Here is a 57,671-nt window from a genome sequence, read left to right on the forward strand (position 1 = left end):
GAGGTCGCTGAGGCCCCCGCTGCTGAGGTCACTGAGGACTGAGCAGGCGCATCCGCCCCATCCACACCACTCGAATTGTTGTTGCTGAACCTGAACAAGGAGCGAAACACAACCCATGGCGAACTACACCGCCGCTGACATCAAGTCCCTTCGCGAGTCCACCGGCGCCGGCATGATGGACGTCAAGAGGGCCCTCGACGAAGCCGACGGCGACCTGTCCAAGGCGACCGAGATCCTGCGTGTCAAGGGCCTCAAGGGCGTCACCAAGCGCGAGGGCCGCTCGGCCTCCAACGGACTGGTCCGCGTCCACGTGGACGGTGGGGCCGGCACCCTGGTCGAGGTCAACTGCGAGACCGACTTCGTGGCCAAGGGTCAGAAGTTCGGCGAACTGGCTGACCAGGTCCTCGCGCAGGCGGTCGCCGTCCAGGCGGCCGATGCCGAGACACTGCTGGCCTCCGACCTGGACGGCCAGACCGTCAAGGAGCTCCTCGACGAGGCCAACGCGGCCATCGGCGAGAAGATCGAGGTCCGCCGGGTCGCGCGGGTGGAGGGCGACCAGGTCGTCTCCTACCTGCACAAGACCAACCCGGACCTGCCACCGCAGATCGGCGTCCTGCTCGCGACCACCGGTGGCTCCACGCAGGTGGCTCGAGACATCGCGATGCATGTCGCGGCGTTTGCGCCGACCGTGCTGACCCGTGATGACGTCGACCCGGCAACCGTGGAGAGCGAGCGCCGCATCGCCGAGGAGACCGCTCGCGAGGAGGGCAAGCCGGAGCAGGCACTGCCCAAGATCGTCGAGGGCCGCGTCAACGGCTTCTTCAAGGAGAACGTCCTGCTGGACCAGGCGTTTGCCAAGGACAACAAGAAGACTGTCGCGCAGGTAGCGAAGGAGGACGGCGCCGCCGTCACCGGCTTCGCCCGCTTCAAGGTCGGCGTTTGATCGTGCATCACTCTCGTCGCCACTGGTGACGGGGGAGGGGGCCGGGTCCGGATGGGGCCGGCCCCTTCCGCATGTCTGACCATCTCTTCCTCGACCAGGCTCGTATGGCAGGATCGAGCGACTGCCCACTGCCCTCGGAGGATCCGTATGACCGCATCCGTGCCTGCCCCGACGCTGCCCTCAACCGCGACTGACCCGGCTGCGGGGATGACTCCGAACGTACCCCACAGCGGGCGCCGGGTGCTCTTGAAATTGTCCGGCGAGGCGTTTGGCGGCGGTAATGTCGGAGTGGACCCTGAGGTCGTCCGAGGGATCGCCCGACAGATCGCGACGGCGGCGCGCCAGGGCGTGCAGATCGCTGTCGTGATGGGCGGCGGCAACTTCTTCCGGGGTGCCCAGCTCCAGCAACGAGGTATGGAGCGGGCTCGGGCGGACTACATGGGCATGCTGGGCACCGTGATGAACTGCCTCGCGCTCCAGGACTTCCTGGAGAAGGAAGGGATCGACACGCGGGTGCAGACCGCGATCACGATGGGCCAGGTCGCCGAGCCCTACATCCCGCGTCGGGCGATCCGGCACCTGGAGAAGGGCCGAGTGGTCATCTTCGGCGCTGGCGCCGGCATGCCCTACTTCTCCACCGATACGGTCTCGGCCCAGCGCGCGTTAGAGATCAAGTGCGACGCCGTCCTGATGAGCAAGCACGGGGTCGACGGGGTCTACACCGCCGACCCACGGACCGACGACACCGCGGTCAAGCTCGAGGAGCTGACCTTCGAGGAGGCCCTCGTCAGCAACCTCCGGGTCGTCGATGCGGCGGCCTTCAGCCTGTGCATGGACAACGACCTGCCGATGCTGGTTTTCGGCATAGACGGGCAGGACGCCATCACCCGTGCCCTGTGTGGTGAGAAGATCGGCACCAGAGTCATTGCCGGCTGACCGGTCGGCGCCGGCGCCAGGCGCCGACGACTACCCCTGATGACCAATTTCCCGACGCTAGACGCAAGGAGCGACCACGATGTCCGAGGTCATTGAGATGGCCCTCTTGGAGGCCGAAGAGAAGATGGAAAAGGCCCTGGAGGTCGCGCGTGAGGACATGTCCTCGATCCGCACCGGGCGTGCCCATCCGGGCATGTTCGCCCGGCTCGAGGTCGACTACTACGGGTCGATGACGCCCTTGCAACAGTTGGCGTCCTTCACCGTCCAGGATGCCCGCACGCTGCTCATCACCCCCTATGACAAGGGCTCGATGGGAGAGATTGAGAAGACCCTGCGCAACTCGAACCTGGGTGCCAACCCCAGCAACGACGGCGCGGCTATCCGTATCGTCATGCCCCAGCTGACCGAGGAGCGCCGCCGGGAGTACATCAAGCTGGCGAACACCAAGGGCGAGGACGCGAAGGTCTCGGTCCGACACGTCCGCCGCCACGCCAAGGACATCATCGACAAGTCCGTCAAGGACGGCGACATCGGCGAGGACGAGGGCGCGCGTGCGGAGAAAGAGCTGGAGTCCCTGACCAGGAAGCATGTCGACAACGTCGATGAGATCCTCCAGGCCAAGGAGGCCGAGCTGCTCGCTGTCTGAGCAGCCCGGCGTCCCTGCGTGCGCGCACCTTCCCGCACCACCATCTGAGCCATGGCTGACATCGAGTCCAAGGTGAGCGAGTCTCGACGCACCCATCGGGCGCGCCGGGAAACGGCTGCTGCGGGGGCCAAGCGATCCCGCGCCGGACGCAACCTGCCGGTCGCGATCTCGGTCGGTCTGCTGCTCGCCGCCGTGGTGATCGGCAGCCTGGTCTTCTATCCGTGGGTGTTTGTCGCGCTGGTCACGATTGCCGCAGGCGTGGGGGTGTGGGAGGTAGACCACGCCTTTCGGGCCGGGCGGATCTGCCCGCCGTTCCCGCCGGTGCTGCTGTCGATCGCGCTGGTGCCGCTCGCCTACGTCTGGGGAGCCGAGGCGTTGGCTATCGGGTTTGCCGCGTCCGTCGCGCTCATCCTGCTGTGGCGCTCCGTCGGGCCCAAGGAGGACGCGGCCCGGGACGTCGCTGGCGGTGTGTTCATCGTGGCCTATGTGCCGTTGCTGTGCGCGATCGCCTCCCTCATGGTGAGCGCGCCGGACGGCGTCGGGAGGGTCCTCACCTTCATCCTCGTCACGGTGGCCAGCGACACCGGGGGGTTTGCCGTCGGTGTGTTCAAGGGACGCAGCCCGATGGCTCCCTCGCTGAGCCCGAAGAAGTCCTGGGAGGGCTTCGCCGGGTCGGTGGGGACCAGCGCATTGGTCGGTGCCGCTGCGGTGTTCCTCCTCCTCGACGGCAGATGGTGGGTGGGTCTGCTCGTCGGCGCGGTCGCAGCGGTCTTCGCCACGGTGGGTGACCTCGCCGAGTCTTCCATCAAGAGGGACGTCGGCATCAAGGACATGGGCAACGTGCTGCCCGGCCATGGGGGCGTGATGGACCGGCTGGACTCCATGGTGGTGACAGCACCCGTCTGCTGGGTCCTGCTCAGTCTGTTCGTCTAGGGACCAACCAGCGTCGCGGTGATGGGACACTGGTAGGGATGACCACTGAACTTCCTACCCCCAGCATCGGTCGGCCCACGCCCGGCACCCTGACTTTCACCGCGCCCCGGCGCGGCAAAGCCCCCGTCCACCTGGCCGACTTCGACCTGGCCGGTCGCAAGGCCTGGGCGCAGGAACTCGGGCTGCCCGGCTTCCGCGCCGACCAAGTGTCGAGGCACTACTTCGAGCGCTTGACCAGCGACCCCGCCGACATGACTGACCTGCCCAAGGACGGTCGAGAAGGCCTCGTCGCTGGCCTGCTACCGGCCCTGCTCACTCCGGTCCGCACGCTGACCGCGGACGACGGCGCGACTCTGAAACAGGTGCACCGCCTCCACGACGGTGCGATGGTCGAGTCGGTGCTTATGCGCTACCCCGGCCGCATCACCATGTGCATCTCCAGCCAGGCCGGCTGCGGGATGAACTGCCCGTTCTGCGCGACCGGGCAGGCCGGCCTCACCCGCAACCTGTCCACCGCCGAGATCGTCGAACAGGTGGTTGCTGCGGCACGCGCCCTGCGCCACGGCGAGCTCGGCACCGCCCCCGGCGAGACGGCGGATGCTGGCGATGGCCACGAAGCGGACGAGCTCGAGGGTGCCGGCTCCGATGAGGCGGTCCACGAGGCGCTTCGGGTCAGCAACGTCGTCTTCATGGGTATGGGCGAGGCGCTGGCCAACTACAAGGCCGCGATCGGGGCGATCCGCCGCCTGGTGGACCCCGCCCCAGAAGGTTTGGGCATGTCGGCCCGCCACGTCACGATGTCCACCGTCGGCCTGGTGCCCGCGATCGACAAATTGGCTGCCGAGGGCATCCCCGTCACCCTGGCGCTCAGCCTGCACGCACCCGATGACGAACTGCGCGACGAGCTCGTCCCCATCAACACCCGGTGGAAGGTCGACGAGGCGCTCGACGCCGCCTACCGCTACTTCGAGGTGACCGGTCGCCGGGTCTCTATCGAGTACGCCCTGATCCGCGACATCAACGACCAAGCCTGGCGCGCCGACCTCCTCGGCGAGAAGCTCAACGCTCGCGGGCGCGGCTGGGTGCACGTCAACCCCATCCCGCTCAACCCGACTCCCGGCAGCAAGTGGACGGCCTCCAAGCGGGGGGTCGAGCAGCAGTTCGTCGAGCGGCTGCGCGCGCACGGCATACCGACCACCGTCCGCGACACTCGTGGCTCCGAGATCGACGGCGCCTGCGGCCAGCTCGCCGCAACGGTATGACGTCCAGGCTGGCCTAGGTCTCTGCGGAGGCGAACTCCAGCAGCGCTGCTGTGCGCGCGTCCGGCCCCGACCGGTCAATCCGGGAGACGGCGGACACGATGGCGTTCACGCGACTCCAGGCCAGCAGGCGCGCCACTCCCTGCGGGCCCCCCAGTCCGACCAACGGCGCCAGCGCCCGGAGTCGTGTGGTCCACCCGTGCGGACAGCCGCCTCCCAGGCGGGGCGGGGGACGTATGGGCGGACCTTCGGCCCGGCCTGCCGGGCACCGATCCGCTCGAACATCTCCTCGCAACGCTCCTCCAGGAAACCCTCCACCCCGGTGACGGTCGTGCCGTGCACGTCACGAAGAAGCTCGGCCCACTGTGCCGGCGTCGGGGGCGCAGCGCGGAGGCTCGCGACTGGGTGCCCGGGCACGATGCGTTCCATCAGCACGGCCCCGGCCTCCGAGGCAATCACGCGCGGGACCCGAGGCCCCGCCTCATACAGGTCCTCGACCGTCAGGTCCCAGCGCCCGACGATCCCGCCCACCAGGGCCGGGAGACGCCGCGCGAAGGCGGCTGCCGGCACCTGACCGAAGCGGTCCACCAGTGCCAGGCCCGCACGCGTGAGGCGGTCATCGGAGACCGGCGACGTGCGGCCTGCCCCGGCGACCCATCAGCGCCACCCATCACGGCGCCAGGAGAGCGGCTGCCTCGCCGACGGTATCGACCAGGTGGATCGCCGAGGCCATCCGTCGGCCCTTGCCGAGCGCCCGCAGCACAGGCCACACCGGCAGCTGCTGCGTCCACTGCGCTCGCCCCACGAGGACGAGAGGTGCCAGCGGAGCGTCTGTGGCCTCGACCGCGTAGTAGAGGCGCGTGGCCATCGCAAAGATCTCCTGCACCGTCCCAGCCGCGCCGGGCAGGACGACCAGACCGCCGCCGCAATGAGCCATCAGCAGATCCTCGCGCAACGCATTGGAGAAGAACTTCGCGATGAGCTGGGCGAAGGCGTTGGGCGGCTCGTGGCCGTAATACCACGTGGGGATCCCCAGGCTCCGGAGCGGGCGCGGCCCAGGCCGGTCGTAAGCCTGGAGGCGGAAATCCAACGCGGGCCGGACCCAGGCCCCGATGTCGGGGGAGAAGTCCGGCACGCTCGCCAGCGCGTGCAGTGCGCCGATCAATTCGTCCTCGTCGGCGGCCCACGCACCGAGGTTGGCCGCCTCCATGGCCCCGGGCCCGCCACCGGTCACCACGAGGGTGTCGGTCTGCGCCAGCCGGTGCCCGAGAAGGGCGGCCGCCGCGTAGTCGTCGGTGCCGCGACGCAGCGCGTGCCCACCCATCACCCCGACCACCCGGCGGCCTTCGACGACGTGCGCCAGGGCGTCGGACATGGCGTCGTCGTGGATCGCCCGCAGCGCCGTCACATAGGCGTCGTGCCGTAGGGCGGCATTCTCGAACCACTGGTAGGTGCGGGCGTCCACGGTCGCCGCATAGCCGTCGTGCTCCAGGCCGGCATACAGCTCCTGGGCGGTGTAGAGCCGGGCCCGATAGGGATCGACAGGGGCGTGCGGCGCGGGCGGGAAGACGATCGACCCGTGCGCTCGTAGGTGTGCCTCGACCTCCTTGTCGAGCCGCCCCCCGAGGACCACGATGTCGGTCAGGTCTTCCCGAGCCAGCAGCAGCTCGCGCTGAGGATGACCGACCAGGTCGAGGGCCTGCAGCCGGAGGCTGTGCAGAGGGACGGGTGAGCGCAGGAGAGCCTCCCACGTCGTCTGGTCCTCCACCTCCCGGCCCGCCACCGCAGACAGCCCCTCCGCGCGGGGATAGCGGACCTCCGCGGTGTCACCGCAGCCGACCGGCATCGACAGGACGCGGGCACTGACCGGTCGGGTGCTGCGCTTCATACCGCAGACCCTACGGGGGGTGTTGGATGAGGGCATGAGCACCGATGCGCAACGGGAATACCGCGAGACCGTGGCAGCGAGCCTGACCGACCCGGACGGGTTCTGGGGCGAGGCCGCCAAGACGATCGACTGGATCACTTGGCCGGCGATGGTGCTGGACGATCGCGACCCGCCGTTCTACCGATGGTTTGGTGGTGGCCGTCTCAACGTCTGCTTCAGCGCCCTGGACCGGCACGTCGTCCATGGGCGGGCCGACCAGACGGCGCTGATCTACGACAGTCCGGTGACGGGGGTCGTTAAAACTTTCTCCTACTGCGAGCTGCTTGACCTGGTCGCCCGCTTCGCCGGGGTGCTGCGCGACCTGGGGGTGCGCAAGGGGGAGCGGGTCGTCATCTACCTGCCGATGATCCCGGAGGCGGTCATCGCGATGCTGGCCTGTGCTCGGATCGGTGCCGTGCACTCTGTCGTCTTCGGCGGCTTTGCTCCCGCCGAGCTCGCGGCGCGGATCGAGGACGCTGCGCCGAAGGTCATCGTCTCCGCGTCGTGCGGCATCGAGCCCTCCCGCGTCATCCTCTACAAGCCGATGCTCGACGACGCCATCACCCGGTCGGCGCACAAGCCCGATTACTGCGTCATCGTGCAACGCCCCGAGCAGCCGTGCGAGTTGGGCCCGCGCGACCTGGAATGGGCCCAGCTGATGCACCCCGATGCAGTCGCCCCGGCCGAGTGCGTGGCGGTCGAAGCCACCGACCCGCTCTACGTGCTCTACACCTCCGGCACGACCGGCAAGCCGAAGGGCATCGTGCGAGACAGCGGTGGCTATGCGGTGGCGCTGTGTTGGTCCATGACCAACCTCTTCGGACTGCAGCCGGGGCAGACGTGGCTGTGCGGCTCCGACGTCGGTTGGGTGGTCGGCCACTCCTACATCGTCTACGGCCCGCTGCTGGCCGGCGCGACGACGATCCTCTACGAAGGGAAACCGGTCGGCACCCCCGATGCCGGCGCCTACTGGCGGATGATCGAGGAGTATGGCGTCACCGCCGCCTTCACCGCGCCGACGGCGCTGCGGGCGATCAAGAAGCAGGACCCGGACGCCTCGCTGGCAGCCGCGCATGATCTGTCCTCGCTGCGGACGTTGTTTCTGGCGGGGGAGCGACTCGACCCGGACACCTGGACCTGGGCCACGGAGAACCTTGGCGTGCCCGTCATCGACAACTGGTGGCAGACCGAGACGGGCTGGCCGGTCGCGACCAACCCGGTCGGCGTCGCGCTCTTCGACATCAAGCCGGGCAGCGCCACGTTGCCGACGGTCGGCTATGACGTGCGCGTCCTTGACGAGCAGGGCAAGGAGGTGCCGCCCGGCACCGAGGGCGCGATCTGCGTCAAGCTGCCGCTGCCCCCCGGCACCCTCCCCACGCTCTGGCGGGACGACGACCGCTATGTCTCCAGCTATCTGTCCACCTATGAAGGTCACTACCTCTCCGGGGACGGCGGCTACCTCGACGAGGACGGCTATCTCTTCGTGATGGGCCGCACTGACGACGTCCTCAACGTCGCCGGACACCGTCTCTCGACCGGTTCCCTGGAGCAGGCGCTGTCCGGCCATCCGCAGGTGGCTGAGTGCGCCGTCATCGGGGTCGCCGACGAGCTCAAGGGCCAGGTGCCGAGGGCGCTCGTGGTCCTCAAGGGCGGGGTCAATCTGGATGACTCCGGCCGGGAACGGTTGGCGCAAGAGTTGGTCCAGCGGGTCCGGGACGAGGTGGGCCCCGTGGCCGCCCTGCGCCGGGTCGACGTGGTCGAGGCTCTGCCCAAGACCCGTTCGGGCAAGATCCTGCGTAGGACGATGCGACAGATCGCCGACGGAGGCGATCCCCAGGTCCCCTCCACGATCGAGGACATCAGCGTCCTCGACGACCTGGAGGAGGTGCTGCGCAGCTGAGGACCGAGCGGTCGGGCCTGTGCATAACTTCTGCACGCCGGGCGGCAGCTTTCCTACCCTCGACCCACAAGAGATTGGTCTGCCGGGACCCGGCCGACCAGTCACGAGGGAGGGAGCACGCATGGGGTATGACGTGCGTGTTGACGTCGATCTGCTCCTCGAGCTCGCACAGCGCCTGGACGAGATCGGTGAGGACCTGGCACGGGTGGCGCAAGGGGCCGCCTCGGCCTGGCGGCTGGCTGCGGGTGCTGCCGGGAGCGGGGACCTACGGGCGGTCGCGGACGATTCGGCGAGGCGGTGGGGAGCCGGTCTGGATTGGACCGGGCACCTGGCAGCCGAGCTCTCCCACGCCACCCGCGAGTCGGCACAGGCCTACCGTGACGTCGAGGCGACCCTGGCTCGGGTCTGGACGACGCGGACGGGGCTGACGGGGCGGCACGCGCGGTGGCAACCGTGAGCACTGGCGAGTCTCTGCGCGGCGTCGGCGTCCTCGACATCTCGCCCGAAGAGCTGCGGCAGGCCGCTCGCCAGCTGCGGGGCGTCGGGGCGCAGGTCGAGGCATTGTCAGATTCCCTCGTGCTGGTCGCGGTGCGTGGACCAGATGGCTGGGCCGGCCTGGCGGCGCTGGAGCAGACCGCCCGCACGCAGGCCACCGCCCGGCTGGTGGGGCTGGCGGTCGGGCCGGGATCAGAAGCGGCCACGGTCCTGGAGCGGGTGGCCGCCAGCGCCGATGAGTGCGCCACTGCGGTGCTCAGCTGGACGCGACACCTGGAGGAGGCGCTGATCGAGCTGCACCGGCTGCGCACCCTCGGCGTGCCGCCGGACATCGTGGACCAGGAGGTCTGGCGCCGTCGGGTGGCCGAGCTGGAGGAGACGGTCGCGCGGTGCCATGGCCTCGTGGACAGGGCCGAGCTCGAGTTCGAGGAGGTGCAACGTGCCTCGGCCCGGACGATCACGCAGGCGTGGGCGCGGGTAGAGCATTCCCTAGCGACCGCCACCGTCCTGGCTCAGACCGGGCTGAAGGCCAAGTCGGCGCACGCCAGGCTCGTGACGATCGGGATCGCTGCGCCCGGCCTGTGGGCTCTGGCCGCGGCACGTCGCTCGGGGGACGCTGCCGCGCGAGCGCAGGCCGTGCTCATCGCCAGGGCCAGGCTCAAGCTGATTCGCGCTTCTGGGGTGGTGGCCGCCGTGACCAGTGCCGGGAAGAAGCTGCCGCCCTGGCTGCGCCCACCGGGCGTGGTCAGCGGACCCATCTTGGCGACCGGCCAGTGGTGGGGCGCCTGGAGTGATCTTCAGGACGGTGGTGGCTACACCGGCTGGCGGGGCGAGACGACGAAGTTCTTTGCCGGACTCGCGGTGGTGGGCATTCCCGCCAGCTTCGTGGTCCTGGCACCGCCCGTGGCCCTGACCGGGATCACTATGACCGCCAGTTATTCGGTGTGGATGAGCGGCAACTGGATCTATGACAACCGTGGGCGGATCGCGGACGCCCGCGATCAGATCCGCGAAGCGGACGAGGCGCTCGCCACGTGGACCGAGGTCCAGTTGCACAAGGGTTATCAGTCGGCCAGCGTCCTGTCAGGCCTGGCGATGCAGCGCCTGCAGGTGCGCGCGGAGGATCTGGTGACGTTGGGAGGTCGCAGCGATGAGCTGACCCGGGGGTTGCGTGAGCGTCTCCGGCAGCTCGGGAAGCCGCTGCGTCTTTCCGACGTGCGGGTGCCACGACTGCCGTTGGACCTGGGCAGCCCCTGGTGGAGCAGCGGCGGGCCCGGGCCGAGCAGCAGCCGGCAGTGGGGGAGCGGTCGGGGACCCATCGACATCGGCATCAGCGGTGTCCCAGGACTGGGGGCGCACGCGTGATCGAGCCACTGTTCACTCTGACCACGGCCGAGCTCGACGTGCTCACGACAGCCCACCACCGACTGCTGCTGGGTCCCGAGGCGCCCGCGGGCATGCTCGAGGGGTGCGGTGAGGACCACGAACAGGCGTCCGCGTCCCTTTTTGGCCGAGGTCTGCTTGACGCCGACGCCGCTCTGGTCGAAGACGACCCTGCGAGCGTCCTGGTGACAGGCATCCTGGACCTGCGGCTCGCCGCTGACCGGACCCTCGTGCTGCGACGCTTCCTCGGCGTGCCTATCGCGGACCGCACAAAGGCGCACGAACGCAGCAGCGCGCGGATCGTGCACCTTGTGCCAGAGGCCGCGTCCTGCCTCGAGGACGTGCACGAAGCCGGCCTGCACACCTTTTCGATCGTGGACGCGCTCGAGGACGTGGTGCGGGTGGTGACCGATTTTCTGGTGCCCGCCGAGGCTGCGCCAGTCCGCGGCTGCGTCTCTGATGGCGTGCGGTGGCCACCGGGCGGGAGGGTCGAGGACTTGATGACCCAGCTCCAGCACCCCACGGTGCTCGCAGAAGTTTGTGACGTCACCCTCGTAGAGGGGCAGCCGCGACCTGGACAGGAACATCTGGTGGCACTGGGGCCGCGGGGTTGCTTCGTGGCCACCAGGCCCGGGCACCCGCCCGGGGTGTCCGGCCCAGGCCGCGAGGAAGGGGTGTCCGAGGCAGTCAGGCACCAGCGGCCGTCAACTGCCGGCCTGCATTTTCGGCCGGTAGGGCCGACCTGGGTCGCGCAGTGGGCCACCACGATCCTGCGATCAAGGGGCACAATGACCGGGTGACGCAGCGCACCGTGACCCTGCTCGGCTCCACCGGCTCGATTGGCACCCAGGCCGTCGACGTCGTCGACGCCTTCCCCGACCGCTTCCGGGTCGTGGCCATCGCGGCTGGCGGGTCCGACCTGGGTCAGCTGGCCCGGCAGGCGGTCCACCTACAGGTCGAGCAGGTCGCCGTCGCCAACGGCGACGACACCACTCTTGCCCAGTTCGCCGACGCTCTCGAGCACGCGGCCCGCGCTGGGGGCCGCACGGCATACCGCCCCCAGATCCTCTCCGGCCCGGACGCAGCCACCACGGTGGCCGGCAACGGAGCCGATGTCGTGCTCAACGCGATCACCGGAAGCATCGGGCTGCGGCCCACGCTCGCGGCCCTCGCCGCAGGGAGCACGCTGGCGCTGGCCAACAAGGAGTCACTGATCGTCGGTGGGCCGGTCGTCAAGGCAGCGGCCGCGCCTGGCCAGATCGTGCCCGTCGACTCCGAGCACAGCGCAATCGCACAGTGCCTGCGCGGCGGGTCGCGCCAGGAGGTCCGCAAACTGGTCCTGACCGCCAGTGGAGGACCGTTCCGCGGGATGACCCGCAGCCAGCTGCGCGAGGTCACCCCCCAGCAGGCGTTGCAGCACCCGACCTGGGACATGGGCGTGGTCGTGACCACCAACTCGGCCACGCTGGTCAATAAGGGCCTGGAGGTCATCGAGGCCCACCTGCTCTTCGACGTGCCTTTTGATGACATCGAGGTGGCGGTCCACCCGCAGTCCGTGGTCCACTCGATGGTGGAGTTCATGGACGGCTCGACCCTCCTGCAGGCTTCGCCCCCCACCATGACCATCCCGATCGCCCTGGGAATGTCGTGGCCCGACCGGTTGACCCAGGTCGCCCAAGCCTGCGACTGGACCCGGGCTGCCACCTGGGAGTTCCTCCCCCTCGATGAGGAGGCCTTCCCGGCCGTCCGGCTGGCCGTTCAGGTCGGGCGAGAGGGAGGGACCTTTCCGGCCGTCTACAACGCTGCCAACGAGGTAGCCGTAGCGGCGTTCCATGCCGGTCAGCTCCGGTTCACCGATATCGTGGACCTCATCGGGGAGGTCGTGGACGAGCACTCGACGGCAGCCGGGAACGGATCGGCCGCCTCGGGGGTTGATCTGACCGTGGACCAGGTGCTCGCAGCAGACACCTGGGCCCGCACCACAGCAGCCGACCGGATCGGGGCCATCAGCATGAGCAAGGAGTCGACCCCATGATGTATCTCTTGGGCGTCCTCATCGCCGCGGCGGGGGTGGCCCTCTCCATCGCGCTCCACGAGGTCGGCCACCTCGTGCCGGCCAAGATCTTTGGCGTCAAGTGCACGCAGTACATGGTCGGTTTCGGCAAGACCATCTGGTCCCGGACCCGGGGCGAGACGGAGTACGGCCTGAAGTTGATCCCGCTCGGCGGTTACGTGCGGATGATCGGCATGTTTCCCCCCCGCGCCCAGGACCACGGCAAGCTGCGTCGCTCCAGCTCCAACCCGCTGCACCTGATGATCGAGCAGGCGCGGCAGGACTCCCTCGATGAGATCCAGCCTGGGGACGAAGACCGCGCCTTCTACCAACGCCCCGTGTGGCAGCGGCTGATCATCATGGGCGGTGGCCCGCTGATGAATCTTGCCATCGCGACCGTCCTGATCGGCATGATCCTGACCGTCCACGGCATCGGCGTGATCAAGCCGACGGTGGCCGCGGTGGCCCAGTGCGCCAACGTCGATGTCACCGACGAGGACTGTGCCGGGCAGGCCCCCTCACCAGCGCGGGCTGCTGGGCTGCAGGTCGGTGACACCTTCGTCTCCGTCGACGGGACCCCGGTCTCCACCTGGCCAGAGACGACCTACGCCATCCAGAATGCCGGCGACCAGGCGATCTTCGTCGTCGAGCGCGGTGGCCAGCGCCGGACCGTCACCGCCGAACTGGTGATGCGCGACCGTCCGCTGATGACCCCCGATGGCACCGTGCAGGTCGACGCCGAGGGTCAGCCCGTCCTGGGTCAGGTCGGCTTCCTGGGCGCGACCCCGACGCTGGCGATGGAGAAGCAACCGGTCACTGCGGTGCCCGGCTATGTCGGCGAGATGTTTACCGGCACCGCCACCGTGGTCCTGACGCTGCCGCAACGACTGGTCGACATCAGTCAGGCTGCGTTCGGGACCGAGGAGCGCGACCCCAACGGACCCATGTCGGTCGTCGGCGTCGGCCGGGTCGCCGGTGAGGTGGCCGACGGCGGCTTCTCCGACAGCCCGGTGCCGCTGGGAGACCGGATGTGGTTCCTCGTCTCGCTGATCGCCTCGCTCAACATGGCGTTATTCGTCTTCAACCTCATCCCGTTGCTGCCGCTGGACGGAGGGCACATCGCCGGCGGGCTGTGGGAGGCGCTGAAGAAGGGCTGGGCAAAGGTCCGAGGGTTGCCGATGCCAGGGCCGGTCGACACCGCCAAAGCACTGCCTGTCGCGTATGCCGTGGCCATCGGCCTGCTGGGGATGACGGCGCTGCTGGTGTATGCCGACATCGTCCGACCGATCAGTCTGGGCTGACATCCAGACAGGCCTGCCACAATGGGCCACATGACAGCTGGTATCCCCATCTCCCTCGGCATGCCTGCCGCGCCCGCCCCCGTCCTCGCTCCGCGGCGCAAGACCCGCAAGATCCGGGTCGGCAAGGTCGAGGTCGGTGGTGACGCCCCCATCTCGGTGCAGTCGATGACCACCACGCAGACGACCGACATCAACGCGACGTTGCAGCAGATCGCCGAGCTCACCGCCACCGGATGCGACATCGTTCGTGTGGCCTGCCCGACCCAGGACGATGCCGAGGCGCTGACTGCGATCGCTAAGAAGTCGCAGATCCCTGTCATCGCAGACATCCACTTCCAGCCCAAGTACGTCTTCGCGGCGATCGACGCGGGCTGTGCGGCCGTCCGGGTTAACCCGGGCAATATTCGCAAGTTCGACGACCAGGTCAAAGAGATCGCCCAAGCGGCAAAAGATGCCGGCGTGTCGATCCGGATCGGCGTCAACGCCGGATCGCTCGACCCACGCCTGCTCCGTAAATACGGCAAGGCCACCCCGGAGGCGCTCGTCGAGTCCGCGGTCTGGGAGGCCGGCCTGTTCGAGGAGCACGACTTCCACGACTTCAAGATCTCGGTCAAGCACAACGACCCTGTCGTGATGGTGCGGGCCTACGAGTTGCTGTCCGAGCGCGGCGACTGGCCGTTGCACCTGGGCGTCACCGAGGCCGGTCCGGCCTTCCAGGGCACGATCAAGTCGGCCGTCGCGTTCGGTGCGCTGCTGTCCAAGGGCATCGGTGACACTATCCGCGTCTCCCTCTCCGCCCCGCCGGTCGAGGAGGTCAAGGTCGGCAACCAGATCTTGCAGAGCCTTAACCTGCGCCCGCGCAAGCTCGAGATCGTCTCGTGCCCGTCCTGCGGTCGCGCCCAGGTCGACGTCTACAAGTTGGCTGACGAGGTCACCGCCGGCCTGGAGGGTCTCACCGTCCCGCTGCGGGTCGCCGTCATGGGATGCGTCGTCAACGGGCCCGGTGAGGCTCGGGAGGCAGACCTGGGAGTCGCCTCCGGCAACGGCAAGGGCCAGATCTTCGTCAAGGGCAAGATCATCAAGACCGTCCCGGAGTCGCAGATCGTCGAGACGCTGATCGAGGAGGCGATGCGGATCGCCGAGGAGATGGAAGCCAACGGTGAGGGCGTCGAAAGCGGCGCCGCCACCGTGTCTGTCGGGTGAGCCCGCCGCACCCCTGGTGAATGGCCCCCTTCCAGCACCCAGGCGCCTGCACCAGATACCTTTTGCCCATGACGCCCGATGCCCCCGACAGCGCGGAGGCCCGGCGTTCCACCTGGGACGACGGGGTGAGCGCCACGCACCTGCTCGCACGCCCCGACTTGTCGGTGGATCATCTCCTCCTCCCTCCGGGTTCGGGCCTGAAGACCCATAGTCACCACCGGTCGCGGCAGTACTTCCACGTGCTGCAGGGTGAAGCGACCTTCATGCTTGGTCCACGGACACTGACCGTCGCGGCCGGCGCCGGCCTGGAGGTGCCGCCCCGGCTGCGTCACCTGGTGCGCAACGACAGCACCGAGGACGTGCAGGTCATGCTCTCGAGCGCGCCCCGCCCCTCGGGACCGCCCCGCTCCGTGAAGCAGCGCCCGCTCCAACGTGAAGGGATCGTGCTCGGCTCCTACTTCCGACGCACGCGCCCCGGCGACCTGACCACCATCGTGTCCATCGAGGAGGACGTCGACACCCGGCAGTGGATCGGCCAGGGCGGGTTAGCGTGGCACACGCAGATTCTTTCCGACCGGGACATGGAGCACTGGGTGCTCGTTGATCGGTTGGACCGCATCGTCGCCTTCGGGATCCTGGCGGGTGTCAGCAGCGCCGGCCACGTCGAGCTTCGCCGGATGGTCGTGGCCCCCGAAGGTCGCGGACAGGGTCTAGGGCGGGTGCTCCTGCGTCACCTGCTCGAGCACGCTCGAGCCCGTCCCAGCGTGTCCCGGGTGTGGCTGGACGTCGGCGTCGACAACCTGCGTGCGCGCAACCTCTACCGTGGCTTCGGCTTTACGGAGAAGCCGGCACCACCGTGGGCCAGCCTGCTGGAGAACGGCTACTACCTGGAATGGAACGCGGAGGAGCACTGATCGGTATGTCGATGCCTGGCTTCCTGCCTGTCCGTCAGCTCGTCCTGGTCGACCTGTTGGGGATGATGGCCGCGACCCATCCGGGGGAGCGGGCCGTGATCGCCGTCGACGGCCCGGAGGGCGTGGGCAAGAGCCGGCTCGTCGGTGAGCTGGTCGCCTTGGCGCCACTGGTGGCCGGTCGTCAGGTCCTCTCGGTCGGCATCGACGGTTTCCACCGTCCACGCGCGCAGCGTCCTGCTGCGCAGGGATCACCGGAGAGCTATTACCGAGACTCTTACGACTACGACGCCTTCGAAGACCTGGTGCTGCGACCGTTCCGGGCCGGACGGGCGATTGTCCCAGCGGCCTGGGACGGCCGCACTGACCGTCCGGTCCATCCGGACCCGCTCCTCTGCGAGGAGGACGCGCTGCTTCTGGTGGAGGGCCTCTTCCTCCGGCGGCCCGAGCTGGTTCAGGGCTGGGACGCGACCTGCCTGGTGACTGCCCCGGCGGCCGTCACCGTGCCCCGTAGCCACGCGCGTTTTCCGGACAAACGGGTCCCCGGCGACGAGGATCCGACTCACCCGGCCAACCGACGCCACCGCGAGGGACAGCGTCTCTATCGGCAGCAGGCGAGGCTGCATCAACCCACCTGGATCGTTGACAACACCGATCTGCAGCGACCCCAGCTCATCGAGCCCGATCCGGAGGAGCCGCAGTGGTTCGAGCAGGGTTGAGGAGAAGGTTCGGGCCTGCGGCTCGCGCCGCCTGATCCGCGGCCTCGTCGGCTACCTCCTTCTCCTGTGCCTCGGTGTCCTCGTCGACCCAGTCAAAGGTGCGGGTCACCGCCTTTTTCCAGTTGCGGAACAGGCGCTCGCGCTCGGCGTCGTCCAGCTGCGGGCTCCAGCGCTGGCCCTCCTCCCAGTTGTCGATGACGTCCTGCTCCCCATCCCAGAAGCCGACCGCGATCCCGGCTGCGTAGGCCGCTCCGAGAGCGGTCGTCTCCGCGACCTTTGGCCGCACGACGTCGACGCCCAGGATGTCCGCCTGGAACTGCATGAGGGTCTCGTTGGCGACCATGCCGCCGTCGACGCGCAGCTGCGCCACTTCGACTCCGGAGTCGGTGTTCATGGCGTCGAGGACCTCGCGGGTCTGGAACGCGGTGGCCTCCAGCGCCGCCCGCGCGATGTGGAACTTGTTGACGTAGCGGGTCAGACCCACGATGGCGCCGCGAGCGTCGTCCTTCCAGTAGGGGGCGAAGAGCCCGGAGAACGCGGGCACGATGTAGCAACCGCCGTTGTCGTCGACCTGCTGGGCCAGCTCCTCGATCTGCTCGGTGTGTGTGATCAGGCCGATGTTGTCGCGCAGCCACTGCACGAGTGAGCCGGTCACCGCGATCGAGCCTTCCAGGGCGTAGACGGCGGCCTGGTCACCGAGCTGGTAACAGACCGTGGTCAGCAGGCCGTTCTCGCTGGGCACGATCTCGGTCCCGGTGTTGAGCAGCATGAAGTTGCCGGTGCCGTAGGTGTTCTTGGACATCCCTTTCTCGAAGCAGGCCTGTCCGAAGGTGGCCGCCTGCTGGTCACCGAGGATGCCGGCGATCGGCACCTGCAGCTTGTTGCTCTCGCCATACACCTCCGAAGAGGACTTGATCTGCGGGAGCATGGACAGCGGGATCCCCATGTCGGCGGCGATCGACTCGTCCCAGCTCAGCGTCTGCAGATCCATGAGCATGGTGCGGGACGCATTGGTGACGTCGGTGACATGCACCCCGCCGTCCGTGCCGCCCGTCAGGTTCCAGACCAGCCAGGAGTCGGTGTTGCCGAAGAGCAGGTCTCCGGACTCGGCCTTCTCGCGAGCACCGTCGACGTTGTCCAGGAGCCACTTGATCTTGGGGCCGGAGAAGTAGGTCGCCAAGGGCAGGCCACAGATGTGCTTGTACTTGTCCGCACCCTCCGCACCCTCCTCGCCACCGAGCTCGGCGACGATCCTGGAGGTGCGTGTGTCCTGCCAGACGATGGCGTTGTAGACGGCCTTGCCGGTCGTCTTGTCCCACACCACCGTGGTCTCACGTTGGTTCGTGATGCCGATGGCCGCCAGATCGACGCCGGTCAGGTTGGCCTTGCCCAGAGCCAAGCCGATCACCTCACGGGTGTTGTCCCAGATCTCGGCTGGGTCGTGCTCGACCCAGCCGGCCCTGGGCAGGATCTGCTCGTGCTCCTGTTGCCCGAGGGCATGGATCTGACCGCTCTTGGTGAACACGATGGCACGCGTGCTGGTGGTCCCTTGGTCAATGGCCAGGACATAGTCAGCCATGAGGTCTTCCCCTTACTTCGTGGTGGCCGTCAGCGGTCATAAGCAGCGGTGGCAGGACTCGGCGCGTCTGGCAGGCCCTCGAGCGGGACCATGGGCGCGATGTCCGCGGCTTCGTTCCGCACGGCTGCGGCCGCAGCGTCGTCCGGCTGCGCCGCCGCTGCGATCTCGGCCTGCGCCAGCGCCGTGTAGCCCTCGATCTCTCGGCTCGTCCGGTCGCTCGACCATCCCAGCCACTGCGCGGCGAGCGCGGCGATCTCGGGCACGGCCGCTAGCCCTTTGTTGGGGGCTTCGTAGATCAGTCGGGTGCGTCGCATCATGAGGTCCTCCAGGTGCAGCACGCCCTCGCTGTGGCAGGCGTAGGCGATCTCGGCGCGAAGGTAGGCCGGCGCCTGCTCGAGCGGCTCCGCGAGGGAGGCGTCGGTGGAGATCAGGTCGAGCAGTTCGTCCACGAGCGAGCCATAACGGTGCAGGAGATGGTCGGTGTGCTGCTCAGACCAACCGAACGTGGCCCGCAGCGAGGGCATCCGTCGTCTCATCGCGGCCTCTCCCACCGCTCCGAGCAAGGGGATCTGATCGGTGATCGAGGGCAGTTCCTCGGCCTGGTCGCCGAGCGCGAAGTCCACCGCGTCCTTGGCCATCACCCGGTAGGTGGTGAGCTTTCCGCCACCGATCACGGTCAGCCCAGGTATCGGGCTGGCGACGGTGTGCTCGCGGCTCACCTTCGCGGAGTCCGTGCCCTTTTTGGTGCCGGGCTGCAGCAGTGGCCGCAGCCCGGCATACCAGCCGATGACGTCATCTCTGGTCAGCGTCGTGGTCAGCACCGCGTTGGCATGCTCGAGGACATAGTCGATGTCCGCCGCGGTCGCGACGGGATGGGTGCGGTCCAGCTCCCACGGGGTATCGGTGGTCCCCAGGATCCAGTATCGCGACCACGGGATGAAGAAAAGGACCGACTTCTCGGTCTGGATGAACAGCCCGGAGCTGCCGTGGATGCGCTCCCGGGGGATGACCAAGTGGATGCCCTTGGACGCCAGTACCCGCAGTCCTCCCTCCGTCTGCGCCAGCGTCGAGACGTCCTCGGTCCACACGCCCGTGCAGTTGATGAGGTGCCGCGCGCGGGCCTGCAGCTCCTCGCCAGTCTCCAGGTCACGCAGCACCGCGCCCACTGCTCGGCCCGCCTCGTCCTTGACGATCCGGACCACCTGGGTGCGACTCGCGGCATACGCGCCGTAGGCGTGCGCGGTACGGACCACGGTGGTCACCAGCCGCGCGTCGTCGACCGTCGCGTCGTAATACTTCACCGCGCCGATCGCCGTGTGGTCCTTGAGGTCGGGAAACTCCTTGTGCAGGCGGGACCTGGTCGCGTGCTGGTGGATCGGGAGTGCTCGCCGCCCGGGCATGAAGTTGGCGAGCAGGTCATAGAGGGTGACCCCGGCTCCGTAGTAGGCCCGCTGCCAGAAGCGGTGCTGCAGGGGGATGAGGAAGGGCATCGGTTTGACCAGGTGCGGGGCCAGTGTCTTCAGGAGCAGCCCTCGCTCCGTCAGCGCTTCATGCACGAGCTTGAAGTCGAGCATCTGCAGATAGCGCAGCCCACCGTGCACGAGTTTGGTCGACCACTGAGAGGTGCCGGACGCCCAGTCCTGGGCCTCGACGACCGCCGTCGACAGGCCCCGCGTGGCGGCATCGAGCGCGGTGCCCGCCCCGGTCACCCCCCCGCCGATGACCAGCACGTCCAGGACCGGGCCCCCGCTGCCGCTGCGGCGCAGTGCGGTCAACGCTTGGTCGCGGCTCTCGCCGGTCAGTGCCTTTGACTGCATGTTTGCCCCTTGGTCTGTGGGATGACGCTGTTGCAAGAACTCTGGCTTCACTGTGTCACCGGCCAGCAGCGAATGCACCCGGGGCCACGTTGCCCACCGCTGGATCGACAGGGCACGGGCGGTGAGGCAGGCTGTCCTCATGCTGCGCAGCGTGGGAGCCGTGCGGGCCTTGGGCCTGGCGGACGTCGATCACGCCCTCGAGATCTGTGCGCAGGACCCGATCAGCAACGTCTTTGTGGCCGCCCGCATCATCGACAGCGGACTGGCGGGCAACCGCGGCCCGCTCTTTGGGTATGGCGTCGCGGGCGAGGAAGCCCTGTGCTGGTGCGCTGCCAACGTCGTGCCGGTCGAGGCCAACAGCCGTGCCCTGGGGGCGCTGGCCGCGAAGGTCGCCAAGCGTCGAACCTGGGCCAGCTCGCTGTTCGGCCCCGCCGACCAGGTCCTCGACCTATGGGGCCGGCTGGCCAAGAGCTGGGGTCCAGCCCGGGAGGTCCGGGAGAACCAGCTGGTGATGACGATGACTGCGCCTCCGACGTCGCTGGGGATGGCCATCGACCCGACAGTCCGGCCAGCCATCCCCGCAGAGCTCGATCTCGTGGTGCCGGCCGCAGCCGCGATGTTCACCGAGGAGATCGGCTACGCGCCCTACCAGGGCAGCGGCCTGTCCTACCGCCGCTCCGTGGCTGATCTGATCAGCAGCGGCCGGTCCCTGATCCGGGTCGAGGACGGCAAGGTCGTCTTCAAGGCGGATCTAGGGTCGGTCGCCCTGGGTGTGGCGCAGATCCAAGGGGTCTGGGTGCACCCTGCGTGGCGCGGGCAAGGGCTGGCTGCTCCGGCGATGGCTGCGGTCGTTGAGCACACGCTCGCCCACGTCGCGCCGACCGTCACCCTCTACGTCAACGACTTCAACGCAGCTGCGATCGCGACCTACCGCCGGGTCGGCTTTGTGCAGACGGGGACCTTCGCGACGGTGCTCCTTTGAGGATCCGACGTGGTCAGGAGGCAGCGAGTCTGGCGTGCAAGAAGGCCCAGGACAGTGCGTGCCAGGTGGCCCACTGGTCGGCGGTGCTGGCGCCTCCATGCCCACCCTCGGTGTTCTCCCAGTAGGTGACATCCCGGCCGAGATCCTCCAGGGCGGCGGTCATCTTGCGCGCGTGCGCGGGGTGCACCCGGTCGTCTCGCGTCGATGTCGACAAATAGACCGGCGGCGTCGGACGCTGCGGGTCCAGCAGCTGGTAGGGCGAGAACGTCTGGAGCCACTCCCACTGCTCCGCATCGTCGGGGTCGCCATACTCAGCCATCCAGGACGAGCCCGCGAGGAGGCGGTGATAGCGCTGCATGTCCAGCAGCGGCACCTGGCAGACGATGGCCCCGAAGTCTTCGGGGTACTGCGTCAGCATGTTGCCGACGAGCAGGCCGCCGTTGGAGCGTCCCGTGCACCCCAGCCGTTCGACGCGGGTTACTCGGCGGGCAACCAGGTCCCGCGCGACCGCGACGAAGTCCTCGTAGGCCCGCGGCCGTTGCGCCTGCAGGGCGGCCTGGTGCCACCGTGGGCCATACTCGCCGCCGCCCCGGATCCCGGCGACCACGTGGACGAAGCCGTGAGCCAACCAGGACCGTCCGACGATCGGATCGTAGGCAGGGGTTAACGCCTGCTCGAAGCCGCCGTAACCGTGCAGGACGGTGGGCGTACTGCCGTCGGCGGGCAGGTCGGACGGGCCGACCTGCCAGTAGGGGACCCGCGTCCCGTCGGACGAGGTCGCGAAGTGCTGCGTCACCTCCAGGCCCGCTGCGTCGAAACGTGCCGGAGCGGTCTTCAGCTGCTCCAGCGCGACTCCCGGGCCGTCCACGCGGGCGACCGCGAGCGACATCGGCTCGAGAAAGCCGGTCGTCACGAGCCATAGGTCGTCACAGGTGTCGTCGTCGACCGCAGACACGCTGACGGTCTGCAATCCCAGGTCAAGGTCAGCCGTGATGTCCTGGGAAGACCAGGCGCCAGCGGTGGTGGGGCAGTGGCGCTGCAGCTGCACCGTGTGGCGGACATCGACGAGGACGGTCGTGACCAGGTGGTGCTCGGTCCAGGTCAGGTCGACCAGGGCAGAGCGGTCATCGGGCACGAACAGGGGCGTCCAGGTGGATCGTCCCGCGAGCGCGTCGGTCAAGCTCGAGACCAGCAGTGAGCCAGCGGGCAGTGGTGCCGCTGGCGTCTCCGGCGTCGGATCGATGACCGTCTGTGCCCAAGGAGTCCAGGCGTGCCGCAGACGCAGCGCCACCCAGTCCTGATGCACCGAGACGTCGGCGCTGTCGGGGACGGGGAGTTGGTCGAGCTGGCCGTCCTCACCCAGCACCATCACCTGCTCGGTGTAGAAGGTGATGGCGCGGCGCAGGAGCGTCCGACCGGATCGCTGGTCGTGTTCGACGAAGAGCCCCAGGTCCGACTCGTCGACGGTGTGGACCACGGCAGCCGTCTCGATCGGCGTGCCGCGCTCCCACAGACGCAGGGTGCGTGGATAGCCAGAGCGGGTCGCCCCCGTCGGGTCCGCGGCCGTGGTCAGCCAGACGTGGTCGCGATCGCGCCAGGCCAACCGGCCCTTGGCCTCGGCCTTGGCGAAGCCCGCCGGCTCGGGCACCCACTCCAGGGTCGCGAGGTCGAGCTCCCGGGTGGTGCCGGCGTCCGAGCCGCCTCGGGACAGGTGCACCAGGGCCCGGTCGAAGGACGGGCGGAGGATGCTCGCGCCCTGCCACACCCACGGGATGCCCTCGGTGGCCCCCAGCGCGTCCACGTCGAGGAGCACCTCCCACTCGGGCTCGACGGTGCGGTAGGACTCCCACGTGGTGCGTCGCCATACCCCGCGCGGATGATCGGCGTCGGTCCAGAAGCCGTAGAGCAGGTCGCCGACCTGGCTGACCAGCGGGATGCGGTCGCTGGCCTCCAGCGCATCGCGGATGCCGGTGTGCAGGTCGGGATAGAGGGGCAGGGCCTGCAGCTGCCGCTCGGCGGCACGGCTGCGGGCGCTGACCCACTCCAGTGCAACTGATGACTCGACAACTTCGAGCCATAGGTGAGGGTCGGGCGTGTCCATGTGGTCACTCCATCACAGGTCGGTGACGATTCCAGGGCTGGGTTGGGGCAAGGGGCCGGGCCGGACTAAAGTGTCGAGGACGTGCGGAGACTCGTTGGCCCGCATAACTATGCATTTCCAGGAGAACCATGTCCCCCCTGCGTCGTCAGGTGCCCCGCTGGTCCGAGCTCAAGCCGCTCGTGCGGCTCGACCCGCCGTCATGGCGCCGCACCGAGGCTGCGCTGCGACGTGCTGCGACCATCGAGGACCTGCGCCTGATCGCCCGGCGCCGCACGCCACGAGCGGTCTTCGACTATGTCGACGGGGCAGCCGAGGCCGAGGTGTCGCTGGCCAGGTCCCGACAGGCCTTTGACTCCGTGGAGTTCCGCCCGCACGTCCTGCGTGACGTGCGGCACGTGGATCCGAGCATCGACCTGCTCGGGGTGACCAGCCCCATCCCGTTGATCCTGGCTCCCACCGGCTTCACCCGGATGATGCACACCGAGGGGGAGTGGGCGGTGGCCGCCGCGGCTGCGCGGGCGGGCGTGCCCTACACGCTGTCCACGATGGGCACCGTCTCGGTCGAGGACTTGGCAGCCGATGTCCCGAGCGTGCAGCGCTGGTTCCAGCTCTACCTGTGGAAGGACCGGGACGCCTCACAGGCGCTGATCCGGCGTGCGGCTGCGGCTGGCTTCCAGACCCTCATGCTCACGGTCGACACCGCGGTCGCGGGTCAACGGCTTCGCGACGTGCGCAACGGCCTGACCATCCCGCCGGCCCTGACCGTCAAGACGCTGGGCGGTATGGCGATGCACCCCCGGTGGTGGGTCAACCTGCTCACCAGCGAGCCGATCGAGTTCGCTTCGCTGCGCACGTCCGGCGGCACGGTGGCCGACCTCGTGGACCGGATGTTTGACGCCGGGGTCACCACCGAGGACCTCGCGTGGCTCCGCGAGCAGTGGCCCGGGCGGATCGTCGTCAAGGGCATCCAGCACCCGCAGGATGCCACAGACCTGGTGGACCTCGGGGTCGACGGGCTGGTCATCTCCAACCACGGCGGTCGCCAGCTCGATCGGGCCGTTGCCCCGCTGGAGCTGCTCCCACAGATCCGTGCCGCGGTCGGGCCCGAAGTGCCCCTGCTCATCGATGGCGGGGTCCGCAACGGCGCCGACATCGTCGCAGCCGTCGCCCATGGCGCTGACGCCGTGATGGTCGGACGCGCCTACCTCTACGGCCTCATGGCCGGTGGCGAGCCGGGTGTCGAACGGGCGCTGGAGATCCTCACCAGTCAGGTTCACCGCACCCTCAAACTTCTTGGCGCCACCCATCTGTCCGAGCTGACCCCCGAGCACGCTCCGCTGCGTGCTCGCGCCTGATCCATCAGTTTCACCCGCCACTCACCACCACCCCACCAATCACCACCACCCCACCCCGGAGGACCATCCATGTTGCGCACGTTCAAGACCCTTGCCATCGCCGGAACCATGACCCTGGTGCTGGCGGCCTGCGGCAGCGGCGGCGAGAGCACCGACGCTTCCGGTGCGGCCGGTGCTTCTGGAGCCGCCGATGGCCTCAAGGGCACCGGCACCGGCGCCGAGTGCACCATCGCGACCCCGATCCCGGTCGGTGCGGCCCTGTCCCTGACGGGTGCGGCCGCCTCCTATGGCGAGTCCCAGAAGAAGGGTCTGGAGCTGGCCGCCGAGGCGCTCGCCAAGAACGACAAGATCAAGTACGACCTCAAGATCGAGGATGACCAGACCGACCCCCGCCAGGGCATCACCCTCTTCGAGGCGCTGACCAAGGACAAGAGCGTCATCATCGGCCCGACGCTGTCCAACACTGCCTTCCAGGCTCAGCCGGTCGCCCAGGAGAAGAAGGTCCCCGTGCTGGCCATCTCCAACACCGCAGCCGGGATCACTGAGCAGGGCGACTACATCTTCCGCGACTCCCTGACCGAGGGCCAGGTCATCCCGCAGACCGTCGCCAAGGCCACCGAGGCGTACGGACTCAAGAAGGTCGTCGTCATGTACTCCAACGACGACGCTTTCACCGAGTCCGGGTTCAAGGTGTTCGAGGCAGCGTTGAAGGACGAGGGCGTCGAGATCGCACAGACCCTGACCTTCTCCAAGGCCGACACCGACTTCCGTCCGCTCCTGACCGAGGCCAAGGCGTCGCAGCCGGACGCGCTGGTCGTCTCCGGCTTGATCGAGGCGGCTATCCCGCTGGTCACCCAGGCTCGCGAGCTCGGCCTAGACATGCCGATCATCGGCGGCAACGGCTTCAACAACCCCAAGCTCATGTCGGACGGCGGCGAGGCGGCCGAGGGCGTCGTCGTCGGTGCCGCGTGGAACTCCGCCTCCGAGGGAGAGCTCAACACCGCCTTCCTCAAGGACTTCGAGGCCAAGTTCGGCGCTCAGCCCGACCAGTTCGCCGCGCAGGCCTACACCGGCCTGATGGTGATCGACGCTGCCGTCAAGGCCAACTGCTCGGGTGAGCGTGAGGACATCAAGTCCGGCCTGGGCCAGATCAAGGACCTGGACACCGTGCTTGGGACCTTCTCCATTAATGCTGACCGCGACGCCGAGCACGACGCTGTCGTCCAGGTCGTCAAGGATGGCGCCTTCACCGTCCTGAACTGATGCAGCAACTCCTCAACGGGGTCTTCCTCGGCTCTATCTACGCGCTGTTCGCAATCGGGTTCACGCTCGTCTTCGGCATCCTCGACCGGCTCAACCTGGCGCACCCGGCCGTCTTCGCAGTAGCGGCGTTCGTGGGCATCGAGCTGGTCGCGGTCGCGGGTATGTCGATCTGGCTGGCGATCCCCGTGGTCGCCTTGATCGGGGCGGTCCTGGGCGTGGTCATCGACGTGGTCGCCTTCCGTCCGCTTCGCGACAGACCCGACGGACACTTCGCCGGGCTGATCTCCTCGATCGGCCTGGCGGGGATGTTCATCGCGCTGCTCCTGGCGCGTTACGGGCCGGACACCCGGCGCTTCCCGGTCGACTCCTTCCCCTCGACCGCTTTCGAGGTGGCGGGGGCGCGGGTGACCGTGCTGCAGGTGGCCATCGTGGCGATCTCGATCCTCCTGATGGTCGGGCTCACCTGGCTGGTGGCCAAGACCCGGCTGGGTCGGGCCATGCGGGCAGTCGCGGAGAACCCGAAGGCGGCCACCGTCCTGGGCATCAACGTCAACCTGGTGACGGCGACCACCTTCGCGCTGTCCTCGGCGCTCGGTGCTGTCGCGGGCGTGCTCTTCGCGCTCAACGTCAACTCCGCCCAGCTGGGCATGGGGTCGGCGATCGAGCTCAAGGGTCTGGCGGTCATCATCGTCGGGGGCATGGGCTCGCTGCCCGGTGCCCTGCTGGGCGGCCTCATGCTGGGGCTGGCCGAGGTGTTCGCGGTCCAGTACATCGGCTCCAGCTGGCGGGACCTGGTGGCCTTCGGGCTGCTCTTCGCGCTGCTCATCGTCCGCCCCCAGGGCCTGTTCGGCAGTCGCCGCGTGCGGGAGGTCTGATGAGCGAGGCAGTCGTTGTCTTCATCGCCCTCAACGCGATCCTGGCCTACTCCTTCTATGCCGTGCTCGTCGCCGGCGAGCTCAGCCTTGGCCAGGCCGGGTTTGCCGCGCTCGGCGGCTTCACCGCTGCCGCCTGGGCGCCCTCGCCCGCCGAGATCGGGGAGCTGCCCTCCCTGCTGGTGGCGATCGTCATCGGCATGGTCGTCGGCTCGGTGGCCGCGATCGTGCTGGGCCTGCCCACCATGCATCTGCGTGGCGTCTTCCTGGCGATCGCGACCCTGGGATTCGCCGAAGCGGTGCGGATCTTGCTGATCAACGCGGAGTGGACCGGGGGCGCCAACGGCATGTCCGTGCCCAAGGTGGTCACTCCGCTCATCGCCTGGGTGGCCCTCGCGCTCGTCGTCTACTGGTTCTGGCGACAGGGACCGAGCAGCTTTGGTCGTGCGCTGGCGGCAATCCGCGAGGATGAGCTGGCCGCCCGCGCGATGGGTATCGACGTCGGCCGGCACCGGCTGGCCGCGTTCACCGCTGCCGGCGCCATCGCAGGACTCTACGGAGTGCTGTGGGCCTACTACGTGCGGCTGCTGGCACCGGAGGACTTCGACTTCAGCCGCGCCATCGACGGGCTGGTCACGGCCGTAGTCGGCGGCTCCACCATGTGGCTAGGGCCGTTGTTCGGGTCGGGTTTCCTCACGATGGTGCCCGAGGTGCAGCGGGTGATCGGGCTCGAGGCGAACTGGATCCGCCCCTTCCTGGCGAGCCTGCTGCTCCTGCTGGTCATCCTCTTCCTCCCCGGCGGGCTGGCGTCCTTACTGCCTCGTCGGATGGTCAAGGTGGCCACCGCCGGCGGCGACCTGAGTGGCGACCGTTCCGGCCTGATCACCCGCGCCCACCCGGTGACGGGTGAGCCGGTGGTGGCGATCCAGGGTGGTGCCAAGGCCTACGGCGGGGTGCACGCGGTCCAAGGCATCGACCTGAGCATCGGCTCCGGCGAGATCGTGGGCCTCATCGGTCCCAATGGCGCTGGCAAGACGACGCTGGTCAACATGATCAGCGGCCTGATCGCGCCGACGTCGGGCACCTTCGAGGTGCTCGGGACCGAGCCCGGCAAGACCAAGGTGCACAAGGTCGCCCAGGCGGGCGTGAGCCGGACCTTCCAGCACTCCAAGCTCTTCCCGCGCCTGTCGGCGCTGGAGAACGTGCTGGTGGGTGCGCACGCCGTGAGCCGACCGACGTTCCTGCGCCGCCTGCTGTGGCTGCCGGGCGCCCGCCGCGACGAGGCTGTCGTCATCGATCACGCCGCGCGGTGCCTAGAGCGGGTCGGTCTCTCCGACAAGGCGCGCAGTTATGCCTCGGCGTTGTCCTACGGCGACCAGCGGCGCCTAGAGATTGCCCGCGCGCTGGCTAGTGACCCGTCCCTGCTCATCCTCGACGAGCCGGCCGCGGGCATGAACCACGTCGAGGCTGACGCGCTGTCCGAGCTGATTGGCTCGCTGGCCAGCGAAGGACTCACGATCCTGCTCATCGAGCACAACGTGGGGATGGTGATGAAGACCTGCAGCCGCATCGTGGTGCTCAACTTCGGGAAGGTCATCGCGATGGGCACGCCTGAAGAAATCATGGACAATCCTGTCGTCGTCGAGGCATACCTCGGTGGCGACGAGGAAAGTGAGGAGCAGAGCGTGCGCACTGTCCATGAGGCTGGGCACGGGCCCATGGAGGAGGCACCATGACCGACACGATCCTGACGGTCGAGGACCTCGCGGTCAGCTACGGCCGGGTCCAGGCGGTCCGCGGCGTCAGTTTCTCCGTCCCTCGCGGTGGCCTGGTCACCCTGGTCGGTGCCAACGGCGCGGGCAAGTCCTCGATCATCAACGCGATCAGTGGCGTCGTGCGCCCCTCCTCGGGAAAGATCACCTTCGACGGTGCGGACATCACCCGGTCGCACGCCCACACCCTGGTGAAGAAGGGCCTGGTCCAGATCCCGGAGGGACGGCAGATCTTGGGGACGCTGACGATCGAGGAAAATCTCCAACTCGGCGCCTGGTACACCTCCGGGGCTCGTACCGACGAGGTCTACGACCGTTTCCCGGTGCTCCGGGAACGCCGCCATCTTCCGGCGGGCAGTCTCTCCGGCGGCGAGCAGCAGATGCTCGCCATCGGTCGTGCGCTGGTCGCGGAGCCATTGCTCATGCTGCTCGATGAGCCGTCCATGGGCCTGGCGCCCAAGATCGTCGATGACGTCTTCGCGGTGATCCAGGAGATCCGCGCCAGCGGGACCAGCGTGTTGCTCGTGGAGCAGAACGCTCGTCGCGCGCTGCGTGCGGCCGACCACGGCTACGTCCTGTCCAGCGGCGAGATCGTGCAGTCCGGACCGGGTACGACGCTGCTGGAGGACGAGGGCATCGTCGCGGCCTATCTCGGGATCTAGCCGCACTGGGGAAGGCCAGGCAAGGGACAGGTCCAGGTCGAGGTCAGGATTCGGCGCTGATCTCGGTCCCGCGCAGCGAGACCAGGATCCCGGCCATCATCAGGGCGCAGCCCAGCAGCATCCTTGGGCTGAGCACCTCGCCCAGGATCAGCCAACCGCCAAGGGCACCGAAGACGGCCTCGAGGCTCAGCAACATGGCGGCATGCGAGGCCTTGGCGTCCCGTTGAGCCACGACCTGCAGCGTGTAGGCCATCCCGACTGCGAGCACACCGCCGTAGAGGACTGCACCCAGCGCGGGACCGAGCCCGGTGAAGGGTGCGGCCTCGAAGAGAAAGGCTGCCCCTGTGCTGAGCAGCGCGCACGCGGCGAACTGCAGGGCCGACAACTGCAACGCATCCACCGTCTCGACGTAATGGTCGATCACCAGGATGTGGGCCGCCCAGAAGAACGCGCTGACGAGCACGAGCAGGTCGCCGGTCGCGATCGTGAAATCCTTGGTCATGCTCAGCAGGTAGAGGCCGGGCACGGCCAGCGCAAGCCCCATCCAGATCGCCACCGTCGCGCGGTGCCCAAGGGCCAGTCCGAGCACAGGGACGAGCACGATGTAGAGGCCGGTGATAAAGCCCGCCTTGCCTGCGGTCGTGCTGGCGATCCCCAACTGCTGCAAGCTGGCTGCCGTGAAGATCACCGCGCCCGTGACGAGTCCTGGCAGGTAGGGAGATCGGGGAGTGCGGCTCATGGGTGCCGGGGCCTCGCCGGCCGGAGGCCCCGGATAGGCCACCACGGTCTCGGGGGAGCGACGTCGATGACGGACCAGCCACCAGATCAGGGGGAGCAGCGACACCGCGCCGATAGCGAACCGGGCCGCGTTAAAACTCATCGCCCCCATGTGCTCGGCCCCCAGCCGCTGCGCCACGAACCCAAACCCCCAGATCGCGGCGGTGAGCACCAGGAGCAGGTTGGCCCGGGTGCGCACCGCTGGATCCGGGGCAGACGTGCGGGGTGCTTCCGGCGGCGCAGCTTGCATGCCTGCATCGTAGGCGGCGCACTGCTCTAGCCTGAGCGGTATGACGCTCGATGTCGCAGCCCTCCGCGCCCAATTTCCCGCGCTCGCCACAGGGACAGCCCACTTCGACGGGCCCGGTGGGTCTCAGACGCCGAGCTCGGTCGCGCACGCAGTCGCCGCCACCCTGGGCTCCTCGATCGCCAACCGGGGCTCTGTCACGGCAGCCGAGCAACGTGCCGACGCGGTCGTCGTCGCAGCGCGCGCGGCGATGGGGGACTTCCTCGGCACCGACCCCAGGACGGTGATCTTCGGGCGGAGCATGACTGCCCTGACCATGGACCTCGCGCGGACCCTGGCACGTTCGCACGGGTGGGGACCGGGCGACGAGGTCGTCGTCACCTCCTTGGACCACGACGGCAACATCCGCCCCTGGGTCATCGCCGCCGAGGCAGTAGGCGCCACGGTCCGGTCGGCCGAGGTCGACCCCCAGACCGGGGAGCTGCCCCTGGAGGCGGTCACCTCAGTCCTGTCCGACCGCACGCGACTCGTGGCGGTGACGGGGGCGTCCAACCTCATCGGCACCCGCCCCGACCTGCGGGCGATCATCGACGCCGCCCATGACGCCGGTGCGCTGGTGCACGTCGACGCCGTGCACCTGGCCGCCCACTCGCGCCTGAACCGCGAAAGCCTCGGCGCCGACCTCCTGGCGTGCTCGCCCTACAAGTTCTTCGGCCCGCATCTGGGCGTCACCTGCGGACGGCTCGGCCTGCTCGAGGGCCTGCGCCCGGACAAGCTGCTGCCCTCCTCGCAGGACGTCCCAGAGCGCTTCGAGCTGGGGACCTTGCCGTATGAGCTGCTCGCTGGCACCACCGCGACCGTCGACTTCATCGCCGGGCTGGCCAATGGCCGGGCTGGCGCTGCCCGGGCAGACCTGCTCAGCGCCGCCTTCGCCGCCCTGGAGGAGCACGAGGACGCCCTCCGGATCCGTGCCGAGGATGGTCTGGCCGCCATCGAAGGAGTGCGCGTCCACTCCCGGGCCACCCACCGCACTCCCACCTTGCTGTTCACCATCGACGGCGTCGAGCCAGCCGCCGTGCACCGCCACCTGGCGACCCTGGACGTCAATGCCCCCTCCTCTCACTTCTACGCCTGGGAGCTCTCACACCGTCTCGGGCTGGGGAGCGCCGGGGGGGTGCGGGTCGGGATGGCGCCCTACTCGACGCCGCGAGAGGTCGACCGACTCCTCGAGGGCGTCGCGGCCCTTGCAGGTGCCAGATGAGCGACCAGGGGTGGGCGGACACGGTGATCTGGTGGCACGTCTACCCGCTGGGCTTCGTCGGGGCACAGCCACGGGCGGCGGCCGCCGACGCCGCCGACGCCCCTGACCTGGCAGTGCAGCACCGGCTGCCCAAGCTCGTGGGTTGGCTCGACTACCTTCTGCAACTGGGTGCCAACGGACTGCTCCTGGGTCCGGTTTTCGCCTCGACCAGCCATGGCTACGACACCCTCGACCACTACCGGGTGGACCCGCGCCTGGGAGATGAGGGCGACCTGCGAGAGCTCTTCGACGAGGCGCGCCAGCGAGGGGTGCGGGTCCTCCTGGACGGGGTCTTCAACCACCTCTCCGCGGATCACCCGGTCGTGCTGCGCGCCCTCCGGCAGGACGCCTCACCGCAGGACCGGGCCTGGCTGCGGTGGGTGGGCGAGCACCCGCGCGGGTTCGAGGGCAACCTCGACCTCGTCGAGCTCGACCTGACCCACCCCCCGGTCCAGGACTACGTCGTCGAGGTGATGGACTACTGGCTCCTCGCCGGGGCTGACGGCTGGCGGCTGGACGCGGCGTACGCGCCCGGTGCGGGCGCCTGGCGACCTATCATCGAACGGGTGCGTGAGCGCCATCCGCACTGCTGGATCCTCGGTGAGGTCATCCACGGCGACTACCTGCAATTCGTGCAGCAGTCGGGGGTGGACTCGGTGACGCAGTACGAGTTGTGGAAGGCCATCTGGAGCTCACTGAACGACACCAACCTGCACGAGTTGGCCTGGGGGCTGAAACGGCACGCCGAGTTCTGCGCCGCCTTCCTGCCGCAAACTTTCATCGGCAACCACGACACCACCAGGATCGCGACCAAGCTCACTCACCCAGCGCACCTGGGGATGGCGATCGCGCTGTCCTGCCTGCTGCCCGGCGTCCCGTCCGTCTACGCGGGGGACGAGCAGGGGTTCACGGGGGAGAAGCTCGACCAGCCCGGTGGGGATGACGCTGTGCGGCCGCCGTTCCCCGACCACCCCGAGGAGCTGGCGTCCGTTGGTGCGGCCGTGCTGCGGGAGTACCGACAGGTCATCCACCTGCGCCGCACCCATCCTTGGTTGGCCACCGCCACGGCCACCGCGCGCGAGGTCACCAACGAGACGATGACGATCGACCTCGTCGGAGCACCGGGGCCAGAGGCCGATCGGCGCCTGACCCTAGGACTCAACCTGACCGATGAGGTGGTCGAGCTGGAGACGCAGACGGGGCCCCTCGCCATACCTGCACACGGTTGGGCGCTCGCCTGAGCGGCGATATCGCCTTCGTCCACGACTGGGTGGACAGGTAGGCTCGGCGCGTCCGACCCCTGCCCCACCCTAGGAGTGCCCCTCGTGGCCATGCGCCTGTCGACCCTGTTCCTGCGGACCCTGCGCGAGGACCCGGCCGACGCCGAACTGCCCGGACACAAGCTGCTCGTGCGCGCCGGCTACATCCGGCGTGCCGCGCCCGGCGTCTACTCCTGGCTGCCGCTGGGCCTGAAGGTGCTGCGCAAGGTCGAGCAGATCGTCCGCGAGGAGATGGACGCCATCGGGGGCCAGGAGCTGAGCTTCCCGGGGCTGCTGCCCCGCGAGCCCTATGAGGCCACCAACCGCTGGACGGAGTATGGCGACAACCTGTTCCGCCTCAAGGACCGCAAGGGCGTCGACATGCTGCTCGGGCCGACGCACGAGGAGATGTTCACGCTCGCGGTCAAGGACCTGTGCAGCTCCTACAAGGACCTGCCGTTGACGCTGTATCAGGTTCAGACGAAGTATCGCGACGAGGCCCGTCCGCGAGCAGGCCTGCTGCGCGGTCGGGAGTTCATCATGAAGGACTCCTACTCTTTCGATGTCGCCGATGAGGGGCTCGAGGCGGCCTACCAGCGCCACCGCGGTGCCTACGTGAAGATGTTCGACCGTCTCGGCCTCGACTACGTCATCGTGCACGCCGACTCCGGTGCGATGGGAGGCTCGGCGAGTGAGGAGTTCCTCGCGGTGAGCCCCGTCGGTGAGGACACCTTCGTGCGGTGCGAGGCGTCCGGGTATGCGGCAAACGTCGAGGCGGTCGTGGTGCCGCTGGCCGATCCTGTCGACTGCGCGGCGACGCCGGCCGCGCACGTCGAAGACACGCCGGACAGCCCCACGATCGCGACCCTCGTCGACCAGGCCAACGCCCTCTACCCGCGCGCCGACGGGCGGGCCTGGACGGGCGCCGACACGCTCAAGAACGTCGTCGTCGTGCTCACCTACCCAGACGGGCGGACCGAACCGCTCGCGATCGGGCTGCCCGGCGATCGTGAGCTTGACGCCAAGCGGCTCGGGGCGCAGGTGGCACCGGCGCAGTGGGAACCGTTCGAGGAAAAGGACTTTGCCGCCTTCCCGATGTTGGCCAAGGGCTACCTCGGCCCGGGCGTGCTCGGCGAGCACCCGACGGCCCCCGGCGGAAGTGGGATCAGGTATCTGCTGGACCCGAGCGTGGCCGACGGATCGGCCTGGATCACCGGCGCCGACGAGCCGGGTAAGCACGTCTTCGACCTGGTTCACGGTCGCGACTTCAGTGCCGACGGCATCGTCCAGGCCGCCGAGCTCCGCGAGGGTGACCCGAGCCCGGACGGGGCTGGCACCCTGACGCTGGCACGTGGGATCGAGATGGGTCACATCTTCCAGTTGGGGCGCAAGTATGCCGAGGCCCTCGGCCTCAAGGTCCTGGATGAGCACGGCAAGTTGGTGACGGTCACGATGGGCTCCTACGGCGTGGGCGTCTCACGGGCCGTGGCAGCGGTCGCCGAGGCGACGCACGACGATATCGGCCTGGCCTGGCCCCGCGCGCTGGCCCCGGCCGATGTGCACGTGGTCGCGACCGGCAAAGACCAGGCGATCTTCGACTACGCCGAGGGACTGGTCGGCGACCTCGAGACGCAGGGCCTAGAGGTCATCTATGACGACCGCCTCAAGGTCAGCCCCGGCGTGAAGTTCAAGGACGCCGAGCTGCTCGGTGTGCCGACCATCGTCGTCGTGGGCCGCGGGCTCGCGGAGGGCTCGATCGAGATCAAGGACCGCCGCACCGGCGAGCGCCGGGAGGTTCCGGTCACCGGAGCCGCCGAAGCGATCATCGCGGAGGTGCGTCAGGCCGACCCACCGGCCTGACCCCTCAGGGCTGCAGCACCAACTGGTCGCAACCGCCGAGCAGGTCGACGGTGGCGGTGGTGCGCTCCCACGTCTGCGGGTAGTTGTCGGGGCCGACCAGACGCACGATGTGTGGGCCGGGCTTGGTCCCGGGCGTGATCTCGACCCGGGTGGGCTGGTAGGACATCTCGGTCGTGACCACGCCGTCGGCATCACGCTTGAGGGTGAATATCGCGACCATGCCCTCCTGAGTGGCGGGCAGCAGGACGCTGGCGGTGTCGGGAGACTGGTTGGACAGGAAGTTGCCCAGTCCGTAGATCACGTCCTTGCCGTTGATCCGCTGGCACGGCTGGATGACGTGGACGTGGGTGCCGAGAATGAGGTCGACGTCGTCGGAGCTGAGCAGGTCGTCCGCGATCTGCAGTTGCTCGTCCAACGGCGCAGCCTGGTACTCCCCGCCCCAGTGCATGCTCACCACGACGAAGTCGGCCCCCTCGGCCTTCGCCTTGGCCGACTGCTGGAGGATCCCTTCGCTGCCGATGGAGGGCCAGGAGGCGTCGATCAGCCAGGGGGCCTCGCCGGGGATGTCCGTCGTCGGGCCACCGGAGTTGGGGAAGGTGTAGGTGTAGGCGAGGTGGGCCACGGTGACGCCCTTGACGTCGTAGAACTCCGCCTTGCCGGCTCGGTCCTCGTGCGCGGACGGCCCGGCGTAACCCAGCCCCGCGTCCCTGATCACCTGCTCAGTGTCCGCGAGCCCGTCGATCCCACGATCCATGGTGTGGTTGGACGCGAAGTCACAGCCATCGATGCCGGCCTTGGCGAGCGCGGTGGCCATCTCGTGGGGGGTGTTGAAGGACAAGATGTCAGGGATCGAGAGGTTGGTGTTGTCCGGGGACAGGGGCGTCTCCATGTGGCACAACGACAGGTCGGCCGAGGAGATCAATGGCGCGACGTCAGCAAACATCGGGTCGTAGTTGTACTTGCCCTCGGCGTAACCGGCGTATTCGTTGGCGGTGAGGTTGAGCCGGGAATGGGCCAGAATGTCGCCGATCGCGGCGATCGTCACCTCTGCCGGCGCCTTCGCGTCGTCGGGGGACGCCACGCTGCCGCCACCAGAGGAGGCCTGGTCGCTGGTCTGCCCGGTGTCCTGCTCTCCGGTCTGTGCGGCTTCACTGCTCGTGGGGGACTCGGGGGTGCTTCCCGTGCCTGCGTCATCACTGCCGAAGAAACCGCAGGCCGTCAACGCCAGAGGCGCCATCAGAGTGATTGCTGCCCCTGCTGCCCACCGTCGCATGCGACGAGCGTAAGCGGTGATGACCCTCCGGTCCGGGTGCTGGTCCGGCACGTCGGGGAATCGGTGTCTGCTGCCGAGCCGTGGGGAGTCCATCGTCGACTACTCCGTGACCTGGGCCATCAGGTCAGGTCCGGCCGTGACCGGTAGGCCACAGACCGTGCCGCGGCACACGGTCGCGCAGCGCTGACCGTCCACGGCAGGAGTGCCCGCGTCGCCATCGATGACGAGGGTCGCGACCGGGGCCTGCCGGGCGGCGGCAGCGAGCCCCTCATGGTCGTCATGGTCGGCGGGCGACAGGCTCACCAGGACCGGGCCGCTCGCCAGCTCTTCTGCCGCCACCAACGCCCACCCGGCAAACCGAGGGGCCTGTCGCGCCATGGCTGCCATCCCCTCCAACGCGGTGCTCGCGAGATCCAGGTGGGCCGCGTCGGCCGCTTGCGCGCCATGTCGCAGGACCGCGAGCGCCAACGAGCTGAGGCCGCCAGGCTCCGCGTTGTCACCCTGCGCGCTGGGCTCGAGGACGAGCCGCTCCGCGTCGTGCCCGGTCGCCGAGAACGACCCGTCGGGGGTGCCGAAAAGGTCGATTGCGGTGCTGACCAGCTGACCGGCCTGCGTGAGCCACGCCGGGTCTCCGGTCGCGCGGTGCAGGGCGAGCAGGCCGTCCGCGAGGTTGCCGTAGTCCTCGGCGACCGCGAGCGCGGCACCTACCCGCCCGTCCCGTGAGCTGCGCCGCAGCCGACCGTCCACCACATGCTCGTGAAGCACGAAACGTGCGCAGCGCGCGGCGACGTCGATCCAGTCCGGCTCGTCAAAGACCCAGGCCGCGTGGGCGAGCGAGGCGATCAACAGTCCGTTCCAGGCCGTGACGACCTTGTCGTCCCGGTGCGGCTGGGGGCGCAGCGTGCGGTGCAGCTGGAGACGCTCACGGGTGGCCTGCCACCAGGCCGCGTCCTCGGGATCCTGACGCAGCTGGAGGGTGGAGGCGCCATGCTCGAAGGTCCCGGAATCGGTCACCGCGAGGAGCCCGGCCGCGCGATCCCCGTCCTCCTCGCCCAGCGCCGCTCGCAGCTGGTCCGGCGTCCAGACGTAGGTGAGCCCCTCCACGCCCTCCGTGTCGGCGTCCAACGAGCTCGCGAAGGCGGCCTGCTCCGTCCACATCTCGCGCAGCAGCCAGTCGATCGTCTCGCGGACCACGCGCTCGGCCCACGGCCGCGCCGTCTCATCGACGCGCGCGAGATCGGCATACACCCCGAGCAGCAGGGCGTTGTCGTAGAGCATCTTCTCGAAGTGCGGCACGACCCAGGCGCGGTCCACGGCATACCTGGCGAAGCCGCCGTCGACCTGGTCGTAGGTGCCCGAGCGAGCCATCGTCTCGCACGTGTGCCGCACCATCTGCAGGGACGCGGCGTCCCCGCTGCGACCGTGGTGCCGCAGCAGGAAGGCGAGCACCATCCCCGGTGGAAACTTGGGAGCCCCGCCGAAGCCGCCCTCCTGGCTGTCGTACTCCGCGGCCAGCCCCGTTGCCGCCGCCGCCAGGTCCACGTCCGTCAGGGCGGGGGCGCGCGTGAGTGCCGTGCTCGCCTGCCGCAGCGCGTTCACCACCGCAGCACCGCCCTCGCGCAGACGCTGCGGGTCTGCGCGCCAGTCCTGAGCCACCGCCTCCAGAAGCCGCAGGAGCGTCGTCCGGGGCAGATAGGTGCCGGCCCAGAACGGCTCGCCCTCTGGCGTGAGCACGCACGTCATCGGCCAGCCACCGTGCCCGGTCATCGCGCTCGTGACCTGCATGTAGACCGCGTCGACGTCGGGACGCTCCTCCCTATCCACCTTGATGGCGACGAAGTCATCGGACAGCGCCGCGCCGACGGTCTCGTCCTCGAAGGACTCGTGCGCCATCACGTGGCACCAGTGACAGGCGGCGTAGCCGATCGACAGGAAGATGGGCACGTCCCGGCGCCGGGCCTCGGCAAACGCCTCCTCGCCCCATTCCCACCACGAGACGGGGTTGTCGCGGTGCTGCTGAAGGTAGGGGGAGGTGCTGTCGGCGAGACGGTTGGGCATGTGTCCAGCCTGCCACTGTCGGTTCAAGCGTGAGCGGCCCTGGGGAGGTCGGCGCGGTGTCGTCAGCCGCGCTGCATGGCCTTGATGACCGCGATCGCCGTGGTGAGGTCGTCTCCTGACTCGACGCCACCTCGCCGGATGGCCCACAAGGCCTTCTGCGTCAGTCGCAGGATCGTCATGTCTCGGGCGCGATCCCGGTCCAGTCCGGCACCCTCGCAGATCAGGTCGAGGCGGAAGAGGAGGTGGGTGCCCAGATCGTGGGCAGCGAGCGCATCCTCCCATCGGTTCCAGAGTGCCGGCGCGACGGCCCAGTGGGGGTCCCCGGCGACCACCTTGGGGTCTATCGCGACCCACTCGCCGGGGTCCGGCCGCCAGAGCACATTGCCGTGGTGCAGGTCGGTGTGCACGAGCCGGCGGTCGGATCCCGTCTCGGCCAAAGTGTCCCTGGCCAGGGCCTGGGCATGCTGCAGCATCCTGCGCGGAAAGCGATGTGCCGCAGTGGGATCGGCGATTGCTGCGGCTGTCTCATCCGCCAACACCTGCCATTCCTCGGTCAGGGAGTGGGCCCACGGTGGCGCGGGTCGGTCCAGGGTGCGCAGCAGTTGACCGAGCACCTCGCTGCTTTCCTGCACCGAGGTGGTCCGCAGGTCGCGTTCGGCCTCCAGCCGCTCGAGGAGGTAGGTCGTGTCCGTCGGCTCGGCGGCAAGCAACCGGACCGCGCCGTGGCCGTTCCATGCACGCAGAACCAGGTGCTCGACGTCTGCCTCTGGATGCGGCCACCCCACCTTGAGCACCCCGGGATCGCCCTCCGGTCGGCGGACCGGGATCACCAGCGCGGTGAACCCCCAGCGCAGCGGCAGGGACTCCTCGACCTCCAGGTGCCAGCGTCCGAGGGCCTGCTCGACCAGGCCAGGGAGCGCGCGCAGCCAGGTCGCCCCATCCGGGCGCCAGACCCGTCGATGCTGCGGCGGGTGCAGATGCTCACCGTCGGGTTGATGCCTGGAGACGATGCGCACGAACTCGTCCGGGAGTAGGACGGCTGGATACGACGTCATCGACGGGCCGTCACGATTGGGCGCTGCCAGGTCACCCGGGCAGGGTCATGCCAGGGAAGGGGGCGATCGTGGCCCCCAGCGTGCGTGTCCAGGTGACTGACTCGGTGACCACACGGACCACGCCGAAGAGCGGGTCAATCTGGCCACGGACGCGTTGCACCGTGCCGAGCGCCGCCGGCGCGATGTCGGCGACGAGCGCTCGTGCCAGGTCAAGACGTTGCTCGGCGGTCTCCAGGGGCCCCGGCAGGTCGTAGCCCAGGGGTGCCACCGGCGCGGCCGCGCCGGCCAAGGTGGTCAGGTGTCGGGTGAGGGCGCGTACCCCGTCGAGGACCTGCTCGTACTTCGCTCGTTCCTCGCCGCGGGAACGAGCGGCGACCACCTCCAGGCCGAAGATGGCCGGGCGGGCGGCCGCCAGGAGCGGAACTGCCGCGGCTCCCTCCGGCGCGACCAGAGGGCTCCAGTCGACGGGTGCCCCGAGCAGCTCGGCGCTCGCCGCCTGTTGCGCCACCAGGCTGGTCAGGAGCGCCAGGTTGCTCGGGCTCGCCGACGCGATCTCGGCGACAAAGTCAGGGACCGCGCGTCGCAGCGCGCGCCCGAGCTCCAGAGGCTTGATCTTCCTGGCTTCGTCGCTGGTGGAGGAGGAGTCGTCCGGTCCAGGACCAGAGGCAGACCCGGAAGATGACGATGAGGTCGAGGCAGCCTCGTCATCGGCTGGGGCGTCGGTGACCGGGGCCCGGCGGAGCTCGGGCAAGGGGACGCCGCCGAGCGTGATGAGCTGCTCGAGCGTGGACAGCTCCGTGCCCCATAGCCGCGTGAGCTGGCGCATGCGGCCGGTGGCCCCGGCCACCGCGCCGGCTGCCAGCAGGAAACTGTGCACCCGTTGGCGAGCGCTGATGAGCAACTCGGTGTCGGGGGGCCAGGTCTGCGGGTCGTCCGGCTCGACGCCCGCGGTCGGCGACGGGGGAAGCCTTCCGGCAGCCTCGTCGCATCCGGCGAGGGCCATGGTCGCCCCGGCCAGCACGAGGCCACGCAACAACAGGCGGCGTGACGGGTCGTGGGGCATGACGGCGATCATCTCAGACGGTAGGCTAGATCGTTCCGGCCCGTCCGTCGGAATGCACGCGCATCACTCACGAACAGATCCCCACATCAGAAGAGAGTCAGGAGGCAGGCCGTTGGACGCCCAGGCACGCGCCGAATCGATCACCACGACCGTCTCCGACGCACTGGCCGGCAGCGGTGATGACTGCGTTGCCGTCGTCGACCACGTCCACGTCCAGCAGGCGGGCAAGCGGCGCCTGGTGCGGATCTTCTTGGCGCGCGACCTCTCCGGCCTCCCGACGGACGACGCCACGAGCGTGGTTGAGCCGCTGAGCCTCGACGAGATCGCCGGTGCCACACGCGTGGTGTCGACCGCCCTCGACGAGTCCGACGTCCTTGGCCAGGCGCCCTACACGCTGGAGGTCAGTTCGGTCGGCCTCGACCGCCCACTCACTACCCCGGCGCAGTTCCGTCGCAACGTCGGCCGGCTCCTGGCGCTCACGCTAGCGGACGGCACGACCCCGGCCGCGCGTCTGATCGCGGTCAACGCCGACGGCCTCGAGCTGGACGGCACCCCGCCCACCCACCTGCCCTGGTCAGATGTGACCAAGGCCACTGTGCAGGTCGAGTTCTCCCGACCCGAGCGAAAGGACACCTGATGGATATCGATATGGCGGCGCTGCGGCTCCTGGAGCGCGAGCGGGAGATTCCGATGGACATCATCGTGGAAGCCATCGAGGCCGCCCTTCTCTCGGCGTACCTCAAGGAGGAGGGCAGTTTTCGTCACGCCCGCGTCGAGCTGGACCGCAAGGCGGGCCAGGTCGTCGTGTGGGCTCGGGAGGACGCCCCGGTGCTCGAGGACGGGAGCCGCGGTGAGCTTGGACCCGAGTTCGCGGACACCCCGGAGGGTTTCGGCCGCGTGGCTGCGGCAACCGCCCGCCAAGTCATCACGCAGCGCATGCGCGAGCTGGAGGACGATGCCGTGCTCGGTGACTTCCGCGCCCGGGAGGGTGACATCGCCAGTGGCGTCATCCAGCAGTCCAACGACCCCCGCTTCGTGCTCGTCGACTTCGGCACGGTCGAGGGCGAGCTGCCCACGGCCGAGCAGGTGCCGGGGGAGCGCTACGAGCACGGCCAGCGACTCCGCTGCTACGTCGTCAGCGCCAAGCGCGGCTTCCGCGGCACGCAGATCATGCTGTCGCGGACCCACCCCAACCTCATCCGCCGGCTATTCGCGCTCGAGGTCCCCGAGATCGCCGACGGCAGCGTCGAGATCGCGGCAATCGCCCGGGAAGCGGGTCACCGGACCAAGATCGCCGTCCACGCGACCGTGCCTGGCGTCAACGCCAAGGGTGCATGCATCGGGCCGATGGGGCAGCGGGTTCGCTCCGTGATGGCTGAGTTGCAGGGCGAGAAGATCGACATCGTCGACTTCAGCGAGGACCCGGAGACCTTCGTAGCTTCGGCGCTCTCGCCGGCCAAGGTGCAGTCGGCGCGGATCGTCGACATGAAGACCCGCCAGGTGCGGGTGGTGGTCCCGGACTATCAGTTGTCGCTGGCCATCGGTCGCGAGGGACAGAACGCGCGACTGGCTCACCGACTGACAGGTTGGAAGATCGACATCCGGGCAGACACCGAGGAGCAGGTGGAGGACGGGTCGAGCGCCGGTGCCGACGACTGACCCGTGTAGACTAGATCTCGCTGTTCGGGCAGGCTCCGACCATGCTGCACGATCCAGCGCGCCCCGCGCGCCGGTTCGGACGTGCGTGGGATGTCGAAGTCGGGTCGAGCAGTCCGCACTGTTGCGGGTCGTCGCCGTTGTTGGCGCCCATGCCACGTCACCGTGGTTGGTCGTCCCTGACGGGCCTCGACGAGGCCAGGGGCGAGGTGCCTACGTGCATCCTGACCCGAAGTGCCTCAGCACCGCCATCGCACGACGTGCGTTCGGTCGGGCCCTTCGCCTACCGGCCAAGGCCTCGGTCGACGCCTCCGCAGTGCAAGAGTGGCTCGCGCAGCAGTGAGGCGTGAGAGTGACAAAGGACGCTCGGACCAACAGGTCCGAGCGAAGCACCGGGCGGGTCCACCAAGAGGACCTGTCATCGAGGATCCGGAAGCGGGTTTGACGCTGATGAGCACCCGATGAGTACTCAGCGATGAGCACCCAACAGCACTAGTCACGGCAGTGCCCCCTGTGGGCCCGGTCGTGGCGCAACCTCAAGGAGACACCACACCGTGGCTAAACTCAGGGTCTATGAGCTCGCCAAAGAGCTCGGGGTCGAGAGCAAAGAACTGCTCGCCCACCTGAAGGAGCAGGGAGAGTTCGTCAGCTCGGCATCGTCGACGATCGAACCCCCTGTCGTCCGTAAGATTCGTGAAGCTCCGCCGGCGTCGGCCAAGAAGGCCGCCGCGGACAAGAAGGCTGCTGCGCGCCCCAGCGCCTCGCCCACTTCGAAGCCGGGAGCCGGTGCCCCGCGCCCCGGTCCGGCAAAGCAGGCCGCCCCGGCGCCGATCAAGGCGGCAGAGAGCGCGGTCGTCGACACCCCGCCGGCAGCGAGTGCGCCGGCTTCCGGCACGCCTGCGCCGAGTGCACCTTCGGCGAGCACGCCTGAGCCCAGCGCGCCTGCTGCAAGCGCGCCTGCGCCCACTGATTCAGCTCCGAGCCAGCCGGCACCCCAGGCCGCGTCCGCCGACACGCCCGACAGTGACGGCGACGTGCCGTCGAGGGCGTCGACGACGGCGCGCCCCGGAGTCAAGCCAGGCCCGCGTCCAGGCAACAACCCGTTCGCGCCCAGCCAGGGCATGGGCCGGGAGCGCCGCCCCTCGGGTGGCGAGCGCGGCGAGCGCCCCTCCGGCGGTGAGCGTGGAGAGCGTGGTGGCGCGCCCCGTCCGGGCAACAACCCGTTCGCGCCCAGCCAGGGCATGCCGCGTCCCCGTGGAAGTCGTGGTGCTGCGGCGGCCGGCCCTGGTGGTCCGCGCCCCGCGGCCCGTCCAGGTGGTCCCAAGCCGAGCATGATGCCCGAGCGCGCCGCGGTGCCGCGCCCCGGTGAGCGCCCCACGGGCCCCGGTGGCGGGCGTGGACGTCCAGGTGCGCCAGGCGGCGCCCCGGCCGGTGGCGGAGGTTTCCGCGGTCCGGGTGGACGCGGCGGCGGCCCGCGGGGTCGTGGCGGCACGCAGGGTGCGTTCGGACGAGGCGGCGGGAAGGTCCGCGGCCGCAAGTCCAAGCGTGCCAAGCGCGCAGAGTTTGAGCAGATGCAGGCGCCCGCCATCGGCGGCGTCAACGTCCCGCGCGGCAGGGGGATGGTCGTGACTGTCCGCCGTGGTGCCTCGTTGTCCGACTTCGCGGACAAGATCAACGTCGACCCGGCATCGCTGGTGACCGTGCTCTTCCACCTTGGCGAGATGGCGACGGCGACGCAGTCGCTGGACGAGGTGACCTTCGGGATCCTCGGTGACGAGCTCGACTACAAGATCCGCGTCGTGTCGCCGGAGGAGGAGGAGCGTGAGCTCTTCAGCGCCTTCGGTCTCGACCTGGAAGCCGAGATCGAGGCGGAGTCGGACGAGGACCTGCAGCCACGTCCCCCGGTCGTGACTGTCATGGGTCACGTCGACCATGGAAAGACTCGACTCCTGGACGCGATCCGCGAGGCCGAGGTCGGCGCTGGCGAGGCCGGCGGCATCACCCAGCACATCGGTGCCTACCAGGTCCGGACCGAGCACGAAGGCGTAGAGCGCAAGATCACCTTCATCGACACTCCGGGTCACGAGGCGTTCACCGCCATGCGTGCTCGTGGTGCCAAGGTGACCGACATCGCGATCCTCGTGGTGGCGGCCGACGACGGCGTGATGCCTCAGACCATCGAGGCGCTGAACCACGCTCAGGCGGCCGACGTGCCGATCGTCGTCGCGGTCAACAAGATCGACGTCGAGGGCGCCAACCCGTCCAAGATCCGCCAGCAGCTCACGGAGTACAACCTGGTGGCTGAGGAGTATGGCGGCGAGACGATGTTTGTCGATGTCTCGGCCAAGTTGGGCCAGCACATCGACCAACTCCTCGACGCGGTCCTGCTCACGGCAGATGCCGCGCTGGATCTGCGCGCCAACCCCGACAAGGACGCCCGAGGCATTGCGATCGAGGCCAACCTCGACCGTGGTCGCGGAGCGGTCGCGACGGTGCTGGTCCAGCAGGGCACGCTGCGCGTCGGTGACGCCATCGTCGCCGGAGGCAGTCATGGACGCGTCCGCGCCATGCTTGATGAGCACGGCAACAATGTGACCTCGGCGACCCCGTCCCGCCCTGTGCAGGTCCTGGGTCTTGACACCGTGGCCCGCGCTGGTGACACCTTCCTGGTGGCTCGCGACGACCGGACTGCTCGTCAGATCGCCGAGAAGCGCGAGGCTGCCGACCGGCAGGCCGCGCTGGCCAAGTCGCGCAAGCGGATCAGCCTGGAGGACCTCAACGAGGCCCTCGCTCAGGGCAAGGTCGAGACGCTCAACCTCATCCTCAAGGGCGACGTGTCCGGCTCGGTCGAGGCGCTCGAGGATGCCTTGCTGCAGATCGACGTCGGCGACGAGGTGGATCTGCGGATCATCGACCGCGGCGTCGGTGCCATCACGATGAACAACATCAACCTCGCGGTCGCCTCCGACGCGATCATCCTGGGCTACAACGTCCGGGCTGAGGGTCAGAACGCCGAGTACGCCGAGAAGGAAGGCGTCGAGATCCGCTACTACAGCGTGATCTACCAGGCGATCGAGGACATCGAGAACGCGCTGAAGGGCATGCTCAAGCCGGAGTACGAGGAGGTGGAGACCGGCACCGCCGAGATCCGCGAGGTCTTCCGTAGCTCCAAGTTCGGCAACGTGGCAGGCTCGCTGGTGCGTAGCGGCAAGATCACCCGTGGCGCCAAGGCGCGCATCACGCGTTCCGGGGTCGTCGTCACCGAAGGCCTCGAGATCGCCGGTCTGCGTCGCTTCAAGGATGACGTCACCGAGGTCCGCGACGGCTTCGAGTGCGGTATCAACCTGGGCTCGTTCAACGACGTCCAGACCGACGACCTCATCACCACCTATGAGATGCGCGAGATCCCGCGCACCTGAGGCACCACAGCAGGCTCGTGACTCGGGCTCGGTGCACCGCTCTTCGGGGCGGCGCACCGGGCCCGAACTCGTGCGGCGAAGGCGGACGCACCAGCGCCCCGTCACGGGTCCGTAAGATGGTCGGGGCCGTCCACTCATCTTTCTATGACGACTCCAGGAGGACTCATGACCGACCACGCGCGCTCACGGCGGATCGCGGAGCGGATCAAGCAATTGGTGACGCAGGGGCTGTCCCAGGTCGTCAAGGACGAGCGTGTTGGGTTCATCACCATCACCGATGCCCGCGTCACCGGTGACCTGCAGCAAGCCAGCGTCTTCTACACCGTGCTCGGCTCCACCGAGGACCGGGAGATCGCTGGCGAGATCCTGGAGACCTACCGGGGTCGTCTGCGGTCCTTTGTCGGTAAGGGTCTGGGCATCCGGCTCACGCCCAGCCTGGAGTTCATCCTCGACGCGCTCCCGGAGGATGCCCAGCACCTCAACGAGCTGCTTCGCAAGGTCGCCGAACGTGACGCAGCGCTGGCGGCGGCCCGCAACCTCGCCTACGCCGGCGACGAAGATCCCTATAAGAAGCCACGAGCGCTCGACGAGGACGCCGTCGGCGACGATGAGTGAGGGTCTGCTCGTCGTCGACAAACCCGCCGGTTGGACCAGTCACGACGTGGTCGGCCGCGTTCGCCGGCTCTGCGGCACGCGCCGGGTGGGCCACGCAGGCACGCTTGACCCGATGGCGACTGGCGTGCTGGTCCTAGGGGTCAACAAGGGCACCAAGCTGCTCACGTTCCTCGTCGGCCACGACAAGGGGTATGTCGCGACCGTGCGGCTGGGACAGAGCACCGTGACCGACGACGCCGAGGGTGAGCTCACCGGCGGCGCTGATGCCGGCGACGTGAGCGACCAGCAGGTGGCAGACGCGGTGGCTGCGCTGACCGGTGACCTCCACCAGGTCCCCAGCTCGGTCAGTGCGATCAAGATCGAGGGGCAGCGCTCCTACGCGCGCGTCCGCGCCGGCCAGGACGTTGAGCTCGCCGCTCGGCCGGTCACCGTCAGCCGATTCGACGTGCTCACGCTCCGGCGCAGCCGGCTGGAAGACCGCACCGTGCTCGACCTGGACGTCGAGGTCGAGGTGTCCTCCGGCACCTATGTCCGGGCGCTGGCCCGTGACCTTGGCACGGCGCTGGGTGTCGGTGGCCACCTGACGGCCCTTCGGCGCACTCGGGTGGGCGACCTCACCCTGGAGCGTGCAGCGACGCTCGAGCAGCTCGACCCCGACACCGGGGCCGGGCCGGCGGCCTACCTGATCGACCTCGCGGTGGCGGCGCGTGCGGCGCTGCCCGCCCGCGAGCTGACCGAGCCGCAGGCGCGTGCCCTCAGTTTTGGTCAGCGCATCGACTCGGCCGAGCCCGGGCGCACGCAGCCGGTGGCTGCCTTCGGGCCCGACGGCACCCTCGTCGCGATCCTGGACGAGAGCGACGTCCGCGCCCGCCCCCACGTGGTCCTGGCACCTGCCGGGCAGAAGTAGAGTGGCGCCCGTGCACCGCTGGAAAAGCATGGACGAGGTCCCCGCCGATCTGGGCCCCACCGTCGCCACTCTTGGCAACTTCGACGGGGTGCATCGCGGGCATCGAGCTGTCCTGTCCACCGTCGTGCGCATCGCGAGAGAACGCGGACTGGCCAGCGTGGCCGTCACGTTCGATCCGCATCCCGTCGCAGTGCTGCACCCCGAGCGTGCGCCGGAGGCTATCGCGGGACTGGAGCATCGGCTCGACCTGCTCGAAGAGCTGGGCCTGGACGGGGTAGTCGTCATCGAGTTCACCAAGGAGTACGCCCAGCTCACCCCTGAGGACTTCGTCGTGGAGACCTTCGTCGATGGTCTGCGCAGCGCGGTCGTCGTCCTGGGGCATGACTCGCGGTTCGGTCTGCGCAACAGCGGTGACATCACCACGATGCGTGAGCTGGGGGACAAGCATGGCTTCGAGGTGGTCGTCCAGCGCACCGTCGGCGAGGTCGAGGAGGGGCAGCGGGTGTGGTCCTCCACCGCCCTGCGGACGGCGCTGGCCGACGGCGACATCGCCACCGCCACGCAGATCCTGGACCGGCCGCACCGCGTGTCCGGAGAAGTGGTCCACGGGCACCACCGCGGCCGAGAGCTGGGCTACCCGACCGCCAACCTCGCACCGGACAGCGACGGGCTCATCCCCACCGACGGCATCTACGCCGGGTGGCTGGAGCGCCCCGCCTTGGCGCAGGACCACCCGGACCGACGATTGCCAGCGGCTATCTCCGTCGGGACCAACCCGACCTTCGACGATGTCCTGCAGCGCACGGTCGAGGCCTACGTCCTGGACCGGACCGACCTGGACCTGTATGGCGAGACCGTCTGGGTGGAATTCGTGCAGCGGCTGCGTGGCAACGTCAAGTTTGAGTCCATCGAGAAGTTGCTGCAGACGATCGCCACGGATGTCGAGGCGACCCGCGCCCTGCTCCTGCGCTAGCCGCAGATCTGCTGACGTGCACGCCGCCCCCGATCGCCTCCGAGCCAGGTATGCGCGGACCGAATGGGGACTGTTCGTGGCTGCGCTCGGGCTTTCCCTGGTCGGTGCCGTGCTGGTCTGGTCCGCGACGCACGACACGGTCGGCGCCGCGCTCGCCATCCGCCATCTCATCAACGCAGCGATAGGGATGACGCTCGCGCTCATCCTGGTCGCTCTCGACGTGCGCTGGCTGCGGGCGGGGGCGGCGTGGATCTACCTGGGCGGAGTAGCCGGGCTGCTGCTTGTCCTGAGCCCCGTGGGCCAGACCGTCAATGGCTCCCGGTCCTGGCTCTTCCTGCCCGGCGGCTTCTCGCTCCAACCTGCCGAGCTGGCCAAGATCGGCTTGGTCATCGGGCTCGCCATGATCCTGGCTGAGGGCCGCGACCCACTGCGACCGCCTACGTGGCGCGAGGTGGTCGTGGCCTGGGTGCTCGCCGCCGTGCCGGTAGGGCTGATCCTGCTGCAGCCGGACCTGGGCAGCGCCCTCGTGCTGGGCATGCTCACCATCGGGATGGTGGCCGCCTCGGGCGCGTCCTGGCGGTGGACGGTTGCTGCGCTGTCCGGGACGGTTGCTGCGGTGGTGGCGGCGGTCTCCATACCGCTGCTAGATCCTTATCAGGTGGCACGCCTGCTGGCGTTCGCGGACCCTGCCCTCGACCCCCAGGGCATCGGCTACCAGACCAGACAGGTGCGTCTAGCGATCGGTTCCGGCGGGTGGAGCGGCACCGGTCTGGGGCAGGGGCCGCAGACCCAGGGCGGCTTCATCCCGTTCCAGTACACCGACTTCATCTTCTCGGTCGCGGGGGAGGAGCTCGGCTTCCTCGGCGCCGTGGGGTTGGTCCTGCTGCTCGGTTTCCTCGTGGTCCGGGCGCTGCTGGTCGGCGTGCGCTGCGAGGACCCTTTCGGACGGCTTGTCGCCATTGGTGTCGGGGCGTGGTTGGGCTTTCAGATCTTTGAGAACGTCGGGATGAATCTAGGCCTCATGCCGGTCACCGGGCTTCCGTTGCCGTTCCTGTCCTATGGCGGGTCCTCGATGCTGGCCTGCTGGTTGGCGGTCGGTCTGGTGGCGTGCGCGCAGCACCGAGAACGGTAGTTGGTGGACGGCGGCGAACCTGCGAGGATGTTGTCAAATCCGTGGCCTGCGACAAAGGAGTTGACGATGGCGCTTTCCGTGACCGATGAGGTGATCGACCTCAGCCTGATCGAGGACCGTGAGCCCACCGTGGGCCACATGTTCAGGAGTCGGGTGGCGGCGTTGCCCTCGACCGAAGCCTTCCGCTATCCCGTCGGGGGAGACTGGGAGTCGCTGACCTGGACGCAGACCCGTGACCGCGCCTACGCGCTGGCCGCGGGGCTGATCGAGCTGGGCGTTGCAGCCGAGGAACGCGTTGCCCTGGCCGCGTCCACCCGCATCGAGTGGGTGCTAGCGGACCTGGCGGTGATGTGCGCCGGTGCTGCGACGACCACGATTTACCCCACTACTCTGGCCGAAGGCGTGTCCTACATCGTGGCCGACTCTGGCAGCCGCGTCATCATCGCGGAGGACACCGACCAGTTAGCCAAGCTGCTGGATCACCGCGAGTCCCTCGGGGACGTGGTCAAGGTCATCCTGATCGACGGAACCTACGAGGACGAGTGGGTGATGACGTTCGCCGAGCTCGAAGAGAGTGGCCGCGCCCGGCTCGAGGCCGAGCCTGGCCTGGTCGACAGCCGCATCGACGCGACCCGCGCCGAGCACCTCGCCACCATCATCTACACCTCCGGCACCACCGGACTGCCCAAGGGTGTGCGCCTGCCCCACTCCGCCTGGACCTACGAGGCGGCCTCGGTCGCGGCGACCGGCATCCTCTCCCAAAGTGACCTGCAGTTCCTCTGGCTGCCGCTCGCGCACGTCTTCGGCAAGGTGCTGCTCACGCTGCCGCTGCAGATGGGCTTCCCGACCGCAGTGGATGGCCGAGTCGAGCTGATCGTCGAGAACGTGGGCATCATCAAGCCGACTTTCATGGGGGCGGCGCCCCGGATCTTCGAGAAGGCCTACGGCAAGATCACCACGATGATGGCCGACGAGGGCGGCGTGAAGGCCAAGCTTTTCGACTGGGCCAGCACGGTCGGCAAGGAGGTCAGCCTGATCCGTGGCGCCGGTGGTGAGCCGGGTGGACTGCTGGCCTGGAAGTTCAAGCTTGCCGACAAGCTCGTGCTCTCCAAGATCCGTGACCGGTTCGGCGGCAGGGTGCGGTTCTTCATCTCCGGCTCGGCCGCCCTCAACCAGGACGTCGCCCAGTGGTTCGACGCGATGGGCCTGCTCATCATCGAGGGTTACGGCCTCACAGAGACCAGCGCCGCGAGCGTCGTCAACCGGCCCTACCCCGGGCAGTACAAGTTTGGTTCGGTGGGCTGGCCGCTGCCGGGCACTGAGGTCAAGATCGCCGAGGACGGCGAGATCCTGCTCCGCGGCCCGGGTGTCACCACCGGCTACCACAAGTTGCCGGACGCGACTGCGGAGGCACTGAGCCCGGACGGTTGGTTGGCCACCGGTGACATCGGTCAGGTGGACGCCCAGGGCTTCCTGACCATCACCGATCGCAAGAAGGACCTCTTCAAGACTTCGGGCGGCAAGTATGTCGCGCCGTCCCGGATCGAATCGGTGTTCAAGGGCATCTGCCCCTACGCCAGCCAACTGGTGATCGAGGGCAGCGGGCGCAAGTTCGTCTCCGCCCTCATCACGCTCGACCCTGACGCCATAATCGCGTGGGGCGCCAAGAACGGCATGGCTGGCGATTCCTACTCCACGATCGTCACTTCGCAGGCCTGCCGGGACATGGTCCAGGGGTATGTCGACGAGCTCAACGGGCAACTGGACCGCTGGGAGCAGGTCAAGAAGTTCCACATCCTCGACCACGACCTGACTGTGGAAGAGGGGGACCTGACGCCGAGCATGAAGCTCAAGCGCAAGCAGGTCGTGACCAAGTACAAGGACGAGCTCGACAAGTTCTACGTCGACTGAGCCCGCACTGGCCTTGGCGCGCACCGACGCGGCGCGGCCTCGCGGCCAGGGCCAGGATGAGGCTGAGCATGCTGCTCAGATCTTCCTGGCCCTGATCACGCCATCGATCGACAGGATCGCCGCCTTGAGGTCGTCCTGGACCTCGCCCTCCACGTCGACCAAGGTATAGGCGTGCTCTCCTTGCGCCTTGTTGGTGAACTCGGCCACGTTGAGACCGGCCTGCGCCAGGACCGCGGTGATCTGGCCGATCATGTTGGGCTTGTTCTGGTTGAAGATGCCCAGCCGGGTGGTGCCCGGAGCCCGGGCCATCTGCACCTGCGGGTAGTTGACCGAGTTGCGGATGTTGCCGTTGAGTAGATAGTCCGCGAGCTGGTCCACGGCCATGACCGCGCAGTTGTCCTCGGCCTCACCGGTGGAAGCGCCCAGGTGGGGCAGCGCAATGACCTTGGGGTGCACCGCTCCGGCGGCGGTGGGGAAGTCGTTGACGTAGGCCCGGAGGTGACCTGAGTCGAGCGCCTCGAGCACCGCCGGCTCGTCGACCACGCCGCCGCGGGCGAAGTTGAGCACCACGCTGTCCGCCGGCATGAGGGCGATTCGCTGTGCGTTGACCAGCCCGCGCGTCCCCTCCACGAGCGGCACGTGCAGTGTGACGATGTCCGAGCGCGAGAAGAGTTCCTCGACGCTGTTGACCTGCTCGACATTGGGTGAGAGTTGCCAGGCGTTCTGGATCGTCACGGCAGGGTCGTAGCCCAGGACCTTCAGCCCGAGTGAGTGGGCCGCATTGGCGACGAGCACGCCGATCGCCCCTAGACCGATGACGCCGAGGGTCTTTCCGGGCAGCTCGAAGCCGGCGAACTGCTTCTTGCCGGCCTCGACCTGGGCGTCCAACTCTTTGCCGGACAGGGCGAGCTCGGCGACGAGGTCGCGGGTGTAGTCGGCGGCGTGATAAAGGTTCCGGGCAGCCAGCAGCATCCCGGCGATCACCAGCTCCTTGACCGCGTTGGCGTTGGCGCCTGGCGTGTTGAACACCGGGATCCCCAGGGCGGCCAATTTCTCGACCGGGATGTTGTTGGTCCCGGCACCGGCGCGGGCCACGGCATAGAGGCTGCGTGGGATCTGCATCGAGTGCAGGTCGGCCGAGCGCACCAGGATGCCGCGCGGGTCCGCGATGGCGGTGCCGATGTCGAAGTGGTCGCGGTCCAGTCGCTGCAAGCCTACCGGGGAGATCGCGTTGAGGGTCTGGATGGGGAAGATCGTCATGCTTCAGCCGTTCTGCTTCTCGAAGTCAGTCATGAAGGCCACCAGCGCCGTGACACCTTCCAGCGGCATCGCGTTGTAGATGCTGGCGCGCATCCCACCCACGCTGCGATGGCCGGACAGGCCGGAGAGACCCGCGGCGGCAGCCTGGGTGACGAACTCCTTCTCCAGCGCAGGATCTGGCACCAGGAAGGGGACATTCATCCAGGACCTGGCGCGGGGCTGCACCGGGTTGGAGTAGAAGTCAGAGTCGTCGATCGCACCGTAGAGGAGGTCTGCCTTGGCGCGGTTGCGACGGGCCATCTCGCTGACCCCTCCTTGCTGCTCGATCCACTCCAGCACCAGGGCGACCAGATACCAGGACAACGTCGGGGGAGTGTTGAGCATGGAGCCCGAGGCGGCCATCGCGGTCCAGTCGAGCACGGTGGAGGTCTCTGGTCGGGCCCGGCCGAGGAGGTCCTTGCGGACGATGACCACGACCAGCCCGGCGGGCCCGAGGTTCTTCTGTGCACCGGCGTAGATGACGCCGAAGCGGGACACGTCGATCGGTCGGGACAGGATCGTGGAGCTGGCGTCCGTCACCAAGGGGACCGCACCGGAGTCCGGGATGTAGGGGAACTCCACGCCGCCGATGGTCTCGTTGAGCGTGTAGTGCAGGTACGCGGCGTCGGAGGGGACGTGCAGCGACCCTTCCTCCGGGACGGAAGAGTAGTTGGACTGCGACTCGTCCGCGAGGACCTGGGTCCGGACGAACCGGGCGGCCTCCGCGATCGCCTTCGTGCTCCAGGCGCCCGTGTTGACATAGGCCGCGCTGTCGCCGGGGGCGGTGAGGTTGAGGGGGATCGCGGCGAACTGCCCGGTCGCTCCGCCCTGAAGGAAGAGGACCTCGTAGTCGTCAGGCACCGACAGCAGCGAGCGCATCCGGGCCTCTGCCTGCTCGGCGATCCCGACGAACTCTTTGCCGCGGTGAGACATCTCCATCACCGACATCCCGGACCCGTGCCAGTCCGTCAGCTCGGACTGGGCGCGCTCGAGGACCTCCAGGGGCATGGTCGCAGGGCCTGCGGAGAAGTTGTAGACGCGCACTGGTCTTCCTCATGGGGTTCGGGGGTGGGCCGGGCGCAGACAACACCGGCCCGACCCGATCGGACTCGGCATCGAGCACTTCCCCCAGACTACCGCCGCGCGGGTCGAGCATCGGCTCGCGCCGCGGAAGCAGGGTGTGTGTGAGATACTGACGAACGGTTGAGCAGAGGTCCACACCGCTGCCTGACCCGACGCGAGTCCATAGCAGTGCGACCAACCTCCGCACGCTCGGTGCCCGATTTCTTGGCGCATCGACAGGCTTCCGTCGGCCCTACCGGTGCCGCGCCCCCGCGCGAACCGTGTGTGGCACCAGGATGACTTCCGTCCTGACCGACCGGTCAGGACGACTGCACCCGCGTCACGAGCGGGAGCGGACCCTCGAGGGGTCCGGTGTGGGCTCGCTGCGTGACCTGGAAGGACACCGCGTGTCTCACGAACATGTCGACGTAAACTCCTCAGAAGAAGCCGCCCGCGCAGAGCGAGCTGCGGAGCTCATCAGCCAGACGCAGGCATTCCTTGCCAGCGGCGGAGATGACGAATCTTTCACCTCCGTCGAGGCCGAACCGGTCGACGTCGCTACGGGGGCGCAGGTCGATGCTGAGGTCTCGCAGCCCGCGAGTGAGCAGCCCGACGCCCTCGAGGGTTCCAGTCCCGCTGATGACGACGTCGCAGACACGATCGACGCAGGGGAGGAAGACACAGAAAAAGAGGACGCGGACAGAGCACCCGAGCTGGTCGCCCCGGCGAATTCTTTCGCCTTGGTCTTCAAAGCCCCGGACCTCACCGACATCCCGCGCCGGCGCTCTCGCCGCGCTGTCTCTGGGGTGACCACCCCCGCACCGGTCATCGAGACGGACAGCAACACTGTCACCGACGATTCGGCGGGCTCATCCGACTCGGGTCAGGACGACGCTGACGATGCGGCGGGCACGAGCCGGAGCAACAACCGCCGCAGGCGGGGTGGCAAGGGCCGGCGTGGCAGGGTGGGTGCTGCTGGCGAGGACGACGGGGGTGAGGAATCTTCCGACGACGACACCCCCGAAGGCGCTCAGGACTCGCAGACCGCCGACGAGACGCCGCAGGGGCAAGGGCAATCCGACCAGCAGGCCGGCAGCGGCTCTTCCCGCCGTCGCAGCCGGAGCCGTCGTGGCTCCCGCAGCGGCAGCGGTGAGGAGGCCCAAGGGCAGAGCCAGAGCCAGAGTCAGGGCCAGTCGGAGCAGGGCAGCCACGGGGATGGCCAAGACGAGGGCGCCACCACCGACGATGACGGGGATGAGGACAGCAGCACTCGCCGTCGCCGTCGCCGCCGCCGCGGAGAGGCGGTCAGCAGCCCCGAGCGTTCAGCTCGCGACGAGGTCACCTCAGTCCGTGGCTCGACCCGGCTGGAGGCCAAGCGGCAGCGTCGCCGCGAGGGTCGTGAAGCGGGCCGCCGTCGCACGATCATCACCGAGGCCGAGTTCCTGGCCCGCCGGGAGAGTGTCGACCGCGTCATGGTCGTGCGTGGGCTGGAGGACCGTACCCAGATCGCGGTCCTGGAGGACGGTGTGCCCATCGAGCACTATGTCTCCCGGTCGGCGCAGAGCACGATGGTCGGCAACGTCTACCTCGGACGCGTCCAGAACGTGCTCCCCAGCATGGAGGCCGCTTTCGTCGACATCGGCAAGGGCCGTAACGCCGTGCTCTACGCAGGCGAGGTGAACTGGGACGCCGCCGGTCTCGTCGGCAACGAACCTAAGAGGATCGAGAACGCGCTGAAATCCGGCGCGTCCGTCCTGGTGCAGGTGACCAAGGACCCGATCGGGCACAAGGGTGCCCGACTGACGTCGCAGGTCTCGCTGCCGGGCCGCTTCCTCGTCTACGTGCCGGGCAACTCGATGACCGGCATCTCCCGCAAGCTGCCGGAGAACGAACGCGCCCGCCTCAAGAAGATCCTCAAAGAGGTCTTGCCGGACGATGCCGGCGTGATCGTGCGCACCGCCGCCGAGGGCGCCTCCGAAGCCGAGCTGCGAGCGGACGTCGACCGGCTTACCACCACCTGGGACCGCCTCGAGGCCAAGAGCAAGACCGCGAGTGCTCCGGCCCTCCTGCACGGTGAGCCGGACATGACCGTGCGCGTCATCCGGGACGTCTTCACCGAGGACTTCACCAAGCTGGTCGTCTCTGGCGAGCAGGCGTGGACCGAGGTCAAGCGCTATATCGACGACGTGGCTCCTGACCTGGCGGACCGCGTGGAGAAGTACACCGGCGCGAACGACATCTTTGCCTCCTACCGGGTCAGCGAGGCGATCGCCAAGGCGATGGACCGCAAGGTCTGGCTGCCCTCCGGCGGGTCGCTCGTCATCGACCGGACCGAGGCGATGACCGTCGTCGACGTCAACACCGGGAAGTTCACTGGGTCCGGTGGCAACCTGGAGGAGACGGTCACCAAGAACAACATCGAGGCGGCCGAGGAGATCGTCCGCCAGCTCCGCCTGCGCGATATCGGCGGCATCATCGTGATCGACTTCATCGACATGGTCCTGGAGAGCAACCGCGACCTCGTCGTGCGTCGCCTGCTCGAGTGCCTGGGCCGGGACCGGACCAAGCACCAGGTCGCCGAGGTGACCTCGCTCGGCCTGGTCCAGATGACGCGCAAACGCGTGGGATCAGGGCTGATCGACGTCTTCTCCGAGACCTGCGCCCAGTGCGCCGGGCGAGGGATCATCGTCCACCCCGAGCCGATGGGCAAGGGTGGGGACGGCGACCACGACCACGCCAGCCACGGGTCGACGAGCTCGTCGAACGAGGTGTCGAGTCGCGGCCGTGGTCGCGGCCGTGGCCGCAGTGGGTCCAGCGGAAGCGGGTCCAGCGGTAACGGCTCGAGCAGCAGCGCCGAGGCCAAGAGCGCGCCGGCCAGCCCTGTTGGCCCAACGCCTGCGCAGATCGCGGCAGCCGCCCACGCAGCCGCCCTGGTGGCTGGGGTCGCCCAGCCCGAGGACGCCCCGGAGACGCCGGAAGAGTCGACCGCGCAGAGCGTGGACGCACCCGCCTCGGTGGTGCCAGAAATGGCAGCAGTCAGCCCTGAAGCTGAGCCCGCCCCGGAGTTCATGCCAGAACCGACACCAGAGCCGACGACGGAACCCACGCCGGAAGCGGCGCCGAAACGCCGTCGGCGTGGCCGCGCCTCCGCCCCCGCCGGCCCGCCAGCCCACGGCGAGTCCGCCAGCACCGAGTGAGTTTGGTTCAGGGGCGTGCAACACGGTAGGCTGGTGCGTCGGTTCGCCCCCACCGGGACGGGTCTGAGAGACAACGCCCACGCGGTGGCTCGGCCCAGACCAACCGGGTGCTGCATACCCCAACAAGACTGCAGGAAGTGAGTTCATCGTGTACGCGATCGTCCGTGCTGGCGGCCGCCAGGAGAAGGTTTCCGTCGGCGACGTCCTGACCATCGACAAGGTCGAGGTCAAGCCTGGGGACACCTTGGAGCTGGCTCCCGTCCTGCTGGTCGACGGTGACACCGTGACCACTGACGCTGACGTCCTCGGCAAGGCCGTCGTCACCGCCGAGGTCATGGCGGCGACCAAGGGTCCCAAGATCATCATTCAGAAGTACAAGAACAAGACTGGGTACAAGAAGCGGCAGGGCCACCGCCAGCCGCTGACCCAGGTCAAGATCACCGCGATCGACGCCTGAGCGGCGACGTTCACCAACTAGCCAACTCAGGAGACACAAGCCATGGCACACAAGAAGGGTGCGTCCTCGTCCCGCAACGGGCGCGACAGCAACGCCCAGCGTCTGGGCGTCAAGCGCTTCGGCGGCCAGGTCGTCGGCACCGGTGAGATCCTCGTCCGCCAGCGCGGCACGCACTTCCACCCCGGCGATGGCGTCGGTCGTGGCAAGGACGACACGCTGTTCGCGCTCGTCGACGGCGTCGTCGAGTTCGGCGCCAAGCGTGGACGCCGGATGGTCAACGTGGTCGCTGCTGACGTCGCCGCGACCGTCAACGCCTGACCGTCAACGCCTGACCGGCGCACGCCGACAGCAGCCACGCACGACAGGCCCCGCACGATCAAGACCTGCGCGTCAGCGACGCCGCAGCTCATAGACAGCTCGACGCCGGTGGGAGGCACTGCCCCCTCCGGCGTCGCGGTGTCTGCGGCCGGTCTTCGACCGGGCGAGCGTCCTGACCGCAGCTCCCGGCACGTCCCCCTGACCCTGAGAGGATCAACCCATGGCAACCTTCGTCGACCGTGTCGTCCTCAACCTGCGCGCGGGCAGCGGCGGCCGGGGAGTCGCCTCGGTCCACCGCGAGAAGTTTAAGCCGCTCGGTGGGCCCAACGGCGGCAACGGGGGCGACGGCGGCGACATCATCTTGCGCGTCGACTCCCAGATCACCACCCTGATCGACTACCACCACAGTCCGCACCGCAGCGCGCCCAGCGGCCATCAGGGGGAGGGCAACGAGCGCAACGGCGCCCAGGGAGCCGACTTGATCCTGCCTGTGCCGAGCGGCACCGTCGTCACTACTCGCAGCGGGGAGGTCCTGGTCGACCTCGTCGGCGACGGGACGGAGTATGTCGCGGCCCAGGGTGGGCGTGGGGGGCTAGGCAATAAGGCTCTCGCGTCGCCACGTCGCAAGGCGCCAGGCTTCGCGCTGCTCGGGGAGCCGGGCGAGGAGACCGAGGTCATCCTCGAGCTCAAGACGCTCGCGGACGTGGCCCTGATCGGCTTCCCTTCGGCCGGCAAGTCCTCCCTGGTCTCGGTGCTCTCGGCAGCCCGACCTAAGATCGCCGACTACCCGTTCACCACCCTGGTCCCCAACCTCGGCGTCG

Annotated in this window: 48 protein-coding genes (1 of these 48 running past the window's edge); 36 read left to right on the forward strand and 12 right to left on the reverse strand. The window is 68.7% G+C overall.

Annotated features, from left to right (window positions below):
• Positions 1-115 precede the first annotated feature (115 nt).
• The 5 genes from tsf (at position 116) to rlmN (ending at position 4,720) form a co-directional block, all read left to right on the forward strand.
• Positions 116-943 (forward strand): translation elongation factor Ts, encoded by an 828-nt coding sequence (tsf, locus tag Q4P07_RS04105; RefSeq protein WP_303373626.1) that lies wholly within the window; start codon positions 116-118, stop codon positions 941-943.
• A gap of 207 nt (positions 944-1,150) precedes the next feature.
• The gene (gene pyrH, locus Q4P07_RS04110) at positions 1,151-1,879 is read left to right on the forward strand and encodes a UMP kinase (protein ID WP_303373627.1); all 729 of its coding nucleotides are present in this window, start codon (positions 1,151-1,153) and stop codon (positions 1,877-1,879) included.
• 79 nt (positions 1,880-1,958) lie between these two features.
• Positions 1,959-2,525 (forward strand): ribosome recycling factor, encoded by a 567-nt coding sequence (gene frr, locus Q4P07_RS04115; protein ID WP_303373628.1) that lies wholly within the window; start codon positions 1,959-1,961, stop codon positions 2,523-2,525.
• 51 nt (positions 2,526-2,576) lie between these two features.
• Positions 2,577-3,458 carry a phosphatidate cytidylyltransferase gene (locus tag Q4P07_RS04120; protein WP_303373629.1) on the forward strand — a complete coding sequence of 294 codons (882 nt, stop codon included), beginning with the start codon at positions 2,577-2,579 and terminating at the stop codon, positions 3,456-3,458.
• Positions 3,459-3,496: 38 nt separating this feature from the next.
• Positions 3,497-4,720, forward strand: a complete 1,224-nt coding sequence (gene rlmN, locus Q4P07_RS04125) for a 23S rRNA (adenine(2503)-C(2))-methyltransferase RlmN (protein ID WP_303373630.1) — start codon at positions 3,497-3,499, stop codon at positions 4,718-4,720.
• A 105-nt stretch (positions 4,721-4,825) separates the two neighbouring features.
• Here rlmN and Q4P07_RS04130 read toward each other — a convergent pair whose 3' ends face one another.
• Both Q4P07_RS04130 and Q4P07_RS04135 read right to left on the reverse strand, forming a co-directional pair.
• Positions 4,826-5,305: a hypothetical protein gene (locus tag Q4P07_RS04130; protein WP_303373631.1), complete on the reverse strand. Its 480-nt coding sequence runs from the start codon at positions 5,303-5,305 to the stop codon at positions 4,826-4,828.
• Between the two features lie 82 nt (positions 5,306-5,387).
• Positions 5,388-6,605: an LOG family protein gene (locus tag Q4P07_RS04135; protein WP_303373632.1), complete on the reverse strand. Its 1,218-nt coding sequence runs from the start codon at positions 6,603-6,605 to the stop codon at positions 5,388-5,390.
• A gap of 34 nt (positions 6,606-6,639) precedes the next feature.
• On the opposite strand from Q4P07_RS04135, the gene Q4P07_RS04140 reads away from it, so the two are divergent.
• From Q4P07_RS04140 to Q4P07_RS04180, 9 genes are all read left to right on the forward strand, one after another.
• Positions 6,640-8,544 carry a propionyl-CoA synthetase gene (locus Q4P07_RS04140; RefSeq protein WP_303373633.1) on the forward strand — a complete coding sequence of 635 codons (1,905 nt, stop codon included), beginning with the start codon at positions 6,640-6,642 and terminating at the stop codon, positions 8,542-8,544.
• A gap of 121 nt (positions 8,545-8,665) precedes the next feature.
• Positions 8,666-9,001: a hypothetical protein gene (locus Q4P07_RS04145; RefSeq protein ID WP_303373634.1), complete on the forward strand. Its 336-nt coding sequence runs from the start codon at positions 8,666-8,668 to the stop codon at positions 8,999-9,001.
• The gene (locus Q4P07_RS04150) at positions 8,998-10,404 is read left to right on the forward strand and encodes a hypothetical protein (RefSeq protein WP_303373635.1); all 1,407 of its coding nucleotides are present in this window, start codon (positions 8,998-9,000) and stop codon (positions 10,402-10,404) included. The genes Q4P07_RS04145 and Q4P07_RS04150 overlap by 4 nt, the downstream gene beginning before the upstream one ends.
• A complete protein-coding gene (locus Q4P07_RS04155; RefSeq protein ID WP_303373636.1) occupies positions 10,401-11,222 on the forward strand; it encodes a hypothetical protein in 822 nt (273 codons plus the stop codon). Before Q4P07_RS04150 ends, Q4P07_RS04155 begins: the two co-directional genes overlap by 4 nt.
• The gene (gene dxr, locus Q4P07_RS04160; protein WP_303373637.1) at positions 11,219-12,457 is read left to right on the forward strand and encodes a 1-deoxy-D-xylulose-5-phosphate reductoisomerase; all 1,239 of its coding nucleotides are present in this window, start codon (positions 11,219-11,221) and stop codon (positions 12,455-12,457) included. The genes Q4P07_RS04155 and dxr overlap by 4 nt, the downstream gene beginning before the upstream one ends.
• Positions 12,454-13,776, forward strand: a complete 1,323-nt coding sequence (locus tag Q4P07_RS04165; RefSeq protein ID WP_303373638.1) for an RIP metalloprotease — start codon at positions 12,454-12,456, stop codon at positions 13,774-13,776. The genes dxr and Q4P07_RS04165 overlap by 4 nt, the downstream gene beginning before the upstream one ends.
• A 30-nt stretch (positions 13,777-13,806) precedes the next feature.
• Positions 13,807-14,979 carry a flavodoxin-dependent (E)-4-hydroxy-3-methylbut-2-enyl-diphosphate synthase gene (gene ispG / locus Q4P07_RS04170; RefSeq protein WP_303373639.1) on the forward strand — a complete coding sequence of 391 codons (1,173 nt, stop codon included), beginning with the start codon at positions 13,807-13,809 and terminating at the stop codon, positions 14,977-14,979.
• Positions 14,980-15,047: 68 nt separating this feature from the next.
• On the forward strand, positions 15,048-15,893 hold the full coding sequence (locus Q4P07_RS04175) for a GNAT family N-acetyltransferase (protein ID WP_303373640.1): 846 nt from the start codon (positions 15,048-15,050) through the stop codon (positions 15,891-15,893).
• Between the two features lie 5 nt (positions 15,894-15,898).
• Entirely contained in the window at positions 15,899-16,609 is a 711-nt protein-coding gene (locus Q4P07_RS04180; RefSeq protein WP_303373641.1) for a uridine kinase, read from the forward strand.
• Here Q4P07_RS04180 and glpK read toward each other — a convergent pair.
• A complete protein-coding gene (gene glpK, locus Q4P07_RS04185) occupies positions 16,563-18,188 on the reverse strand; it encodes a glycerol kinase GlpK (protein ID WP_303373642.1) in 1,626 nt (541 codons plus the stop codon). The genes Q4P07_RS04180 and glpK overlap by 47 nt on opposite strands.
• 29 nt (positions 18,189-18,217) lie before the next feature.
• Positions 18,218-20,005: a glycerol-3-phosphate dehydrogenase/oxidase gene (locus Q4P07_RS04190; protein WP_303373643.1), complete on the reverse strand. Its 1,788-nt coding sequence runs from the start codon at positions 20,003-20,005 to the stop codon at positions 18,218-18,220.
• Positions 20,006-20,144: 139 nt separating this feature from the next.
• Between Q4P07_RS04190 and Q4P07_RS04195 the strand changes: the two genes are divergently transcribed.
• Entirely contained in the window at positions 20,145-20,987 is an 843-nt protein-coding gene (locus Q4P07_RS04195) for a GNAT family N-acetyltransferase (protein ID WP_303373644.1), read from the forward strand.
• 13 nt (positions 20,988-21,000) lie between these two features.
• Here the strand turns inward: Q4P07_RS04195 and Q4P07_RS04200 are convergent, their stop codons facing one another.
• Positions 21,001-23,088: a prolyl oligopeptidase family protein gene (locus Q4P07_RS04200; RefSeq protein ID WP_303373645.1), complete on the reverse strand. Its 2,088-nt coding sequence runs from the start codon at positions 23,086-23,088 to the stop codon at positions 21,001-21,003.
• 128 nt (positions 23,089-23,216) lie between these two features.
• On the opposite strand from Q4P07_RS04200, the gene Q4P07_RS04205 reads away from it, so the two are divergent.
• The 5 genes from Q4P07_RS04205 to Q4P07_RS04225 all read left to right on the forward strand — a co-directional run bounded on the left by Q4P07_RS04205 (position 23,217) and on the right by Q4P07_RS04225 (position 29,012).
• On the forward strand, positions 23,217-24,443 hold the full coding sequence (locus Q4P07_RS04205; protein WP_303373646.1) for an alpha-hydroxy acid oxidase: 1,227 nt from the start codon (positions 23,217-23,219) through the stop codon (positions 24,441-24,443).
• A 69-nt stretch (positions 24,444-24,512) separates the two neighbouring features.
• Positions 24,513-25,706: an ABC transporter substrate-binding protein gene (locus Q4P07_RS04210; protein WP_303373647.1), complete on the forward strand. Its 1,194-nt coding sequence runs from the start codon at positions 24,513-24,515 to the stop codon at positions 25,704-25,706.
• A complete protein-coding gene (locus Q4P07_RS04215) occupies positions 25,706-26,581 on the forward strand; it encodes a branched-chain amino acid ABC transporter permease (RefSeq protein WP_303373648.1) in 876 nt (291 codons plus the stop codon). Before Q4P07_RS04210 ends, Q4P07_RS04215 begins: the two co-directional genes overlap by 1 nt.
• Positions 26,581-28,314, forward strand: a complete 1,734-nt coding sequence (locus Q4P07_RS04220) for an ATP-binding cassette domain-containing protein (protein WP_303373649.1) — start codon at positions 26,581-26,583, stop codon at positions 28,312-28,314. The genes Q4P07_RS04215 and Q4P07_RS04220 overlap by 1 nt, the downstream gene beginning before the upstream one ends.
• Positions 28,311-29,012 carry an ABC transporter ATP-binding protein gene (locus Q4P07_RS04225; protein WP_303373650.1) on the forward strand — a complete coding sequence of 234 codons (702 nt, stop codon included), beginning with the start codon at positions 28,311-28,313 and terminating at the stop codon, positions 29,010-29,012. Before Q4P07_RS04220 ends, Q4P07_RS04225 begins: the two co-directional genes overlap by 4 nt.
• Before the next feature lie 43 nt (positions 29,013-29,055).
• Here Q4P07_RS04225 and Q4P07_RS04230 read toward each other — a convergent pair whose 3' ends face one another.
• Entirely contained in the window at positions 29,056-30,039 is a 984-nt protein-coding gene (locus tag Q4P07_RS04230; protein WP_303373651.1) for a DMT family transporter, read from the reverse strand.
• A 40-nt stretch (positions 30,040-30,079) separates the two neighbouring features.
• Here Q4P07_RS04230 and Q4P07_RS04235 point away from each other — a divergent pair, with 40 nt between their 5' ends.
• The 3 genes from Q4P07_RS04235 (at position 30,080) to Q4P07_RS04245 (ending at position 34,455) form a co-directional block, all read left to right on the forward strand.
• A complete protein-coding gene (locus tag Q4P07_RS04235) occupies positions 30,080-31,297 on the forward strand; it encodes a cysteine desulfurase-like protein (RefSeq protein ID WP_303373652.1) in 1,218 nt (405 codons plus the stop codon).
• Positions 31,294-32,577: an alpha-amylase family glycosyl hydrolase gene (locus Q4P07_RS04240; protein WP_303373653.1), complete on the forward strand. Its 1,284-nt coding sequence runs from the start codon at positions 31,294-31,296 to the stop codon at positions 32,575-32,577. The genes Q4P07_RS04235 and Q4P07_RS04240 overlap by 4 nt, the downstream gene beginning before the upstream one ends.
• A gap of 90 nt (positions 32,578-32,667) precedes the next feature.
• On the forward strand, positions 32,668-34,455 hold the full coding sequence (locus Q4P07_RS04245) for a proline--tRNA ligase (protein ID WP_303373654.1): 1,788 nt from the start codon (positions 32,668-32,670) through the stop codon (positions 34,453-34,455).
• A 4-nt stretch (positions 34,456-34,459) separates the two neighbouring features.
• Here Q4P07_RS04245 and Q4P07_RS04250 read toward each other — a convergent pair whose 3' ends face one another.
• From Q4P07_RS04250 to Q4P07_RS04265, 4 genes are all read right to left on the reverse strand, one after another.
• On the reverse strand, positions 34,460-35,728 hold the full coding sequence (locus Q4P07_RS04250; RefSeq protein ID WP_303373655.1) for a CapA family protein: 1,269 nt from the start codon (positions 35,726-35,728) through the stop codon (positions 34,460-34,462).
• Between the two features lie 99 nt (positions 35,729-35,827).
• Positions 35,828-37,786: a thioredoxin domain-containing protein gene (locus Q4P07_RS04255; protein WP_303373656.1), complete on the reverse strand. Its 1,959-nt coding sequence runs from the start codon at positions 37,784-37,786 to the stop codon at positions 35,828-35,830.
• A 62-nt stretch (positions 37,787-37,848) separates the two neighbouring features.
• Entirely contained in the window at positions 37,849-38,841 is a 993-nt protein-coding gene (locus tag Q4P07_RS04260) for an aminoglycoside phosphotransferase family protein (RefSeq protein ID WP_303373657.1), read from the reverse strand.
• A gap of 31 nt (positions 38,842-38,872) precedes the next feature.
• Positions 38,873-39,916 carry a DUF4439 domain-containing protein gene (locus Q4P07_RS04265; protein ID WP_303373658.1) on the reverse strand — a complete coding sequence of 348 codons (1,044 nt, stop codon included), beginning with the start codon at positions 39,914-39,916 and terminating at the stop codon, positions 38,873-38,875.
• A 100-nt stretch (positions 39,917-40,016) separates the two neighbouring features.
• On the opposite strand from Q4P07_RS04265, the gene rimP reads away from it, so the two are divergent.
• The 9 genes from rimP (at position 40,017) to Q4P07_RS04310 (ending at position 50,517) form a co-directional block, all read left to right on the forward strand.
• Complete coding sequence (gene rimP / locus Q4P07_RS04270; protein WP_303373659.1) at positions 40,017-40,541, forward strand: ribosome maturation factor RimP; 525 nt, start codon at positions 40,017-40,019, stop codon at positions 40,539-40,541.
• Positions 40,541-41,563 (forward strand): transcription termination factor NusA, encoded by a 1,023-nt coding sequence (nusA, locus tag Q4P07_RS04275; RefSeq protein ID WP_303373660.1) that lies wholly within the window; start codon positions 40,541-40,543, stop codon positions 41,561-41,563. Before rimP ends, nusA begins: the two co-directional genes overlap by 1 nt.
• Positions 41,564-41,648: 85 nt before the next feature.
• Complete coding sequence (locus Q4P07_RS04280; RefSeq protein WP_303373661.1) at positions 41,649-41,903, forward strand: YlxR family protein; 255 nt, start codon at positions 41,649-41,651, stop codon at positions 41,901-41,903.
• Positions 41,904-42,114: 211 nt separating this feature from the next.
• A complete protein-coding gene (infB, locus tag Q4P07_RS04285; protein WP_303373662.1) occupies positions 42,115-44,979 on the forward strand; it encodes a translation initiation factor IF-2 in 2,865 nt (954 codons plus the stop codon).
• A gap of 165 nt (positions 44,980-45,144) precedes the next feature.
• The gene (gene rbfA / locus Q4P07_RS04290) at positions 45,145-45,594 is read left to right on the forward strand and encodes a 30S ribosome-binding factor RbfA (protein WP_303373663.1); all 450 of its coding nucleotides are present in this window, start codon (positions 45,145-45,147) and stop codon (positions 45,592-45,594) included.
• Complete coding sequence (gene truB / locus Q4P07_RS04295; protein ID WP_303373664.1) at positions 45,587-46,501, forward strand: tRNA pseudouridine(55) synthase TruB; 915 nt, start codon at positions 45,587-45,589, stop codon at positions 46,499-46,501. The genes rbfA and truB overlap by 8 nt, the downstream gene beginning before the upstream one ends.
• A 10-nt stretch (positions 46,502-46,511) precedes the next feature.
• Positions 46,512-47,474: a bifunctional riboflavin kinase/FAD synthetase gene (locus Q4P07_RS04300; RefSeq protein ID WP_303373665.1), complete on the forward strand. Its 963-nt coding sequence runs from the start codon at positions 46,512-46,514 to the stop codon at positions 47,472-47,474.
• 16 nt (positions 47,475-47,490) lie between these two features.
• The gene (gene rodA, locus Q4P07_RS04305) at positions 47,491-48,606 is read left to right on the forward strand and encodes a rod shape-determining protein RodA (RefSeq protein ID WP_303373666.1); all 1,116 of its coding nucleotides are present in this window, start codon (positions 47,491-47,493) and stop codon (positions 48,604-48,606) included.
• Positions 48,607-48,672: 66 nt separating this feature from the next.
• The gene (locus tag Q4P07_RS04310) at positions 48,673-50,517 is read left to right on the forward strand and encodes a long-chain fatty acid--CoA ligase (protein ID WP_303373667.1); all 1,845 of its coding nucleotides are present in this window, start codon (positions 48,673-48,675) and stop codon (positions 50,515-50,517) included.
• A 75-nt stretch (positions 50,518-50,592) separates the two neighbouring features.
• Here Q4P07_RS04310 and Q4P07_RS04315 read toward each other — a convergent pair whose 3' ends face one another.
• Together Q4P07_RS04315 and serC are read right to left on the reverse strand one after the other, a co-directional pair.
• Positions 50,593-51,777: a phosphoglycerate dehydrogenase gene (locus Q4P07_RS04315; protein WP_303373668.1), complete on the reverse strand. Its 1,185-nt coding sequence runs from the start codon at positions 51,775-51,777 to the stop codon at positions 50,593-50,595.
• Between the two features lie 3 nt (positions 51,778-51,780).
• The gene (serC, locus tag Q4P07_RS04320; protein ID WP_303373669.1) at positions 51,781-52,860 is read right to left on the reverse strand and encodes a 3-phosphoserine/phosphohydroxythreonine transaminase; all 1,080 of its coding nucleotides are present in this window, start codon (positions 52,858-52,860) and stop codon (positions 51,781-51,783) included.
• Positions 52,861-53,285: 425 nt separating this feature from the next.
• Here serC and Q4P07_RS04325 point away from each other — a divergent pair, with 425 nt between their 5' ends.
• The 4 genes from Q4P07_RS04325 to obgE all read left to right on the forward strand — a co-directional run.
• Positions 53,286-56,075 (forward strand): Rne/Rng family ribonuclease, encoded by a 2,790-nt coding sequence (locus tag Q4P07_RS04325; RefSeq protein WP_303373670.1) that lies wholly within the window; start codon positions 53,286-53,288, stop codon positions 56,073-56,075.
• Positions 56,076-56,223: 148 nt separating this feature from the next.
• Positions 56,224-56,532: a 50S ribosomal protein L21 gene (rplU, locus tag Q4P07_RS04330; RefSeq protein ID WP_303373671.1), complete on the forward strand. Its 309-nt coding sequence runs from the start codon at positions 56,224-56,226 to the stop codon at positions 56,530-56,532.
• Between the two features lie 42 nt (positions 56,533-56,574).
• Positions 56,575-56,850: a 50S ribosomal protein L27 gene (gene rpmA / locus Q4P07_RS04335; RefSeq protein WP_303373672.1), complete on the forward strand. Its 276-nt coding sequence runs from the start codon at positions 56,575-56,577 to the stop codon at positions 56,848-56,850.
• A 220-nt stretch (positions 56,851-57,070) separates the two neighbouring features.
• On the forward strand, positions 57,071-57,671 hold the beginning of the coding sequence (gene obgE / locus Q4P07_RS04340) for a GTPase ObgE (RefSeq protein ID WP_303373673.1). The gene runs 908 nt beyond the window's last position; 601 of the gene's 1,509 nt are visible here — the first part of the coding sequence; the start codon lies at positions 57,071-57,073; its stop codon lies beyond the right edge, outside the window.

The organism is Ornithinimicrobium sp. (assembly GCF_030537745.1).
Classification (GTDB): Bacteria; Actinomycetota; Actinomycetes; order Actinomycetales; family Dermatophilaceae; genus Ornithinicoccus.

Bases quoted from the DNA above. Each gene is read 5' to 3' on its own strand.
- tsf (WP_303373626.1), top strand. From the start codon at position 116: ATGGCGAACTACACCGCCGCTGACATCAAGTCCCTTCGCGAGTCCACC.
- pyrH (WP_303373627.1), top strand. From the start codon at position 1,151: ATGACTCCGAACGTACCCCACAGCGGGCGCCGGGTGCTCTTGAAATTG.
- frr (WP_303373628.1), top strand. From the start codon at position 1,959: ATGTCCGAGGTCATTGAGATGGCCCTCTTGGAGGCCGAAGAGAAGATG.
- Q4P07_RS04120 (WP_303373629.1), top strand. From the start codon at position 2,577: ATGGCTGACATCGAGTCCAAGGTGAGCGAGTCTCGACGCACCCATCGG.
- rlmN (WP_303373630.1), top strand. From the start codon at position 3,497: ATGACCACTGAACTTCCTACCCCCAGCATCGGTCGGCCCACGCCCGGC.
- Q4P07_RS04135 (WP_303373632.1), bottom strand. From the start codon at position 6,605: ATGAAGCGCAGCACCCGACCGGTCAGTGCCCGCGTCCTGTCGATGCCG.
- Q4P07_RS04140 (WP_303373633.1), top strand. From the start codon at position 6,640: ATGAGCACCGATGCGCAACGGGAATACCGCGAGACCGTGGCAGCGAGC.
- Q4P07_RS04145 (WP_303373634.1), top strand. From the start codon at position 8,666: ATGGGGTATGACGTGCGTGTTGACGTCGATCTGCTCCTCGAGCTCGCA.
- Q4P07_RS04165 (WP_303373638.1), top strand. From the start codon at position 12,454: ATGATGTATCTCTTGGGCGTCCTCATCGCCGCGGCGGGGGTGGCCCTC.
- ispG (WP_303373639.1), top strand. From the start codon at position 13,807: ATGACAGCTGGTATCCCCATCTCCCTCGGCATGCCTGCCGCGCCCGCC.
- Q4P07_RS04175 (WP_303373640.1), top strand. From the start codon at position 15,048: ATGACGCCCGATGCCCCCGACAGCGCGGAGGCCCGGCGTTCCACCTGG.
- Q4P07_RS04180 (WP_303373641.1), top strand. From the start codon at position 15,899: ATGTCGATGCCTGGCTTCCTGCCTGTCCGTCAGCTCGTCCTGGTCGAC.
- glpK (WP_303373642.1), bottom strand. From the start codon at position 18,188: ATGGCTGACTATGTCCTGGCCATTGACCAAGGGACCACCAGCACGCGT.
- Q4P07_RS04190 (WP_303373643.1), bottom strand. From the start codon at position 20,005: ATGCAGTCAAAGGCACTGACCGGCGAGAGCCGCGACCAAGCGTTGACC.
- Q4P07_RS04195 (WP_303373644.1), top strand. From the start codon at position 20,145: ATGCTGCGCAGCGTGGGAGCCGTGCGGGCCTTGGGCCTGGCGGACGTC.
- Q4P07_RS04200 (WP_303373645.1), bottom strand. From the start codon at position 23,088: ATGGACACGCCCGACCCTCACCTATGGCTCGAAGTTGTCGAGTCATCA.
- Q4P07_RS04205 (WP_303373646.1), top strand. From the start codon at position 23,217: ATGTCCCCCCTGCGTCGTCAGGTGCCCCGCTGGTCCGAGCTCAAGCCG.
- Q4P07_RS04210 (WP_303373647.1), top strand. From the start codon at position 24,513: ATGTTGCGCACGTTCAAGACCCTTGCCATCGCCGGAACCATGACCCTG.
- Q4P07_RS04215 (WP_303373648.1), top strand. From the start codon at position 25,706: ATGCAGCAACTCCTCAACGGGGTCTTCCTCGGCTCTATCTACGCGCTG.
- Q4P07_RS04220 (WP_303373649.1), top strand. From the start codon at position 26,581: ATGAGCGAGGCAGTCGTTGTCTTCATCGCCCTCAACGCGATCCTGGCC.
- Q4P07_RS04225 (WP_303373650.1), top strand. From the start codon at position 28,311: ATGACCGACACGATCCTGACGGTCGAGGACCTCGCGGTCAGCTACGGC.
- Q4P07_RS04230 (WP_303373651.1), bottom strand. From the start codon at position 30,039: ATGCAAGCTGCGCCGCCGGAAGCACCCCGCACGTCTGCCCCGGATCCA.
- Q4P07_RS04235 (WP_303373652.1), top strand. From the start codon at position 30,080: ATGACGCTCGATGTCGCAGCCCTCCGCGCCCAATTTCCCGCGCTCGCC.
- Q4P07_RS04240 (WP_303373653.1), top strand. From the start codon at position 31,294: ATGAGCGACCAGGGGTGGGCGGACACGGTGATCTGGTGGCACGTCTAC.
- Q4P07_RS04245 (WP_303373654.1), top strand. From the start codon at position 32,668: ATGCGCCTGTCGACCCTGTTCCTGCGGACCCTGCGCGAGGACCCGGCC.
- Q4P07_RS04250 (WP_303373655.1), bottom strand. From the start codon at position 35,728: ATGCGACGGTGGGCAGCAGGGGCAGCAATCACTCTGATGGCGCCTCTG.
- Q4P07_RS04255 (WP_303373656.1), bottom strand. From the start codon at position 37,786: ATGCCCAACCGTCTCGCCGACAGCACCTCCCCCTACCTTCAGCAGCAC.
- Q4P07_RS04260 (WP_303373657.1), bottom strand. From the start codon at position 38,841: ATGACGTCGTATCCAGCCGTCCTACTCCCGGACGAGTTCGTGCGCATC.
- Q4P07_RS04265 (WP_303373658.1), bottom strand. From the start codon at position 39,916: ATGATCGCCGTCATGCCCCACGACCCGTCACGCCGCCTGTTGTTGCGT.
- nusA (WP_303373660.1), top strand. From the start codon at position 40,541: ATGGATATCGATATGGCGGCGCTGCGGCTCCTGGAGCGCGAGCGGGAG.
- rbfA (WP_303373663.1), top strand. From the start codon at position 45,145: ATGACCGACCACGCGCGCTCACGGCGGATCGCGGAGCGGATCAAGCAA.
- truB (WP_303373664.1), top strand. From the start codon at position 45,587: ATGAGTGAGGGTCTGCTCGTCGTCGACAAACCCGCCGGTTGGACCAGT.
- Q4P07_RS04310 (WP_303373667.1), top strand. From the start codon at position 48,673: ATGGCGCTTTCCGTGACCGATGAGGTGATCGACCTCAGCCTGATCGAG.
- Q4P07_RS04315 (WP_303373668.1), bottom strand. From the start codon at position 51,777: ATGACGATCTTCCCCATCCAGACCCTCAACGCGATCTCCCCGGTAGGC.
- rpmA (WP_303373672.1), top strand. From the start codon at position 56,575: ATGGCACACAAGAAGGGTGCGTCCTCGTCCCGCAACGGGCGCGACAGC.